The 54723-nt window shown below is 65.4% G+C and carries 61 protein-coding genes, 1 tRNA gene and 1 other RNA gene (2 of these 63 running past the window's edge); 41 read left to right on the forward strand and 22 right to left on the reverse strand.

All coding sequences use genetic code 11. The annotated features are described in order from the left end of the window. The 3 genes from HOY44_RS13100 to HOY44_RS13110 all read right to left on the reverse strand — a co-directional run. Positions 1 to 362 carry the start of a microcin C ABC transporter permease YejB gene (locus tag HOY44_RS13100; RefSeq protein ID WP_008331147.1) on the reverse strand. 736 nt of this gene lie to the left of the window's left edge, so 362 of the gene's 1098 nt are visible here — the first part of the coding sequence; the start codon lies at positions 360 to 362; its stop codon lies beyond the left edge, outside the window. 21 nt (positions 363 to 383) lie between these two features. Beyond that, a complete protein-coding gene (locus HOY44_RS13105; RefSeq protein ID WP_287435136.1) occupies positions 384 to 2297 on the reverse strand; it encodes an extracellular solute-binding protein in 1914 nt (637 codons plus the stop codon). Between the two features lie 174 nt (positions 2298 to 2471). Further along, positions 2472 to 2999, reverse strand: a complete 528-nt coding sequence (locus HOY44_RS13110) for a c-type cytochrome (RefSeq protein WP_040885615.1) — start codon at positions 2997 to 2999, stop codon at positions 2472 to 2474. A 130-nt stretch (positions 3000 to 3129) separates the two neighbouring features. On the opposite strand from HOY44_RS13110, the gene HOY44_RS13115 reads away from it, so the two are divergent. Then, positions 3130 to 3963 carry a prephenate dehydratase gene (locus HOY44_RS13115; protein WP_040884694.1) on the forward strand — a complete coding sequence of 278 codons (834 nt, stop codon included), beginning with the start codon at positions 3130 to 3132 and terminating at the stop codon, positions 3961 to 3963. 6 nt (positions 3964 to 3969) lie between these two features. On the opposite strand, the gene HOY44_RS13120 is transcribed toward HOY44_RS13115, so the two are convergent. The 3 genes from HOY44_RS13120 to nudC form a co-directional block, all read right to left on the reverse strand. Next, positions 3970 to 4704 (reverse strand): FkbM family methyltransferase, encoded by a 735-nt coding sequence (locus HOY44_RS13120; protein ID WP_287435140.1) that lies wholly within the window; start codon positions 4702 to 4704, stop codon positions 3970 to 3972. Positions 4705 to 4868: 164 nt separating this feature from the next. Then, complete coding sequence (locus HOY44_RS13125) at positions 4869 to 5339, reverse strand: SRPBCC family protein (RefSeq protein ID WP_287435142.1); 471 nt, start codon at positions 5337 to 5339, stop codon at positions 4869 to 4871. 74 nt (positions 5340 to 5413) lie between these two features. Then, a complete protein-coding gene (gene nudC / locus HOY44_RS13130) occupies positions 5414 to 6385 on the reverse strand; it encodes an NAD(+) diphosphatase (RefSeq protein WP_287435145.1) in 972 nt (323 codons plus the stop codon). Between the two features lie 110 nt (positions 6386 to 6495). On the opposite strand from nudC, the gene ffs reads away from it, so the two are divergent. Beyond that, an RNA gene (gene ffs / locus HOY44_RS13135) (signal recognition particle sRNA small type) lies at positions 6496 to 6594 on the forward strand. Between the two features lie 14 nt (positions 6595 to 6608). Here the strand turns inward: ffs and HOY44_RS13140 are convergent. Beyond that, positions 6609 to 7373 (reverse strand): class I SAM-dependent methyltransferase, encoded by a 765-nt coding sequence (locus tag HOY44_RS13140; RefSeq protein ID WP_287435147.1) that lies wholly within the window; start codon positions 7371 to 7373, stop codon positions 6609 to 6611. A 44-nt stretch (positions 7374 to 7417) separates the two neighbouring features. Continuing rightward, the gene (gene hemE, locus HOY44_RS13145) at positions 7418 to 8446 is read right to left on the reverse strand and encodes a uroporphyrinogen decarboxylase (protein ID WP_287435149.1); all 1029 of its coding nucleotides are present in this window, start codon (positions 8444 to 8446) and stop codon (positions 7418 to 7420) included. Between the two features lie 102 nt (positions 8447 to 8548). On the opposite strand from hemE, the gene hemC reads away from it, so the two are divergent. Continuing rightward, positions 8549 to 9508, forward strand: a complete 960-nt coding sequence (gene hemC, locus HOY44_RS13150; protein ID WP_287435151.1) for a hydroxymethylbilane synthase — start codon at positions 8549 to 8551, stop codon at positions 9506 to 9508. Between the two features lie 5 nt (positions 9509 to 9513). Here hemC and HOY44_RS13155 read toward each other — a convergent pair whose 3' ends face one another. The 4 genes from HOY44_RS13155 to hemN all read right to left on the reverse strand — a co-directional run bounded on the left by HOY44_RS13155 (position 9514) and on the right by hemN (position 12846). Further along, positions 9514 to 9777 carry a hypothetical protein gene (locus HOY44_RS13155; RefSeq protein WP_287435153.1) on the reverse strand — a complete coding sequence of 88 codons (264 nt, stop codon included), beginning with the start codon at positions 9775 to 9777 and terminating at the stop codon, positions 9514 to 9516. A 78-nt stretch (positions 9778 to 9855) separates the two neighbouring features. Beyond that, positions 9856 to 10011, reverse strand: coding sequence for a hypothetical protein (locus HOY44_RS13160; protein ID WP_287435155.1), 156 nt, complete (start codon positions 10009 to 10011; stop codon positions 9856 to 9858). Between the two features lie 75 nt (positions 10012 to 10086). Further along, positions 10087 to 11460 carry an FAD-binding oxidoreductase gene (locus tag HOY44_RS13165; protein WP_287435157.1) on the reverse strand — a complete coding sequence of 458 codons (1374 nt, stop codon included), beginning with the start codon at positions 11458 to 11460 and terminating at the stop codon, positions 10087 to 10089. Positions 11461 to 11490: 30 nt separating this feature from the next. Then, positions 11491 to 12846, reverse strand: a complete 1356-nt coding sequence (hemN, locus tag HOY44_RS13170) for an oxygen-independent coproporphyrinogen III oxidase (protein WP_287435159.1) — start codon at positions 12844 to 12846, stop codon at positions 11491 to 11493. Positions 12847 to 12907: 61 nt separating this feature from the next. Between hemN and fnrL the strand changes: the two genes are divergently transcribed. After that, the gene (gene fnrL / locus HOY44_RS13175; protein ID WP_008331127.1) at positions 12908 to 13648 is read left to right on the forward strand and encodes a transcriptional regulator FnrL; all 741 of its coding nucleotides are present in this window, start codon (positions 12908 to 12910) and stop codon (positions 13646 to 13648) included. Between the two features lie 40 nt (positions 13649 to 13688). Here fnrL and HOY44_RS13180 read toward each other — a convergent pair whose 3' ends face one another. Together HOY44_RS13180 and HOY44_RS13185 are read right to left on the reverse strand one after the other, a co-directional pair. Then, a complete protein-coding gene (locus HOY44_RS13180; RefSeq protein WP_148912456.1) occupies positions 13689 to 14075 on the reverse strand; it encodes a hypothetical protein in 387 nt (128 codons plus the stop codon). Positions 14076 to 14215: 140 nt separating this feature from the next. Further along, positions 14216 to 15058 carry a universal stress protein gene (locus HOY44_RS13185; protein ID WP_287435162.1) on the reverse strand — a complete coding sequence of 281 codons (843 nt, stop codon included), beginning with the start codon at positions 15056 to 15058 and terminating at the stop codon, positions 14216 to 14218. 248 nt (positions 15059 to 15306) lie between these two features. On the opposite strand from HOY44_RS13185, the gene ccoN reads away from it, so the two are divergent. From ccoN to HOY44_RS13295, 22 genes are all read left to right on the forward strand, one after another. Then, positions 15307 to 16905, forward strand: a complete 1599-nt coding sequence (gene ccoN, locus HOY44_RS13190; RefSeq protein WP_287435164.1) for a cytochrome-c oxidase, cbb3-type subunit I — start codon at positions 15307 to 15309, stop codon at positions 16903 to 16905. Between the two features lie 14 nt (positions 16906 to 16919). Beyond that, on the forward strand, positions 16920 to 17672 hold the full coding sequence (ccoO, locus tag HOY44_RS13195; protein ID WP_008331123.1) for a cytochrome-c oxidase, cbb3-type subunit II: 753 nt from the start codon (positions 16920 to 16922) through the stop codon (positions 17670 to 17672). A gap of 11 nt (positions 17673 to 17683) precedes the next feature. Then, positions 17684 to 17869, forward strand: coding sequence for a cbb3-type cytochrome c oxidase subunit 3 (locus tag HOY44_RS13200; protein ID WP_287435166.1), 186 nt, complete (start codon positions 17684 to 17686; stop codon positions 17867 to 17869). Further along, positions 17866 to 18729 carry a cytochrome-c oxidase, cbb3-type subunit III gene (ccoP, locus tag HOY44_RS13205; RefSeq protein ID WP_287435168.1) on the forward strand — a complete coding sequence of 288 codons (864 nt, stop codon included), beginning with the start codon at positions 17866 to 17868 and terminating at the stop codon, positions 18727 to 18729. The genes HOY44_RS13200 and ccoP overlap by 4 nt, the downstream gene beginning before the upstream one ends. 148 nt (positions 18730 to 18877) lie before the next feature. Then, positions 18878 to 19387, forward strand: a complete 510-nt coding sequence (locus HOY44_RS13210) for a GNAT family N-acetyltransferase (RefSeq protein WP_287435170.1) — start codon at positions 18878 to 18880, stop codon at positions 19385 to 19387. Positions 19388 to 19736: 349 nt separating this feature from the next. After that, a complete protein-coding gene (gene ccoG / locus HOY44_RS13215; protein ID WP_287435172.1) occupies positions 19737 to 21173 on the forward strand; it encodes a cytochrome c oxidase accessory protein CcoG in 1437 nt (478 codons plus the stop codon). Further along, entirely contained in the window at positions 21170 to 21664 is a 495-nt protein-coding gene (locus HOY44_RS13220; RefSeq protein ID WP_353806645.1) for a FixH family protein, read from the forward strand. Before ccoG ends, HOY44_RS13220 begins: the two co-directional genes overlap by 4 nt. 3 nt (positions 21665 to 21667) lie before the next feature. Continuing rightward, entirely contained in the window at positions 21668 to 23866 is a 2199-nt protein-coding gene (locus HOY44_RS13225) for a heavy metal translocating P-type ATPase (protein WP_287435174.1), read from the forward strand. After that, positions 23863 to 24024 carry a cbb3-type cytochrome oxidase assembly protein CcoS gene (ccoS, locus tag HOY44_RS13230; RefSeq protein WP_008331113.1) on the forward strand — a complete coding sequence of 54 codons (162 nt, stop codon included), beginning with the start codon at positions 23863 to 23865 and terminating at the stop codon, positions 24022 to 24024. Before HOY44_RS13225 ends, ccoS begins: the two co-directional genes overlap by 4 nt. A gap of 170 nt (positions 24025 to 24194) precedes the next feature. Beyond that, the gene (locus HOY44_RS13235; RefSeq protein ID WP_287435180.1) at positions 24195 to 25031 is read left to right on the forward strand and encodes an urease accessory protein UreD; all 837 of its coding nucleotides are present in this window, start codon (positions 24195 to 24197) and stop codon (positions 25029 to 25031) included. Position 25032: 1 nt separating this feature from the next. Continuing rightward, positions 25033 to 25335: an urease subunit gamma gene (locus tag HOY44_RS13240; protein WP_008331104.1), complete on the forward strand. Its 303-nt coding sequence runs from the start codon at positions 25033 to 25035 to the stop codon at positions 25333 to 25335. A gap of 11 nt (positions 25336 to 25346) precedes the next feature. Next, on the forward strand, positions 25347 to 25523 hold the full coding sequence (locus HOY44_RS13245; RefSeq protein WP_171043019.1) for a hypothetical protein: 177 nt from the start codon (positions 25347 to 25349) through the stop codon (positions 25521 to 25523). Further along, the gene (locus HOY44_RS13250) at positions 25520 to 25825 is read left to right on the forward strand and encodes an urease subunit beta (RefSeq protein WP_287435184.1); all 306 of its coding nucleotides are present in this window, start codon (positions 25520 to 25522) and stop codon (positions 25823 to 25825) included. Before HOY44_RS13245 ends, HOY44_RS13250 begins: the two co-directional genes overlap by 4 nt. After that, positions 25825 to 26307, forward strand: a complete 483-nt coding sequence (locus tag HOY44_RS13255) for a GFA family protein (protein ID WP_287435186.1) — start codon at positions 25825 to 25827, stop codon at positions 26305 to 26307. Before HOY44_RS13250 ends, HOY44_RS13255 begins: the two co-directional genes overlap by 1 nt. A 71-nt stretch (positions 26308 to 26378) precedes the next feature. After that, the gene (gene ureC, locus HOY44_RS13260; protein ID WP_287435188.1) at positions 26379 to 28097 is read left to right on the forward strand and encodes an urease subunit alpha; all 1719 of its coding nucleotides are present in this window, start codon (positions 26379 to 26381) and stop codon (positions 28095 to 28097) included. Positions 28098 to 28199: 102 nt separating this feature from the next. Next, on the forward strand, positions 28200 to 28814 hold the full coding sequence (locus tag HOY44_RS13265) for a hypothetical protein (RefSeq protein WP_287435190.1): 615 nt from the start codon (positions 28200 to 28202) through the stop codon (positions 28812 to 28814). Then, on the forward strand, positions 28811 to 29473 hold the full coding sequence (locus HOY44_RS13270; RefSeq protein ID WP_287435192.1) for a hypothetical protein: 663 nt from the start codon (positions 28811 to 28813) through the stop codon (positions 29471 to 29473). Before HOY44_RS13265 ends, HOY44_RS13270 begins: the two co-directional genes overlap by 4 nt. Continuing rightward, positions 29470 to 30039: a hypothetical protein gene (locus HOY44_RS13275; RefSeq protein WP_008331089.1), complete on the forward strand. Its 570-nt coding sequence runs from the start codon at positions 29470 to 29472 to the stop codon at positions 30037 to 30039. Before HOY44_RS13270 ends, HOY44_RS13275 begins: the two co-directional genes overlap by 4 nt. Then, entirely contained in the window at positions 30036 to 30536 is a 501-nt protein-coding gene (locus HOY44_RS13280; protein ID WP_287435195.1) for an urease accessory protein UreE, read from the forward strand. The genes HOY44_RS13275 and HOY44_RS13280 overlap by 4 nt, the downstream gene beginning before the upstream one ends. Then, the gene (locus HOY44_RS13285; RefSeq protein WP_008331079.1) at positions 30526 to 31164 is read left to right on the forward strand and encodes an urease accessory protein UreF; all 639 of its coding nucleotides are present in this window, start codon (positions 30526 to 30528) and stop codon (positions 31162 to 31164) included. The genes HOY44_RS13280 and HOY44_RS13285 overlap by 11 nt, the downstream gene beginning before the upstream one ends. Continuing rightward, on the forward strand, positions 31161 to 31796 hold the full coding sequence (gene ureG, locus HOY44_RS13290) for an urease accessory protein UreG (RefSeq protein ID WP_287435197.1): 636 nt from the start codon (positions 31161 to 31163) through the stop codon (positions 31794 to 31796). Before HOY44_RS13285 ends, ureG begins: the two co-directional genes overlap by 4 nt. Positions 31797 to 31898: 102 nt before the next feature. Beyond that, a complete protein-coding gene (locus HOY44_RS13295; protein WP_008331077.1) occupies positions 31899 to 32120 on the forward strand; it encodes a hypothetical protein in 222 nt (73 codons plus the stop codon). A gap of 73 nt (positions 32121 to 32193) precedes the next feature. Here the strand turns inward: HOY44_RS13295 and HOY44_RS13300 are convergent. From HOY44_RS13300 to HOY44_RS13315, 4 genes are all read right to left on the reverse strand, one after another. After that, a tRNA-Gly gene (locus HOY44_RS13300) sits at positions 32194 to 32267 on the reverse strand. A gap of 323 nt (positions 32268 to 32590) precedes the next feature. Beyond that, the gene (locus HOY44_RS13305; RefSeq protein WP_138423783.1) at positions 32591 to 34123 is read right to left on the reverse strand and encodes a tripartite tricarboxylate transporter permease; all 1533 of its coding nucleotides are present in this window, start codon (positions 34121 to 34123) and stop codon (positions 32591 to 32593) included. A 10-nt stretch (positions 34124 to 34133) separates the two neighbouring features. Then, a complete protein-coding gene (locus HOY44_RS13310) occupies positions 34134 to 34565 on the reverse strand; it encodes a tripartite tricarboxylate transporter TctB family protein (RefSeq protein WP_287435199.1) in 432 nt (143 codons plus the stop codon). A gap of 78 nt (positions 34566 to 34643) precedes the next feature. Beyond that, a complete protein-coding gene (locus tag HOY44_RS13315) occupies positions 34644 to 35624 on the reverse strand; it encodes a Bug family tripartite tricarboxylate transporter substrate binding protein (protein WP_287435201.1) in 981 nt (326 codons plus the stop codon). Between the two features lie 168 nt (positions 35625 to 35792). On the opposite strand from HOY44_RS13315, the gene HOY44_RS13320 reads away from it, so the two are divergent. From HOY44_RS13320 to HOY44_RS13335, 4 genes are all read left to right on the forward strand, one after another. Continuing rightward, a complete protein-coding gene (locus HOY44_RS13320; RefSeq protein ID WP_138423781.1) occupies positions 35793 to 36464 on the forward strand; it encodes a response regulator transcription factor in 672 nt (223 codons plus the stop codon). Continuing rightward, positions 36457 to 37842, forward strand: coding sequence for a sensor histidine kinase (locus HOY44_RS13325; RefSeq protein WP_287435204.1), 1386 nt, complete (start codon positions 36457 to 36459; stop codon positions 37840 to 37842). Before HOY44_RS13320 ends, HOY44_RS13325 begins: the two co-directional genes overlap by 8 nt. After that, the gene (locus HOY44_RS13330) at positions 37839 to 38876 is read left to right on the forward strand and encodes an ABC transporter substrate-binding protein (RefSeq protein ID WP_287435206.1); all 1038 of its coding nucleotides are present in this window, start codon (positions 37839 to 37841) and stop codon (positions 38874 to 38876) included. Before HOY44_RS13325 ends, HOY44_RS13330 begins: the two co-directional genes overlap by 4 nt. A gap of 86 nt (positions 38877 to 38962) precedes the next feature. Next, complete coding sequence (locus HOY44_RS13335) at positions 38963 to 39886, forward strand: PHP domain-containing protein (protein WP_287435208.1); 924 nt, start codon at positions 38963 to 38965, stop codon at positions 39884 to 39886. 2 nt (positions 39887 to 39888) lie between these two features. On the opposite strand, the gene HOY44_RS13340 is transcribed toward HOY44_RS13335, so the two are convergent. Next, on the reverse strand, positions 39889 to 41571 hold the full coding sequence (locus tag HOY44_RS13340) for a dihydroxy-acid dehydratase (protein ID WP_287435211.1): 1683 nt from the start codon (positions 41569 to 41571) through the stop codon (positions 39889 to 39891). A gap of 150 nt (positions 41572 to 41721) precedes the next feature. Between HOY44_RS13340 and HOY44_RS13345 the strand changes: the two genes are divergently transcribed. Further along, positions 41722 to 42957: a lytic murein transglycosylase gene (locus tag HOY44_RS13345; RefSeq protein WP_287435213.1), complete on the forward strand. Its 1236-nt coding sequence runs from the start codon at positions 41722 to 41724 to the stop codon at positions 42955 to 42957. A 1-nt stretch (position 42958) separates the two neighbouring features. Here the strand turns inward: HOY44_RS13345 and HOY44_RS13350 are convergent, their stop codons facing one another. Together HOY44_RS13350 and HOY44_RS13355 are read right to left on the reverse strand one after the other, a co-directional pair. Further along, positions 42959 to 43780 (reverse strand): DUF6635 family protein, encoded by an 822-nt coding sequence (locus HOY44_RS13350; protein WP_287435215.1) that lies wholly within the window; start codon positions 43778 to 43780, stop codon positions 42959 to 42961. Positions 43781 to 43822: 42 nt separating this feature from the next. Beyond that, positions 43823 to 44548, reverse strand: a complete 726-nt coding sequence (locus tag HOY44_RS13355) for a helix-turn-helix transcriptional regulator (protein WP_287435216.1) — start codon at positions 44546 to 44548, stop codon at positions 43823 to 43825. A 360-nt stretch (positions 44549 to 44908) separates the two neighbouring features. Between HOY44_RS13355 and HOY44_RS13360 the strand changes: the two genes are divergently transcribed. The 9 genes from HOY44_RS13360 to HOY44_RS13400 all read left to right on the forward strand — a co-directional run bounded on the left by HOY44_RS13360 (position 44909) and on the right by HOY44_RS13400 (position 53257). Further along, a complete protein-coding gene (locus HOY44_RS13360; RefSeq protein ID WP_008331049.1) occupies positions 44909 to 45103 on the forward strand; it encodes a Flp family type IVb pilin in 195 nt (64 codons plus the stop codon). Positions 45104 to 45214: 111 nt separating this feature from the next. After that, positions 45215 to 46042, forward strand: coding sequence for a Flp pilus assembly protein CpaB (gene cpaB, locus HOY44_RS13365; protein WP_287435219.1), 828 nt, complete (start codon positions 45215 to 45217; stop codon positions 46040 to 46042). Next, complete coding sequence (locus HOY44_RS13370; RefSeq protein WP_287435221.1) at positions 46042 to 47529, forward strand: TadE/TadG family type IV pilus assembly protein; 1488 nt, start codon at positions 46042 to 46044, stop codon at positions 47527 to 47529. The genes cpaB and HOY44_RS13370 overlap by 1 nt, the downstream gene beginning before the upstream one ends. Then, positions 47529 to 48023, forward strand: coding sequence for a TadE/TadG family type IV pilus assembly protein (locus HOY44_RS13375; protein WP_138423771.1), 495 nt, complete (start codon positions 47529 to 47531; stop codon positions 48021 to 48023). The genes HOY44_RS13370 and HOY44_RS13375 overlap by 1 nt, the downstream gene beginning before the upstream one ends. Beyond that, positions 48020 to 48646 (forward strand): TadE/TadG family type IV pilus assembly protein, encoded by a 627-nt coding sequence (locus HOY44_RS13380; RefSeq protein ID WP_287435224.1) that lies wholly within the window; start codon positions 48020 to 48022, stop codon positions 48644 to 48646. The genes HOY44_RS13375 and HOY44_RS13380 overlap by 4 nt, the downstream gene beginning before the upstream one ends. After that, positions 48643 to 49893 carry a CpaE/TadZ family protein gene (locus tag HOY44_RS13385; RefSeq protein WP_287435226.1) on the forward strand — a complete coding sequence of 417 codons (1251 nt, stop codon included), beginning with the start codon at positions 48643 to 48645 and terminating at the stop codon, positions 49891 to 49893. Before HOY44_RS13380 ends, HOY44_RS13385 begins: the two co-directional genes overlap by 4 nt. A 2-nt stretch (positions 49894 to 49895) precedes the next feature. Continuing rightward, on the forward strand, positions 49896 to 51308 hold the full coding sequence (locus HOY44_RS13390) for a TadA family conjugal transfer-associated ATPase (RefSeq protein WP_287435227.1): 1413 nt from the start codon (positions 49896 to 49898) through the stop codon (positions 51306 to 51308). After that, positions 51308 to 52258, forward strand: coding sequence for a type II secretion system F family protein (locus HOY44_RS13395; protein ID WP_287435229.1), 951 nt, complete (start codon positions 51308 to 51310; stop codon positions 52256 to 52258). Before HOY44_RS13390 ends, HOY44_RS13395 begins: the two co-directional genes overlap by 1 nt. A gap of 9 nt (positions 52259 to 52267) precedes the next feature. Continuing rightward, positions 52268 to 53257 carry a type II secretion system F family protein gene (locus HOY44_RS13400; RefSeq protein ID WP_287435231.1) on the forward strand — a complete coding sequence of 330 codons (990 nt, stop codon included), beginning with the start codon at positions 52268 to 52270 and terminating at the stop codon, positions 53255 to 53257. Here the strand turns inward: HOY44_RS13400 and HOY44_RS13405 are convergent. After that, positions 53254 to 54141, reverse strand: a complete 888-nt coding sequence (locus tag HOY44_RS13405) for a LysR family transcriptional regulator (protein WP_287435233.1) — start codon at positions 54139 to 54141, stop codon at positions 53254 to 53256. The two genes, HOY44_RS13400 and HOY44_RS13405, sit on opposite strands and share 4 nt — an antisense overlap. A 101-nt stretch (positions 54142 to 54242) precedes the next feature. Here HOY44_RS13405 and HOY44_RS13410 point away from each other — a divergent pair, with 101 nt between their 5' ends. Continuing rightward, a protein-coding gene (locus tag HOY44_RS13410) for an acyl-CoA dehydrogenase (protein ID WP_287435235.1) crosses the window boundary here: on the forward strand, positions 54243 to 54723 show its 5' end (the start). The gene runs 713 nt beyond the window's last position; the window shows 481 of its 1194 coding nt (coding positions 1–481); it begins with the start codon at positions 54243 to 54245; its stop codon lies off the right edge, out of view.

Below are 54723 nucleotides of genomic sequence, written 5' to 3' on the forward strand. Positions count from 1 at the left end.
GATCGGAAGTAGCTCTCGCCGAAGTCGAGCCGCATGTAGTTCCAGATCATCGTGAAGAACCGTTCGACCGGCGGTTTGTCGAAGCCGAATTCGCGTTCGAGTTCCTCGATGAATTCCGGGGGCAGCCCGCGCGCGCCCGCGTATTCCGACGACCCTTGCGCCGAGCTTCGCGCGGTGTCGTTGGCGAATTCCCCCGCACCGCCCGATATGGCGCCGAACACGTCGCCCTCGCCGTCGATGCGCGCGATGATCTGCTCGATCGGCCCGCCGGGGACGAATTGGGTCAGAGTGAAGTTGATGACCATGATCCCGAAGAGCGTCGGGATGATGAGCAGCAACCTGCGGAGGATATAGGCGCCCATAGGGTGGTCTTGGTCCTTGCCTTAGCGCAGGACGCCCGCGTCTTTGAGCGCCTGATGTTTCTCGGCGTCGTACCACCAGAAATCCAAATAGCCCATATCGAGCGGCGGGATCGTCTCGGGTTTCCCATACATATCGAAATAGGCGACGGTATGCACGGGCTTGTACCACTGCGGCACCATGAAGCCGATGGACCGCAGCGTCCGGTCGAGCGCATGGACCGAGGTTTCGAGCGCCTCAAGCGTCTCGGCATCGACCACGGTGGGAATGATGCGGTCCACCGCCTCGTTCCTGAGACGCATCAGGTTGCGCGAACTGTCGTCGGCCGTCTTGGAGGCGAACCATTGTTCCAGCCCGATGCCCGGCTCGAACCCCATCGAAAAGCTGTGGCTGGTCATGTCGAAATCGCCCGCGCGGCGGTTCTCGACATATTGCGCCGTGTCCACGCGTTCCAGCTTGGCCTGAACGCCGAGTTGCTGAAGGTTCTCGATATAGGGGTTCAGGATGCGGTCGAAATTCGGGTCGTAGGACAGGATCTCGAGCGCCAGAACCTCGCCCGCTTCGTTGCGCCGCACGCCGTCGTCGCCGGGAATCCAGCCCGCCTCTTCCAGCAGGGCGCCCGCGGCCCGGTAGGTCCCGCGCGAGGGGCGGTTGCCGTCCGCGCTGTTGACGTGGGGCATCGCCGGTTCGTCGGTCAGGATCGAGGCGTCCAGCAGACCTTCGTCGACGAGCGGCTGAAGGATTTCCACCTCGCCCTCGGACGGAACGCCCTCGGCCGCGAGGTCGGTGCCGGGCCAGAAGGAATAGACGCGGTCGTAAAGGCCATAGAACAGCGCCTCGTTCGACCATTCGAAGTTGAACATCATGCCGATCGCATCGCGCACGCGCTTGTCCTGCCAGACCTCGCGGTCGAGGTTGAAGATGAAGCTTTGGGCGGTGCCCACGGTGCCGTCGGGGATTTCTTCCTTGATGACGTAGCCGTCGTTCAGGTTCGGGAAATCATAGCCGGTCGCCCAGATGAGCGAGGAATTCTCGACGCGGAAGGTGAAGGCCCCGGCCTTGAACGCCTCGAACGCGGCCTGACTGTCGGCGAAATACTCGACCCGGATGCGGTCGAAATTGTTGCGGCCGATCTGAAGCGGGTGATCCGCGCCCCAGTAATCGGGGTTCTTCGCATAGACGATCTGCCGGTTGAAGTCTTTCGATTCAAGCACATAGGCGCCCGTCGACATGAACGGCTCTTCCGAACTGTCGTCAAGCCGGGTGCCGGTTTCCTCGAACCACGCCTTCGAGAAGACCGGGGTTCCGCCCGCAAAGCCGACACGTTCGCGGATCGGCGCCTGATCGGTGAAGGTGAATGTGATCGTGTGATCGTCCACGATCTCGACATCCTCGATGAAGCCCTCGACGATCCGGCGGTATTCGGTGATGCCCTGTTCGAGGAACAGGTTGAAGGAAAACAGCACGTCCTCGGCGGTCATCGGCGTGCCGTCGGCGAAGGTCACGTCGTCGCGCAGGTTGAAGGTGATCCACTTCAGATCCTCGGGGTATTCCATCGTCGTGCAGAGGAAACAGTAGATGCCGTAGGGGTCGTCGGCGGTGGAGGTCAGGATCGATTCCGACCCGATCGTGGCGAGCGCGGCCGACACGCCCTTGCGCGAGTAGTTGTTGAAGCTGTCGAAGGTGCCCATGGACGAGATCGAAATCTCGCCGCCCTTAGGCGCATCCGGGTTCACGTAGTCCAGATGCTCCATGTCCGGGCCATATTTGACCTCGCCGAAGTTCGAAAACGCGTGGGTCTCGATCGTGTCCTGACCGCGGGCGACGGTGGCCCCGCCAAGGATCGCGGCGCCCGACAGAAGGATCGCGGTCAGCGTCGGGAATGTCGGGGCTGCAAGTCGGGCTTGGGTGGCGGCGCGCGCGGGGCGGGGCGTCATGGCGTCTCCTCTGGTCGCTCTGGACTGGTCCGATAGAGAAAAGGCTAAGCCCGCATCGCCCTGACATTCAAGGCGAGAATTCGTGAGATAGATTGCGGGCACATTACACGGAAACAAGAAAAAGGCCGCCCCGGTTCCCCGAGGCGGCCCTTGAATTTCCGTGTCCTGCGCGGATCAGGGGTTCGCGGCGAGATACGCGATCACGTTCGCGCGGTCTTCGATATCCTTGAGACCCGAGAAGGTCATCTTGGTGCCGCTGATGTTGCTGCGCGGGTTTTCGAGGAAGGCGTCGAGCGCCTCCGGGGTCCAGTCGCCACCGTGGCTCGCCATCGCGTCGGAGTAGCCGAAGCCGTCGACGCCGGCGACGGCACGACCCACGACGCCGTCCAGATGCGGGCCGGTGCCGTTGGAACCGTCAAGCTTGTGGCAGGACTGGCACTTGTTGAACACGCGCTCGCCCGCACCGGCATCGGCGGACGCATAGACCTCTTCGAAGCTGACTTCGGCTTCTTCTTCGCCGCCTTCGCTCGATTCCTCGAGGTTCGCGATCACGTAGCCTTGGCTGTGCTCTTCGCCCTCTTCCCCGTGGCCGCCCTCGGAGGTGGCATAGAGCGCATCGGCACCCCAGCTTGCGAAAAGGAAAATCAGCAGCGCGGCGCAAACGGCGGCGCCGGCCTTGGTAAGGGTCATTGTGTCGAACATGTCGCGTTCCATCTGATGCCTGGTCTCGCGGGTGTCTACACGCTTTAACCCCGGCGTTTCAAGCGGTATGAGGCGCGACGAAATGCGACATGGTGTCTGCCGCGTCGCACGTCATGGGAAGGGGATGGGCATGACCGGCATCATAGCGTTTCAAGGCGAACCGGGCGCATATTCGCACGAGGCCTGCCAACAGGCGCGTCCCGACATGGAGGCCTTGCCCTGCGCGACCTTCGAGGATGTGATCGCCGCCGTGCGCGAAGGCCGGGCCGAACAGGCGATGCTGCCGGTCGAAAACTCGACCTATGGCCGGGTTGCCGACATCCACAGGCTGCTGCCTGAAAGCGGGCTTCACATTCTCGACGAGGCCTTCGTCCGGGTGCGGATTTCACTGATGGGCCTGCCCGGCGCCCGTCTGCAAGACATCACGGACGTTCGGGCGCATCTGGTCCTGCTGCCGCAATCGGCGGCGTTTCTGAAGGCGCATGGCATCCGGGGGCACGCGGCGGCCGACAGCGCCGGGGCGGCGGCGGAACTGGCCGAACGCAAGGTGAAAGGCGAAGGCGTGCTCGCCTCGACTCTCGCCGCCGAGATCTATGGCCTCGACGTTCTGGCCCGCGATATCGAGGACCACGGGCACAACACCACGCGCTTCGTCATCATGGGGCGCGAGCCCGATCTTACCCGGCGCGGCGACAAGATGATGACCACCTTCGTCTTTGAAGTGCGCAACATCCCGGCCGCGCTTTACAAGGCGATGGGCGGCTTCGCGACCAACGGCGTCAACATGACCAAGCTGGAAAGCTACATGATCGACGGCTCGTTCACCGCGACCCGGTTCTATTCGGACATCGAAGGCCACCCGGAAGACGAGAACGTGAAACTCGCGCTCGAAGAGCTGGAGTATTTCACCCGCAACCTCGACGTTCTGGGCGTCTATCCCGCGGACCCGCGCCGGGACGGGTAAGCGCGCCTAGCGGCGCCCGAAAGGCCACTTGCGCCGTCCGAGAATGCGGGGGAACGGCTTTTGTTTGCGGAACGTGATGACCGGCCCGGAACTGTTGGGCGCGTCATAGACGAAATCGTTGTCGTCGAGGATGCGAAACACTTCGCGCACGCCTTCGGGGCCGAAGACGCGCGGGTGCACTTCGATGATGATCTTGCGGATGGGGCCGAAGTCGAGATGGCGGAAAAGGTCCAGCTCGCCCCCTTCGATGTCGGACACCAACACGTTGATCTTCTTCTCGCGGATGAACCGTGACGCATCCTGAACGTCGACCCGGACGGTCGTGACGTTGTTGTCCCCGGCCTTGTTGATGCCGGAACCCCAGAACACGCTCGTCACGCCGAACTCCACATGACCGCGATCAAGCGTGTCGCGATCCGCGACGAAGGCCGCGTTGATGACCTCGACCCCCGTGACGCCGTTCTTCTCATGCGTCCGCCGGATATGCGGAATCAGCCGCGCGTCGGCTTCGACCGCCGCGAAATAGGCGGGCTTCTTGGACCCGCAAACCACGGTCGAGACGAAGCCGAGCCCGGCCCCAAGCTCGAGAACGCGATCCCCGTCCTGAATGACGTTGCGCGCGAACTTCATCTCGCGGTCTTCGTAGGTGCCCTGTTCGATCTCGGAAATCACACGGGGCGACGTAATGTCATCCGCAACGCTCAGGTCTATGTTTGCGCCGCCATGTGTCACGAAATCCATGTTTTTCCACCAGTTTTGTTTTCAATGTCGAAGCGAATACCCATCGCGGACCGTAACGAAGCGATCAGGTCAAATCGAATGTCGCGTGCACTCCCTTGCATGCCACGCTGGTGCAATTCGAGGATTGATGCAAATTCATCACGGAGGGTGAAGGCGCGGGCCGCTCAGAACCCGCGCGACTGGCACCGCTCTTCGAGGTCGGCGCAGAATTCGGCGATCCGGCGGCGATAGCGGTTCTGGATGTTGGTCTTGGCAAGCTTGGCGGACTGGATCATCAGGCGGGCCGGGATCGTGCGCGGCGTCGCCTCCATCGTGATGTTCATCCGGGTCCGGGTCCGCGACATGGCCACCAGTTCGATGACCGCTTCCACGTCCAGCCCGGCGGCGCGCATCACCAGCGTCATGCCCTCGGGCGGGTCGTATTGGGTCAGGTCGATATCCGCCTTGCGCTCGCGCCCGCGATACTCGAATTCCGCGTGCCACGACATGCCGACGCCCGGCGCCTGAAGCGTATCGGTGCGCACGATCTCGGCGCCGCGGCGCATCGCGGCCCGTTCGAACCAGCCGAAATCGGCGATATTGGCGAACACCGCCTCGATCGGCGCCGCGATATCCTCGCGCGTGGTGAGTTGCATGCCTGTCCCTTTTCCCGCTCTCGCCCCGTGGGGTTGGCCCCCTTTAGTAGTGGTTCGGGGCGATTCTGAGGCAGTCAGAGCGTTCCGGCAAGCCAGTTTTTCATCAGAACCTGAGCGATGGCGCCCCGGCGCGGTCTGCGGATCGTCGGGTGTGTGCCTGCGAAGATGTCCACAAGCGCCTCGCGGCTGACCCAGTGCGCGTCCTCGATCTCGGCCGGGTCGAGCGTCATTTCGGTGTGCGTGGCTTCGGCCCAGCAGCCGATCATCAGCGAGGCCGGGAACGGCCAAGGTTGCGTCGCGAGGATGCGGGAGGGGCCGACGATGACCCCGGTCTCCTCCTGCACTTCACGTGCGACGGCGGCGGAAACGGTTTCCCCCGGCTCCATGAATCCTGCGAGCAGGGAATACATGCCGCCGGGCCAGCCCGGCGAGCGGCCCAGCAGGACCGAATTGCCGTGGGTGACGAGCATGATGACCACCGGGTCGGTGCGCGGGAAGTGGAAGCGCCCGCAGGACGGACAGGACCGGCGCCATCCGGCCTGATCCATGTTCGATTTTTCGCCGCAGGCCGCGCAATAGCCGTGCGAGCGGTGCCATTCGAGAATGCCGCGCGCGGTCGCGGCGAGTTCGCTTTCGAACGGGGTGAGGCCGGCGAGCGCGGCCCGCAGATCGGGAAAGCGCGCATCTTCGGGCAGGTCGCCCAGCGGCGGGGCGGGCATGTCCATACCGGGATCGCCGGGTCCGCCGTCGGCGGCGTGGGAATAGGCAGGCATCGCGGAAATGTCGGCGGCGAAAAGCGGGGTGCCGTCCTGCTGCCCGAGAAAGATCCACGCCGGGTCGTGCCCGGTGATGAGCGGATGGTCGGTCGCGAGCAGTTCGAGGTGCAGATCGCCGCCGGGACCGGAGACACCGGCCATCAGGGGCCTGCCGCGCCAGATCGGAAGCGCGCGGGCGGTGCCGGAGGACAACAGCGCGTCGGCTTCGGCCCTGCGATGCGCGGCACGGTCAAGCCCGCCGCCCCCGAATGCCAGTTCGCTCAGGTCCATCCTGTCCTCCGTCCGTTGCGTGTGAAACGGGTATGCGGGGGGCCGCCGGGTGTCAAACCCCTGCGGTCCGAGGGCTTGATCCGTGGGGCCGAGTCACCTATATCGCCGGGTGAGAGGTTGGCGCGGGCAAGTGCCTCGCCAACCCGGTCAGGTCCGGAAGGAAGCAGCCGTAACGAGTCCCGCTTGGGTCGTTGTCCAGCCTCTCACCTTATCCCCCATTTCGTCAGTATGCCTTCTGCGCGGTGAAGATCATCTGCCCCGCGTGCAGCACCTTGAGCACGTTGGCGCGGCGCCAGTCCAGATCGCCGCGTTCGGCCAATGCGTCGATGGCGATGTTCAGGTTCGAACTCTTGAATGGTCGGCCCTGCCGGGCATCGCGGTTGAAGTGCCAGAGGCCGAGCGACAGCGCGTCGATCCCACTGGCGAGGAAGGTGACCTTCAGCCCCGCGTCCGCATTGATCGTCTTCCAGCCGTGCGGCGAGAAGCAGAACATGCTCGCCATGTGAAACGGCTCCATGCAGGACACGCTGCCCACGAACACGCCGCCCGGTTTCAGCACGCGCCGGATGTCGCGCAGGAGCGGTTCGGGATGGCGGACGTGTTCGAAGACCTGCTTGCTGAACACCATGTCGAAGGTGTTGCGGCGAAAGGGAATGCGCACGCCGTTGTATTTCCGCGAGGCACGGGCGAGGGGCCGGTCACGCCGGTCCCAGCGCCGCGCGATGTCGACGCCGTTCCACCTGAGGCCCGGGTTCAGGGTTTCGAACTGGGCCTTGGTCTTGCCGAAGCCGGAGCCGAGGTCGAGCACCCGGAATTCGCCCGTGCGCGGCACGAGGGTCGCGGCATGTTCGAATGCCTCCAACTGCGTGGTCGCGTGATCCGGCACGCAGTCCCCGATCGAGGCGACAAGCTCGTCGAGATGCGGGTTCTCGGCGGTCGGGAGGTTGTCCAGAAGCGGGGGGAGGAAGTCGTTGGGTCTGTCGTTCATCCCGCGCCGGTCCGTTTGCTGTTCGTGGTCGCCCCCGGCGCGCCTTAGGCGGAGCGCACCGCCTCGATCATCCGGGCGACGTTGTCGGGGTCGGCGTCGGGCGTGATGCCGTGGCCCAAGTTGAAGATGTGCGGGCCGCCGCGCAGGGCACGGGTGATCGCCTGTGCTTCGTCCACCAGCGCCTGACCGCCCGTGACCATGTGACTGGAGGCGAGGTTGCCCTGCACGCAGCCGTCGGGCTGGACGTGTTTGGCGACCCAATCGGCTGAGACCGAGTTGTCGACCGCCACGCAATCGGCCCCGGTGGCCTTGTGGAAACCGATGTAACGCTCGCCTGCCTCACGCGGGAAGGCGATGATCGGCAGGCCGGGATGGCGCGCCTTGAGTTCCGCGATGATCCGTTTGGTTGGTTCGAGCGCGAAGTCGTCGAAATCCCGCCCCTTGAGCGAGCCGGCCCAGCTATCGAAGATCTTGACGGTTTCCGCGCCCGCCTCGACCTGTTTCGACAGGTATTCGATGGTCGCTTCGGTGATCTTGTCGATGAGCCGGGTGAAGAGGTCGCGGTTCGTGTCCTTGAGCGCGTGGGCCGGGCCCTGATCCGGGGTGCCGCGCCCCGCCACCATGTAGGTCGCGACTGTCCACGGCGCACCCGCGAAACCGATGAGCGCGGTTTCGGCGGGCAGTTCGCGCGACAGGATGCGCACGGTTTCGTAGACGGGGCCGAGCGTGTCGTGAATGTCGTCCTTGCCGCCAAGCTTGGCGAAATCCTCTTCACCCTCGATGGTCGAAAGGCGCGGGCCTTCGCCGGTGACGAACCACAGGTCGGCGCCAAGCGCCTGCGGCACCAGCAGGATGTCGGCAAACAAGATCGCGGCGTCGAAACCGAAGCGGCGGATCGGTTGCAGCGTCACCTCGGCGGCAAGCTCGGGGTTGTAGCACAGCGACAGGAAATCGCCCGCCTTCTCGCGCGTCGCGCGGTATTCCGGCAGGTAACGGCCCGCCTGACGCATCATCCAGATCGGGGGCGTCGGCAGGGGTTCGCCCGCCAGTGCGCGCATGAGAAGCTTGGTCATCGGTGATCCTTATCTACGGCCCCGCGTGGGTCCACCGTCTGCGGCCTCATGTCAAGCGGCGGGGGCATGGACAGGGCCATTTGCCGCGTCTAAACGAGGTCCATGACGCCAAAACTTCCCGACCCGACCAAACCGCTCAAGATCGGCACCCGTGGCTCGCCCCTGGCGCTGGCGCAGGCTTATGAAACCCGTGATCGGCTGGCGGCGGCCTTCGACCTGCCTGAGACCGCGTTCGAGATCGTGGTCATCAAGACGACCGGCGACGACCGGGCGATGATCGCGGCGGATCGGCCCTTGAAGGAGATCGGGAACAAGGGGCTTTTCACGCGCGAGATCGAGGATCAGCTTCTGAACGGTGGGATCGATCTGGCGGTCCATTCGATGAAGGACATGCCGACCGAACAGCCGCCGGGCCTGACGCTCGACTGCTACCTGCCGCGCGAAGACACGCGGGATGCGTTCATCTCGCTGGGCGGCGGCGGCATTCACGGGTTGGCCGAGGGGGCCGTGGTCGGCACCTCGTCCCTGCGGCGCAAGGCCCAGTTTCTGAACCGGCGGCCTGATCTGAAAGTCGTGGAGTTCCGGGGCAACGTGCAGACGCGGCTGACCAAGCTGCGCGACGGGGTGGCCGAGGCCACGTTCCTCGCCATGGCAGGTATCACCCGGCTGGGGATGCTGGACGAGGTGCCGCATGACGCCATCGCGCCCGAGGATATGTTGCCCGCCATCGCGCAGGGTGCCATCGGCATCGAACGCCGCTCGCACGACAGGAATGTCGCCGACATGCTCGAAGCGATTCACCATGGCGGGACCGAGCGGCGGCTGGCGGCGGAACGCTGTTTCCTCGCCACCCTCGACGGGTCTTGCGAAACGCCGATTGCAGGCCTGGCCGAGATCGACGGCGGCACGCTGCGCCTGCGCGGGGAAATCCTGCGCACGGACGGGTCCGAGGCGCTGGCGGACGAGATCAGCGGCGCGGTCGAAGACGGGCCGGACATGGGCCGGGCATTGGCACAGAAACTGCTGTCGCGCGCCGGGCCGGATTTCTTCGACTGGAAATAGCGCGGCTATTCGACCGGGCCGAGCACCACGTCGAAGGTGCCGCTCACGGCGAGCGGATCGTTCAGGTCGATGTCCCGGCCGTAATTCTCGCTGATCCCCATTTCGCCCGCGAAGCTGCCCGAGACGGTCAATTCCTCACCCGACGCGCTTGCGGTGTCGGGGGTGATGGACAGCCCGCCCGCCTCATCGGTGGAATAGAGCTTCACCCGCTCGTCCCCGTCGATCCGCGTCAGGCTCGCCTCCGGCGCATTCGCGCTGCCGCCGACCACTTCGAACCCAAGCGTGAGGATGCCGTAGGCTTCGCGCGTTGCGTCCGTCTCGGGCCGGGCGTAGATGTTGACGCTTGCTTAGGTTTCCGAGCCGGACCAGTCGCTTTGATCGGCCCAGAGTGTGAAGCTGTGGGTTTCACCGGCGATGTCGAGCGTCAGGGTGCCCGCCTCGTCGGCAAGCACGGCACCGGCGGATGCCGCGACCGCAAGCGCGCATATGATTGTCCGAAACATGATCGCTCCCTGCAAAAGGTTCAGAGGTTCGCGATCATCCCTAACATATCTCGCGCGCCCGCGCGAAATCCGGGGTCAGGCCGGGATCACCTTGCCGGGGTTCAAGATGCCCTTGGGATCCAGCGCGGACTTGATCGAGCGCATCACGTCGAGCGCCACCGGGTTCTTGTGCCGTTCCATCGACCCGAGCTTGTAAAGCCCGACGCCGTGTTCGGCGGAGAACGAGCCGCGCATGTCGGCGACAAGCCCCTCCATCGCTTCGGACAGACGGACCTTGAGGTCCGAGTCGTTGGCCTCGCTATAGGCGACGTAATGGATGTTCCCATCGCCCAGATGCGCGACACAGGTTTCCTGTGCCTTCGGTTCGATCTTGGACAGACGGTCGCGCATGGCCGCGAAAAAGTCGCTCAGGCGATCCACGGGCAGGGCGATGTCGCCCATAAGCGCGGGGGTGGTGGCGAGCGTCACCTCGGCGGCGGCTTCGCGCCGCTCCCACATCGCGGCGCGCTGCGTGTCGTTCTGGGCGATCACGGCGTCCGCGATCAGGCCCTCTTCCAACGCCGCCCCCAGCACATCCTCGAAAAGCTCCGACAGACCCGCATCGCCCGCAAGCTCGACCAGCACGTTCACCTCATGCGGCGCGTCGAAGGGTTCGCGCGCGCCAGCGATCTGGGCCAACTGCCGTTCGATATAGCTGCGCGGCATGTATTCGCAGGCTTCGACCGCGCCACCCGACGCGGCTTGCAGGCGGTTCAGGACGGTCAGCGCGGCATCCAGCGACACGGGCGCGAGCATCGCGGTGACGGTATGGGCGGGCTTGGGGGACAGCTTCATCACGGCGGCGGTGATGATCCCCAGCGTGCCCTCGGCCCCGATCATCAGGTCGCGCAGGTCGTAGCCGGAGTTGTCCTTGTGCAGCGCGGTCATCAGGTCCATGACCCGCCCGTCGGCAAGCACCACCTCGATCCCGAGGCATTGCGCCCGCGTGTTGCCGTAGCGCAGGACGTTCGATCCGCCCGCATTGGTCGACAGGATGCCGCCGACCATCGCGGAACCGCGCGCGCCGAATACGACGGGAAACACGAGGCCCGCGTCATCCGCGGCGTCGCGCAGGCGGTCGAGGATCACGCCCGCTTCGACGGTCGCCGTGCGGGCCGAGGCATTGACCTCGCGCACCGCGTTCATCCGCTCGACCGACAGCATGACGGCGCCCTCGTTGAACGTGCCGCCGCTGACGCCCGTGTTGCCGGAGACGGGGACGACGACCTGATCCATCCCATACGCCAGCGCCATGAGGTCCGACACCTCCTGCGTCGAGCCGGGGCGGACGACGCAGAGCGGGGCGGAATGATAGGCGCCGGTCGGATCGTCGACATAGCGCGCCATGTCGGACCCCGTCAGCACCTGTGCGCTGCCGACGATGGCAGCGGCCTGTTCGATGAAACCCATACTTTCCTCCCCGCACCGGGCGAGGAGGTCTCAGACCGCCTGACTGTGCCCGGCTTCGTTCATTTCGTAGGCGTCGAAGTAGCGGGCGATGATCCGGGCGAGGGGCCGCGCCTGCGGCTCGATCGTCAGGACACCGTCCGTGACGGACACCGTGCCGGGCAGAGTTTCGGCCAAGCCGTCGGCCAGCGCAACCGCCGTCGCCGGGTCGACCCCGACCTCGCGCGCGATGGCGGGCAGATCGACCGCGAAATCGCACAGGATCTGCTCGATCACCCGGCCGCGCAGGATGTCGTCACCCGTGAAGGCGTGCCCGCGCGTGACCGGAAGCTGCCCGGCGCGCACACGCTCCTGATAGGCCGAGGTGGCCGCGGCGTTCTGCGCGTAACCCTGCGGATAGCGCGAGATGGACGAGGCACCGATGCCGATAAGCGCCTCGGCGCTGTCCTCGGTGTAGCCCTGAAAGTTGCGGTGCATGGTGCCCGCCTTGTGGGCCTTCGACAGCCCGTCTTCGGGCCGGGCGAAATGGTCGATGCCGATTTCATCGAACCCGTCCGCCACGAAAAGGTCGCGCGAGAGGTTGAACAACTCCAGCCTTTCCTCGGGCGAAGGCAGCGCCTCGGTCGGGATCAGGCCCTGACGCCGGGCCATCCACGGAACGTGGGCGTAACCGAAAAGCGCGATGCGGTCCGGTCCGAGCGACAGCACCTTTTTGACCGAATCCGTCATCCGGGCGTTGGTTTGGTGCGGCAGGCCGTACAGCAGATCGACGTTGAGCGATTGCACGCCTCGGGCGCGCAGCCCGTCGACGGCGGCCTTGGTCACCTCGAACGTCTGCGGGCGGCCGATGACCTCCTGAATCATCGGATCGAAATCCTGCACGCCGAGCGAGGCACGGTTGAGGCCCGCGGCCACCAGCGCGTCCATCCGGGCATCGTCGATTTCGTTCGGGTCGATCTCGACCGAGAACTGCGCGTCCGCGCCCAACGGCGCCGTGTCGAAAATCGCGGCGGACAGCCGTTCGATCATACCCGGATCGAGCAGGGTCGGTGTCCCGCCGCCCCAGTGCAAATGGCTGATCGTGATGCCCGGCAGGAGGTGAGACTTAAGGGTCTCTAATTCCTGAGTGAGCGAATCAACATATGCGGCGACCGGGCTGAGTGTGCTCGTCCCCTGCGTGCGGCAGGCACAGAACCAGCACAACCTCCGGCAGAACGGCACATGAAGGTAGAGTGAGATCTGCGATCCTTGCGGAATCGCGCGAATCCAGTCGCTTACATGCGAACCACCGATGCCGCCTGCGAAGTGCGGGGCGGTCGGATAGCTCGTGTATCGGGGGACACGCGCGTCAAAAAGACCGAGTTTGCGAAGTTGCGTCAGGTTTTCCATTGGCGTAGGCTTAAATTCAACTTTCGCGCGCGACATTGATACGGATCAAATGGCCTCAGCTATGGGCTCACTTCACCTCGATCTAAAGGATTGCGGCAATTGTCCGATCCGCCACCGTGCCGTCTGTTCGCGCTGCGAACCCGACGAGCTCGAGGTGTTGGAAGAAATCAAATACTACCGCAGCTACGAGGCCGGGCAGCCGATCCTGTGGTCCGGCGATCATATGGAATTCGTGGCCTCGATCGTGACCGGAATATCGACCCTCAGCCAGACGATGGAGGATGGCCGCACCCAGATGGTCGGCCTGCTTCTGCCGTCTGATTTCATCGGCCGTCCGGGGCGTGAAACGGCGGCGTTCGACGTGGTCGCGGTGTCCGACGTGACGCTGTGCTGCTTCCGCCGCCGCCCCTTCGAGCAACTCATGACCAACACCCCGCATATCGGGCAGCGCCTGTTGGAAATGACGCTGGACGAACTGGATTCCGCGCGCGAGTGGATGACCGTTCTCGGACGCAAGACCGCGCGTGAAAAGATCGCGAGCCTTCTGCTGATCGTCGCGCGGCGAGATGCGTCGCTGCGCAAGCAACTGCCGGGCGACGGTATGGTCTTCGACCTGCCGCTCACGCGTGAGGCGATGTCGGATTACCTGGGCCTGACGCTTGAAACCGTGAGCCGCCAGATTTCGGCGCTGCGCAAATCGGGGATCATCCAGCTGGAAGGCAAGCGGCGCGTGATCGTGCCGGACCTTCAGGACCTGATCGCCGAAACCGGCGATGACGTGGACGGCGGGATGATTATCTGACGAAAGCGGCGGCGCAGTCGGACCGCGCCGCCACGCCGGATCAGACCTTGTTCGGGTCGACCGTGCGGAACGTCAGCCCGCAATTCTTCTGCTCTGACACGGACTGAATCGTTTCGAGCTGGCCCTTGAGGCTGGCAAGCTCGGTCGCGTTGGTGCCGTTGCCCCCGATGAAAAACGCGGCAGGCCAGAAAATCACCGCCGCCGCCGTGGTCGCGACCGCATCGCGGGTGGCGTTCTTGTCCTGCACCCCGGCGACGGTGTTGGCGCGGCTCGCCACCCGTTGCGCCTCGTCCGACAACTGCTTGCAGGACATGCTCTCATACAGCGCGGGCGAGACATAGGACGCTTCGATATTCGCGCTGGATTTGGCACAGGCCGACAGTGCGGCCGTGCAAAGAAGCACGGTCGTAATGGTTTTTGGATTCAATGGGTTACCCTCACTCACTGGATTTGTGACCACACGATAGCCACAGGCACCGACGCCCGCCACCCGCACGGCAAAAAAAAGACCGGTGGGGGTGCCACCGGTCAGTCCTTCAGGGAGGAAAAAACGTACTCGTCACATGGTCAATGCATGAGAAGCAGCGGGCGTTCCGTCAGCTCCAGCATATTTCGCGTCGCACCGCCGAGGATCGACTCGCGGAAACGGGAATGGCTGTAGGCACCCATGACGATCATGTCGGCGTCGATGTCGTTGCCATGCCGGGCGAGCACGTCCGCGACGCGGGGCATGGTCTTGGACAGGACCGAAAGCTCGGCCTTCACCCCGTGACGGGCAAGGAACTGGCTCAACTGCCCACCGGGGTCGGACCGTTCGGGGCCATGTTTGGGCGGGTCGATGATCGCGATGTTCACCGTCGAGGCGGCCTTGAGGAAGGGCAGGGCGGCCTTGACCGCGCGCAAAGCCTCGCGGCTTTCGTTCCAGCCGATCAGGATGCGGTCGGCCTTGTCCGGGAAGCTGTGCCCGTCGGGCTGTATCAGCACCGGCACGTCGCCTTCGAACATCGCCGCCTCGGAGATCGCCTCCATGTCGTGCCCGCGCCCCTTGGAATAAGGCTGCGGCAGAACCACGAGGTCGGAAAAGCGGGTGCGATGCGCGATTAGCTGGTTCACGGCGACCATCTGCGCCGACAGGCCGGTGGCCGACCAGTTGAACGTCGATCCTGCGAGCGTCTTGCGCGCCATATCCTCGATCGCCAACGCATCCTCGCGCGCCTGATCGAGACTGTCCTGCATCACGACGGCGGTGGCGCCGGCGTAATAGAAACCGGGCTGCGTCCGGTCGAGGCCAAGGCACAGCACGTCGAGGTGCGCCTCGTTCGCGGCGGCGACTTTCTGCGCCGCGTCGAAGGCGGACGCTGAGTCTTTGGGGTCGGTGAGAACCGTGGTCACGGTGCGGAAAGCCTTCATGGCTGCCTCATGCTGTCAGGGGCCGGAATGTAACGGCCGGACGGTGTATGAGGCCATGGTGCATAGGGTCCGAAGACCGCGCTTTGATATGTGTCAAATCGCTAATTTCACAAAGCCCACGGGGTTTTGACATGGATCAAGGTTACTGGCCCCCCAACAGGTCAAACCCCCAATCAGTCGAAAAGCGCGGACTGGGTGGGATTCGTCCTTTGTCCGAGCCGCGTAGTGACAGACAGAAGGGACGTAACATGTGGGATTACCTTAAACTGGTGATCTTCGGCCTCATTGCAATACTGGCCGCGATTGCCACCACCTATGCCCGCGATCTCGCCTACCTGGTCCACGCCATTCTGGTCGTGGCGATCGCGGCGGCGGGCTTCATCATCACCCTGCGCAAGATGGGTCATGAGAAGGCGCCGAAATCCGGGTATCTCGACGCACCGATCCGTATCGGTGTCGCACTCACCGCATTCTGGGGTGTCGTGGGCTTCCTCGTCGGAACCTACATCGCCTTCATGCTGGCATTCCCGCAGCTCAACTTCGCTTGGGCCGAGGGCATCCTGAACTTCGGGCGCCTGCGTCCGCTGCACACCTCGGCGGTCATCTTCGCCTTCGGTGGCACGGCGCTCATCACGTCCTCGTTCTATGTCGTTCAGCGCACCACCGGCGCGCGTCTCTGGTCCGACGGGCTGGCATGGTTCGTGTTCTGGGGCTACCAGATCGTCATCCTTCTGGCCGCGACCGGCTATATCCTCGGCTCCACGCAGGGCAAGGAATACGCCGAACCGGAATGGTACACGGACCTCTGGCTGACGATCGTGTGGGTCGGCTACCTGCTTCTGTTCATGGGCACGCTCATGAAGCGCAAGGAACCGCACATCTACGTCGCCAACTGGTTCTACCTGTCGTTCATCATCACCATCGCGATGCTGCACGTCGTGAACAACCTGTCGATCCCGGTGTCGATCTTCGGCTCCAAGTCGGTGCAGGTCTTCGCGGGCGTTCAGGACGCCATGACCCAGTGGTGGTATGGCCACAACGCCGTGGGCTTCTTCCTCACCGCGGGCTTCCTGGGCATGATGTACTACTTCATCCCGAAACAGGCCGAACGGCCCGTGTTCAGCTACAAGCTGTCGATCATCCACTTCTGGGCGCTGATCTTCCTTTATATCTGGGCCGGTCCGCACCACCTTCACTACACCGCGCTTCCCGACTGGGCCTCGACCCTCGGCATGGTGTTCTCGGTCGTGCTGTGGATGCCCAGCTGGGGTGGCATGATTAACGGCCTGATGACGCTCTCGGGCGCCTGGGACAAGCTGCGCACCGATCCGATCATCCGCATGATGGTCATCTCGGTCGGCTTCTACGGCATGTCCACCTTCGAAGGCCCGATGATGTCGATCAAGGCTGTGAACTCGCTCAGCCATTACACCGACTGGACCATCGGTCACGTGCACTCCGGTGCGCTGGGCTGGAACGGGATGATCACCTTCGGGATGCTCTACTTCCTGTTCCCGAAACTGTGGCACAAGGCCGGGCTCTACTCGCTGAAACTCGTGAGCTGGCACTTCTGGCTCGCCACCATCGGCATCGTGCTCTACGCCGCGTCGATGTGGGTGACGGGGATCATGGAAGGCCTGATGTGGCGTGAAGTCGACGCGCAGGGTTTCCTCGTGAACTCCTTCGCCGACACCGTGGCCGCGAAGTTCCCGATGTATCTGGTCCGTGGCTTCGGGGGTATCCTGTACCTCTCCGGTGCCCTGATCATGGCCTACAACCTCTGGATGACCGTTCGCAAAGCACCGCTGGCCGAAGCCACGACGCCTGCTGCGGCACCGGCTGAATAAGGAGGACCATAGACATGGGAATTCTTGATAAACACGCCGTCCTTGAGAAAAACGCCACGCTTCTGCTGGTCGGATCTCTCCTGGTCGTCACCGTCGGTGGCATCGTCGAAATCGCCCCGCTGTTCTATCTCGAAAACACGATCGAGGATGTAGAGGGCGTGCGCCCCTACTCCCCGCTCGAGATGGAAGGCCGGAACATCTACATCCGCGAGGGCTGCTATGTCTGCCACTCGCAGATGATCCGGCCGATGCGGGACGAGGTCGAACGCTACGGGCATTACAGCCTCGCTGCGGAGTCGAAATACGACCACCCGTTCCAGTGGGGCTCCAAGCGCACCGGGCCGGATCTGGCCCGCGTGGGCGGCCGCTACTCGGACGAGTGGCACGTCGACCACCTCGTGAACCCGCAGTCGGTGGTGCCGGAATCGGTCATGCCGAAATACGCCTACCTTCTCGATCGGCCGCTCGACGGGCGCTACATCGAGGACGTGCTGCGCACCAACGCCTTCGTCGGTGTGCCCTATACGGACGAGCAGCTCGAAGCCGCCGTCGCGGATTTCAAATCGCAGGCCGACCCGGATGGGGTGGTCTTCGAGGACAGTGATCCCGATGCCGTCGTCGAACGCTATCCGGGCGCACAGGTCCGCAACTTCGACGGTCAGCCCGAAGTGACCGAGATGGACGCGCTGATTGCCTACATGCAGATGTTGGGCACGCTCGTGGACTTCTCGACCTTCGAGCAGACCCCCGAAGACTGGATCCGGTAAGGGAGGCGATGATGGATACCTATTCGATCTTCCGAGAAATCGCGGACAGCTGGGTGCTTCTGGCCATGTTCCTGTTCTTCGTTCTCACGGTGCTCTGGGTGTTCCGCCCGGGCTCGCGGGACTTGCACAGGGACGCAGCACAGGCCCCCTTCCGCAACGATGAACCCGGCGCTGATATGAAGGAGGCCCGGCAATGAGCGACAACAAAGACCAAGTGGAAACCACAGGTCACGTCTGGGACGAGGACCTGAAGGAGTTCAACAATCCCCTGCCGCGCTGGTGGATCTGGACCTTCTACGCCACCATCGTCTGGGGCATCGGCTACACCATCGCCTATCCGGCATGGCCGCTGATCAACGGCGCGACACGCGGTGTTCTGGGCTACTCGACCCGCACCGAAGTCGCGGACGAGATCAACCGCTTCGAAGAGATGAACGCGGGCGTGAAGGCCGAGCTTGCCGCGATGGACGTGACCGAGATCGCGTCGAACGAAGCGGTGGCGAACTACGCGATCCAATCGGGCCGCGCGACATTCGCGACCTATTGTTCGCAGTGCCACGGTTCGGGCGCCAATGGCATCGCGGAAGGGAACGGGTATCCGAACCTTCTGGACGATGACTGGATCTGGGGCGGCGACATCGAAGCCATCACCTATACGGTGACCCACGGCATCCGGAACGAGGAAGACCCCGACGCGCGCTATTCGCAGATGCCCGCATTCGGAGACGACTACCTTTCGGATGACGAGATCACCAACGTGGTGGCCTATGTCATGTCCCTGTCCGGTCTCGAAGGCACCGGCGACGCGGCCGAGGGCGAGGTGGTGTTCGCTGACAATTGCACCGCCTGCCACGGAGAAAATGCCGAAGGTGACATAGATCAAGGCGCGCCGAATCTGGCTGATGCAATCTGGCTGCACGGATCGAGCGAAGCGGCAATCGAAACCTCGGTCCGGCAGGGTCCGTTCGGTGTGATGCCGAACTGGAACTCCCGCCTCGACGAGGCCGAGATCAAGGCCGTCGCGGCCTATGTACACCAGCTGGGTGGCGGTCAGTAACCGCCAGCTGGCACCAAGTTCCGGGGCCTCACTCCCCGGTACACGGCACCGACCCCTGATCCTGTTCGCGCGTTTCTCCGGGGTCGGTGCCAACTTAACGAAGGGTCGGAGGGCTGCCTCTGGCCCTTTTTCGTGCCATGTGTGGGCGATGACGGATGATCGGACATACGCGTTTCGGCGCGCCACCCCGGACGACCTGCCCATGCTGCGGCTGTGGCTGGCCGCACCGCGTGTGGCGCGTTGGTGGGACGACGAAGACCCTTTCGACGACGAGGATCTGGCGGACAAGGGGTTCCGCGCGTGGATCGTCAGCCACGAAGGGCGGGCGTTCGGGTATGTACAGGACTATGACGTGCACGGGTGGCCGGATCATCCGTTCACCTTCCTGCCCGCCGGATCGCGCGGAATGGACCTGTTCATCGGGCCTGAGGATATGGCGGGGCAGGGACACGGTTCGGCGTTGATCCGGGCGTTTTCCAACTGGCTGCTTGCGGGCGGCGCGCCCAGCGTCGGGGCCGATCCGCACCCCTCGAACGCCGGATCTATCGCGGCCTTCGCCAAGGCCGGATTCCAACCGGCGGGCCAGCCGCAGGACGGCCCGCATGGGCGCTATCTGCCGATGGTGCGGGTGGCGCGTCCGCCCGAGCGGGACGGGTGACGAGTACGGCGGACCCGAGGGTGAGCCCGCCGTAACCGTCTTAGGGACAAACCGGCCCAGAACCTGTTCGCATCTCCGAGGCCGGTAGCTTCGGTATCACATATTCGGGGCGATGCGGGAAGCGGCGCGACGGGGCGGCACCCGGTGCGACATGCCATCGCACCCTGCGCCAAGCCGTCGCACGGCCTTGAAACCCCAGTTTTTGCGGGGCCTTAAAACATACGCTGCAAAGTAAGGTTACGTTGCGTCAACTGTCCCGGTGCGGCGCGGTATGTTGATCCAAGTCAAGGCTCGGACGGGGCCTGAGACCCTAGAACCGGACAAACGCGAAACCCAGGATCGGATTCCCATGTCGACCAGTGACACCCCCGAGGCACCGCAGAAACTCTATGCCGCGCGCGAACCCGTGTTCCCGCGCCGGGTGCGCGGTCATTTCCGCGCGCTCAAATGGTGGATCATGGCGCTGACCCTTGGTGTGTACTACCTGACGCCGTGGATTCGCTGGGACCGGGGGCCGAACCTGCCGGATCAGGCGGTTCTCGTGGACCTCGCCGGGCGGCGGTTCTTTTTCTTCTGGATCGAGATTTGGCCGCATGAATTCTACTTCATCGCAGGCCTGCTCATCATGGCGGGGCTGGGCCTTTTCCTGTTCACCTCGGCGCTGGGCCGGGTGTGGTGCGGCTATGCCTGCCCGCAGACCGTCTGGACCGACCTGTTCATCCTGACCGAACGCTGGATCGAGGGCGACCGCAACGCGCGGGTGCGTCTGTGGAAATCCAAGTGGGACTTGAAAAAGTGGCGGCTGCGCCTGTCCAAATGGTTCGTCTGGCTGCTCATCGGCCTCGCGACCGGCGGCGCGTGGGTGTTCTACTTCGTCGATGCGCCGACGCTGGCGCGCGACCTCGTCACCCTGAACGCGCATCCGGTGGCCTATTCCACCATGGGCATCCTGACCTTCACCACCTTCTTCTTCGGCGGGATCGCGCGTGAGCAGATCTGCATCTACGCCTGCCCCTGGCCGCGCATCCAGGCCGCGATGATCGACGAGGATACGCTTGTCGTCGCCTATCGCGACTGGCGCGGCGAGCCGCGCGGCAAGCACCGCAAGGGGCCGGAGGCCGAGAAGCTGGGCGATTGCATCGACTGCATGGCCTGCGTGAACGTCTGCCCGATGGGCATCGACATCCGCGACGGTCAGCAGCTCGAATGCATCACCTGCGCGCTCTGCATCGACGCCTGTAACGAGATGATGGACAAGGTCGGCAAGCCGCGCGGTCTGATCGACTACATGGCGCTGAAGGACGAAACCCACGAACGGGCTGGCGGCCACAAGCGCCCGATCATGAAGCACATCCTGCGCCCGCGCACGATCATGTACACGGCGCTCTGGGCCGCCGTCGGCGTCGCGCTGACCGTCGCGCTGTTCATCCGGCCCGACCTTCAGATCACCGTGCATCCGGTGCGCAACCCGACCTTCGTGACCCTGTCCGACGGCTCGGTGCGCAACACCTACGAGGTGGGCATCCGCAACAAGCACGGGGAAAGCCGCCCGTTCTACTTCTCGCTGGGCGTGGACAGCCCGTTCACGGTAAACGTGGAAGGATCGGTCGAGACGATGCTCGTGGTCGACCCGGACACGGAAGGCAAGACCCGGCTTTACGTCACGGCCCCCGCTGGCAGCGAAGTCGCGCGCGACGACCGGACCGAAATTCGCATCTGGGTGATCGACGGCGTGACGGGCGACCGCGCGTCCCACGACACCGTCTTCAACGGGAGAGGGCAATGAGCATGACCTATGACGCCCCCGACACGGGCAAGAAACTCACCGGCTGGCATGTGCTTGCCATCTTCGTCGGCGCCTTCGCCATCATCATCGGGGTGAACGTGTTCATGGCGGTCAAAGCCGTCGGCACCTTCCCGGGGCTCGAGACGCGCAATTCCTACGTCGCGAGTCAGAAGTTCGACACCGACCGCGCCGCGCAAGAGGCGCTGGGGTGGGACGTGGCGCCGACCCTGTCGGGCGAAACCCTGATGCTGATGATCACCGATCAGGCGACGGGCCTGCCGGTCATGGTGCGTGAGGCGGGCGGCATTCTTGGCCGCGCGACCCATGTGGCCGACGACCAGACGCTGACCTTCAAGCGCACGATGAACGGCACCTACGTGGCCGAGGTCGGCGCGCTGGATTTCGGCAAATGGGAGCTGCGGCTCGAAGCCGTGGCCGACGACGGCACGCCGTTCCGCCAACTCATCGAACTCTACATTCCGAAGAACTGACCCATGGCCGCCCTTGTTTCCGCCTGTCCCGCCTGTGATGCCGCCGCGCTTGCCGAAAGCACGGCTGGCAAGGGCTATGCGGGCGATGGGGGTGAGGCCAAGCGCATCATGCTGTCGCTGCCGAAGGTCTATTGCGCGGCCTGCATCGTGGGGGTGGAAAAGGGGTTGGCCACGCAGCCCGGCGTGCGTTCGGCACGGGTGAACCTGACACTCAAGCGCGCGACGGTGGAGGTCGATCAGGATGTCGAGCCGGAGACGCTCGCGGATTACCTGACCGGTATGGGGTTCGAGGCCTATGAACTCGACGCGGGCGCGTTGATGGCGACCGAGACCGACAAACGCTCGCGCGAGCTTCTGATGCGGCTGGGCGTGGCGTTCTTCGGCATGATGAACGTGATGCTCCTGTCGGTCGCGGTCTGGTCCGGCGCGTCCGACGCGACGCGCGATCTGTTCCACTGGGTCAGCGCGGGGATCGCACTTCCCATCGTCGCGTTCTCGGCCCAGCCGTTCTTCACCAGCGCGTGGAGCGCGCTTCGGGTGAAGCGGCTCAACATGGATGTGCCGATCTCGCTCGCCATTCTGCTGGCCGCGGGTATGTCGGTTTACGAGACGATGCATTCGGGCGAGCACGCCTATTTCGACGCGGCCCTGTCGCTGACCTTCTTCCTGCTCGCGGGCCGTTACCTCGACCATCGCACCCGCGCGGTGGCGCGTTCGGCAGCGGAAGAACTCGCCGCGCTCGAAGTCCCGCGCGCGCACCGGATCGTGGGTGACGGCGAAGAGGTGGTGAGCGTTGCCGATCTTGCTATCGGAGACGTCGTGCGGGTCACGCCGGGCAACCGCGTGCCGGTGGACGGCATGGTCGAGACGGGCGAGAGCGAGGTGGATCGGTCGTTCCTGACTGGCGAGTCGCTCCCGGTCTTCGCCGGCCCCGGCGACATGCTGAACGCGGGCGAGGTGAACCTGACCGGGCCGCTCACGCTGCGGGTCGCGGCGGCGGGCAGGGATACCGCGCTGCATCGCATGGCCGATCTGGTCGCCATCGCGGAAACCGCGCGCAACAAATACACCGGGCTGGCCGACAAGGCCGCCGCGATCTATGCACCAGTTGTGCATCTGTTGGCGCTCGCCGCCTTTGTGGGCTGGCTGGTCATCACGGGCGGCGATGTGCGCCTTGCGCTGAACATCGCGGTCGCCGTGCTCATCATCACCTGTCCCTGCGCGCTGGGCCTTGCCGTGCCTGCGGTGACGACGGCGGCGAGTGGGCGGCTCTTCAAGAAGGGTATGCTCCTCAAATCCGCAACGGCGATGGAGCGGCTGGCGGATGTGGATCACGTCGTCTTCGACAAGACCGGGACACTGACCGAGGGTGCGCCGAAGCTTGAAAACCTTGGCGATCATGCCGAGGCCGATCTGATCGTGGCGCTGGGGCTGGCGCAGGGGTCGGCGCATCCGCTGGCCCAAGCCATCGCGTTCGCGGCGCGGGGCGAGGGGCTGGTGCCTGCGGCGCTGACCGACGTGCGCGAAGTTCCGGGCCACGGGATCGAGGCGCTTTGGAACGGCCAGCAGGTTCAGCTGGGCCGCGCCGAATGGGTGGGGGCGCACGTGCTTGGGCGCACCGCGACCTACCTCAAGATCGGCAAGCGGCCCGCGGTGGCGTTCACCTTCACCGACGCGCTGCGCGACGGCGCGAAAGAGGCCGTGACGGCGCTGAAGGCGGCGGGCTGTGGCGTGACGCTGATCTCCGGCGATGCCGAGGAAGCCGTGCGCGACGTGGCGTTCCGGCTGGGCATCGACGATTTCCGAGCGGGCATGTTGCCGGACGGCAAGGTGGCCGAGGTTGAGGCGCTGGCTGCGTCAGGCAAGCGGGTGCTGATGGTCGGTGACGGGCTCAACGACACCGCCGCACTGGCCGCCGCGCATGTGTCGATCAGCCCGGCCTCGGCATTGGAGGCCGCGCGAGTCGTGTCGGATATCGTGCTTCTGGGCAAGAGCCTCTCCCCCCTTGGCGACGCGCTGCTGACCTCGCGCAAGGCGACGCGGCGGATCAAGGAAAACTTCGGGATTGCAGCGACTTACAACGCCATCGCCATTCCCGTCGCGCTGCTGGGCTTCGCCACGCCTCTGGCGGCGGCCTTGGCGATGTCGGCCTCATCCATTATGGTCACGCTCAACGCGCTTCGGCTGAAAGTGGGCAAATGAACGTACTCGTGTTCCTCATCCCGACTTCGATCTTTCTGGGTCTTCTGGGCCTCGTCTTTTTCCTCTGGACGATGCGCTCGCGCCAATACGACGACCCGGCAGGCGATGCGCAGCGCATACTGTCGGGCATCTACGACGACGCCCCGCCCGAGGATTGAGGCTGCCGCGCGCAATCCACGAGATTCAATATCGCACAATTATTAGGCGGACAGCGCATTTCTTGCGCACGGCCTACAGCGCGCCTGCCGAATCTCACGACTGATCCGGCCCCCGACCTGACAACGCCCGCCGCCCGCGCTCAGATGATCCCCGGACAGCCGGAGGAATCATGACCCACCAGCCGGGGGCGACGTTGGAGCACGAGGCGAGCCAGCCCCGCGCGCGCGGGCGGGTGCAGGTGAGTTCCAAGCTGCGCGACGGGCGGTCGGTGATCGACGGACTGGCGATGGCCGGGTCGATGAAGGCGCTGTTTCCGCGCACCGACACCACCGCGCTCGACACCATGCTCATCAACACCGCAGGCGGCGTGACCGGGGGCGACCGTTTCTTCATCGAAGCGGCCGCCGGGCCGGGCACCACCCTGACCGTGACGACGCAGGCCGCCGAACGGGCCTATGCGGCACGCGGCGAGACGGCCGGGCGGATCGAGACCCATCTGAGCGTGGCGCGTGATGCGCGGCTCAATTGGCTGCCGCAGGAAACCATACTCTTCGAGCACCTGAACTTTGAGCGCAGTCTGACGGTCGATCTGGACCCCGGCGCGCGGTTCCTGATGGTCGAGCCGATCATCCTTGGCCGCGTCGCGATGGGCGAGCGCATCCACGATGGCCGGTTCCGCGACCGGGTGGCCATTCGCGTGGGCGGGCAGGCGGTCTATCTCGACGGTGTCGCCCTGACCGGGGATGTCGATGCGCACATGTCGACGGCCTCGACCCTGAACGGCGCGCGGGCGATGGCCGCGCTGGTTTACGTGGGCGCCGATGCCGAGGCGTGGCTCGAACCGATGCGCCGCCTGATGCCCGAAACCGGGGGCGTGAGCCTGCAATCCCCCGACCTTCTGACCTGCCGGATCGTGGCACAGGACGGCTTTGCGCTGCGCCGCGCGCTGGTTCCCGCGATCCGCCTCATGAACGAAGACGAACTCCCAAGACCCTGGATGCTGTGACATGAACCTGACCCCGAGAGAAAAAGACAAACTGCTGGTCGCCATGGCCGCCATCGTCGCCCGCAAGCGGCTGGAGCGCGGGGTGAAGCTGAACCATCCCGAGGCCATCGCGCTCATCACCGATACGGTGGTCGAAGGTGCGCGTGACGGGCGTTCGGTGGCCGAGATGATGCAGGCGGGCGCGGCGGTCATCACCCGCGATCAATGCATGGAGGGTGTGCCGGAGATGATCCACGAGGTTCAGGTCGAAGCCACGTTTCCCGACGGCACCAAGCTCGTCACCGTTCACAACCCCATTCGCTAAGGAGAACCCATATGCGTTATCTCGTTGCCCTGCTCGCTACCACCGCCCCCGCTTTGGCCCATCCCGGTCACGGTGCGGTGCTGCATCTGCATGAAAAGGACGGGGTCCTGATCGCGGGCATCGCCTTCGTCATCGGGGTCAGCCTGTCGGCGGTCGCGGTCATCAAAGCGGCGAAGGCCCGGAAATGATCCCGGGCGAGGTCATGGCGGCCCCCGGTGAGCTCGTCCTGAACGAGGGTGCGCCGGTCACGACCCTGATGGTCGCCAACACCGGCGACCGTCCGGTTCAGGTCGGCAGTCATTATCATTTCTACGAGACGAACCCGGCGCTCGATTTCGACCGCGAGGCGGCGCGGGGCCTGCGCCTCGACATCGCACCCGGAACGGCGGTGCGGTTCGAGCCGGGGCAATCGCGTGAGGTGAACCTCATCCCCATCGGGGGCGCATGCAAGATCTATGGCTTTAACCAGAAGGTCATGGGGGCACTCTGATGCCGATGTCGCTGGAAGGGTCGTGCCAATGCGGGGCGGTGAACTTCACCGTTCAGAGCCGCACGCCCGTTCCCTACCAGCGGTGCTATTGCTCGATCTGCCGGCAATCGGCTGGGGGCGGTGGCTTTGCCGTCAACATCGGGGCAATCGCAGACAGTCTGAGTTGCGACAACTGGGAAGGGCTGGGAAGCTATCACGCCGTCCATGACAGCGGGCGTGCGTCGCATGGCGAACGGTTTTTCTGCAAGACCTGCGGCAGTCAGCTTTGGCTTTTCGACGAACGCTGGCCGGACCTCGTGCATCCGCTGGCGAGCGTCATCGACACCAAGCTGCCGGTGCCTTCGGCGATCACGCATATCTGGCTGGCGGACAAACCCGACTGGGTCGAGGCCGAGATCGGAAAGGGCGACCGCAGCTTCGACGGCTACCCGGACCTGTCGCTGGAAGAATGGCACCGGGCGAACGGGGTGTGGGTGGAATGATACGGACGATGCGGAGCGGGGCCTTGGCGGCCTGCTCATCTGACAGACCAAGGCGCGGCGAGGGGTAAGACATGCCAGCAACCATCAAACGATCCGACTATGCCGCGATGTTCGGCCCGACCACTGGCGACAGGGTGCGGCTGGCGGACACGGACCTCATCATCGAGGTCGAGCGCGACCTGACCGCGACTGGCGGGTATGGCGATCAGGTGAAATTCGGCGGCGGCAAGGTGATCCGCGACGGGATGGGGCAGAGCCAGTCTCCGCGCGCCGACGGGGCCGTCGATTGCGTCATCACGAACGCTCTGATCGTGGACTACACCGGCATCTACAAGGCCGACGTGGGGCTGAAGGACGGGCGCATCGCGGCCATCGGCAAGGCGGGCAACCCCGACACGCAGGACGGCGTGAACATCATCGTCGGGCCGGGGACCGAGGCGATTGCGGGCGAGGGCAAGATCCTGACCGCGGGCGGGTTCGACAGCCATATCCACTTCATCTGTCCGCAGCAGATCGAGGATGCACTGCATTCCGGGCTGACCACGATGCTGGGCGGCGGCACCGGCCCCGCGCACGGCACACTCGCCACCACCTGCACACCGGGGCCGTGGAACATCGCGCGGATGCTTCAGGCGGTCGACGGCGTGCCGATGAACATCGGGTTCGCGGGCAAGGGCAACGCCTCGCTCCCCGCCGCCTTGGAAGAGCAGGTGATGGCGGGCGCGTGCTCGATGAAGCTGCACGAGGATTGGGGGACGACGCCGGGGGCGATTGATTGCTGCCTGAGCGTGGCCGATGACCTTGACGTGCAGGTGATGATCCACACCGACACGCTGAACGAGTCCGGGTTCGTCGAGAACACCGTGGCGGCGATGAAGGGCCGGACGATCCACGCCTTCCACACCGAGGGCGCGGGCGGTGGCCACGCGCCCGACATCATCAAGATCTGCGGCGAAGATTTCGTGCTGCCCTCGTCCACCAATCCGACGCGGCCCTTCACGGTGAACACGCTGGAAGAGCATCTCGACATGCTCATGGTCTGCCACCACCTCGACAAGTCGATCCCCGAGGATGTGGCGTTCGCGGAAAGCCGCATCCGGCGCGAAACCATCGCGGCAGAGGACATTCTGCACGACATGGGCGCATTCAGCATCATCGCGTCCGACAGTCAGGCGATGGGCCGGGTGGGCGAGGTACTGATCCGCACCTGGCAGACCGCCGACAAGATGAAGAAACAGCGCGGGCGTCTGGCCGAGGAAACCGGCGACAACGACAACTTCCGCGTCCGCCGTTACATCGCGAAATACACGATGAACCCGGCCATCGCGCATGGGATGAGCCATGAGATCGGGTCGATCGAAGTGGGCAAACGGGCCGATCTGGTGCTGTGGAACACGGCCATGTTCGGGGTGAAGCCGGAGATGGTGCTGATCGGCGGCATGATCGCCATGGCCCAGATGGGCGACCCGAACGCGTCAATCCCGACACCGCAGCCGGTCTATTCCCGGCCCATGTTCGGCGCGATGGGGCGGGCGGTCGAGAACTCGGCCGTGACGTTCGTGAGCGCCTGCGCCCACGACAATTCCATCGCCAAGACGCTGGGGCTGATGAAGAACACGGTCGGCGTGAAGAACACGCGGGGGATCGGGAAGAAGGATCTGGTTCTGAACGACGCGACGCCGGAGATCGAAGTGCATCCCGAGACTTACGAGGTGCGCGCGAACGGCGAATTGCTGACCTGCGAGCCGGCAAGCGAGTTGCCGATGGCGCAGCGGTATTTCTTGTTCTGAATGGGGGTGGTTGCGGCCATATACTCCAAACGGGGGCTTGCCGGAATCGGACAAATGCCGGTCAGAATGGGAATTACCCATTTTGAACCGAGGATTTCCGCCATGCCTTTCCGCCTTTGCGCCCTGACGACGGCCCTCGCCGCCGCCCTCCCGCTTTCCGCCAATGCCGCCTGTGTCGCGCCCGGTGACCTTTCGCGAGGCATCGCGTTCACCCGCGAGATCAAGGGGCAGGGGTCCGCGCAACCGAACGGGCAATACTTGCAGGTGAACTATGGCCGGGGCGATGCGGTGGTCGCTCGCTATGGCATCTTTCCGGTGCAGGGCCATTTCTCGGATGCGCCCGAGAACGTGATCGGGGCGTGGTTCGAGCAGACCTCGAAATACAGCTTCGGGGGCAATCCGCCCAAGCCGCAGTCGGGGCGGGTCTGGACCTCGACTCTCACCGTCAAGGCCACGGGGAGCGATCAGTCGGGCGCGTTCAAGGAGAACTACCGCTACACCGTGCGTTACGTGTTCGAAGAAATGCGGCAGGCCACGCTGTCGGGCTGCACCTACGCGGTCATGGGCGTGACGGCGCGGTTTCAGGGCGAAGGGCGCGACTGGACCGACCGATACGCCTATTTCCCGGAACTGGGGTATGGCCTGCTGACGCAATACACGGACAACCAGACCGGACGCACCGCCCGCTACGGCATCACCAAGATGGTGACGAAATGAGGGGCGTGGCGATCCTTGCCGCCGGTGTCGCGGTGCTCACGGGGCCGGGTGCGGCGGCGTGCCTGACGGCCGCGAACCTCGACCGGGGGGTCGTCGTGACCCGTCAGGCCACCGGGCCGACCACCGTGACGCGCACGGGGCAGGGGACGCGCTATCAATTCACGCGCCGTTTCGACCCGGACACGACAGACGGGTTCGCGGTGGATCGCTACACCGACATCCTGCGCGACGGCCCGTTTCCGATCCGGGAAAGCGGGTCGACCACGGCGGTCGCGATCACCGGGCAAGCGCCGCTCGACTTCAACACGACGTGGTCGTCGGACTGGCGGATGAGCGGTGCGCGGCCCCGGCTCGACCCGCTCACCCGTGCGACGCGGACCGTGACGGAGGTGTCGTCCTCGTCCAACGGTCTGGACGATCAGCGGGGGCGCACCCGCTGGCAGGTCACGTACACCTTCCTCGAAGAAAAGAGCGCGCGGGTGAGCGGTTGCGACTACCGCGTGATGGGCATCACCGCCGAGCACCGGGACGGGCCCACGGCCTTCCTCGACCGCTTTGTCTATTTCATCGATCTCGACATGGCGGTTCAGACCCAGTGGACGGAGCTGGCCTCGGGCGTGCAGCGAACCTATGGGATCACGGGGGTGCGGGCGCGATGAGACTGTTCCTTGCATTGACCCTGCTCGCCGGCCCCGCGCTGGCCGATTGCCCGCGCCCTTCGGACATGGCCGGGAACGGCGTTCGGTTTTCGGCCTCGACCGGGGATGTCGAGACCTTCGTGCGCTATGCCGACGGCTCGGTCGAATCCACGGTCGAAAGCGAGACCAAGCCGACGGTGCGCGCCGTGCTGGCAAAGGGGATGTACCTGACCCGGATCTTCGATCTGGTCGACGGCAAGGCGGAGAACGAGACGCGGTATTCTTATCCGACCGCGCTCGACAACCTGCCGGAACCGTTTCCCGATGGCGCCCTCACGCTGACGGTCGAAGGGTTCGACGGCACCGACCGGTTCAAGTCGACCGAAACTTATACCTTCGGGCCTGCATCCGTCCTGACCATCGGCACCTGCGCCTTCGCGATGATCCCGGTCGCGTTGTCTTACGGGCAGGAGCGCGAAATCTATCACTACCTGCCGGAATACGGCCTGTCCTACCTTGCCGAGAGCATCGCACCGGACGGGGCCAAGACCGATTACCGTTACGACACCGTTATGGGGTTGAGATGAACTTGCCTGCCGCCCGAGCCGTGAAACACCTCGACCACCCCGACACGCGGGTGGTCCTGACCTATGACGAGCGGTTCCTGCGGCGCAGGGTTCTGACCACCGAAACGGGCGAGCGGTTCCTCGTCGATCTGGCCCAGACGACGAGCGTCGGGGTGCATGACGCCTTCGTGCTGGAGGACGGGCGCAGCGTGGGCGTCGTTCCGGCGGAGGAAGACCTTTACGAGGTGACGGGCGACGACATGGTGCGGCTCGCCTGGCACATCGGCAATCGCCATACGCCTGCACAATTGGCATCTGCCGCAATTTTCATCCAACGCGACCACGTCATGCGGGACATGCTGACGCGGCTGGGCGCTTCGGTGCGCGAAGTGGTTGCACCCTTCACCCCCGAAGGCGGAGCCTATGGTCACGGTCGCACCCACGGGCACGACCATTCGCATACCCACGGCCCCGAAAGCCACGACCACGACCACGGAGATCACGGCCATGCGCACTGACGCGGTTCTCACGCTGACCCAATGGCTTTCGCCCGCCTTTCCGGTGGGGGCCTTTACCTATTCGCATGGGCTGGAGGCCGCGTTCGAGGCGGGGTGGATCAAGACCTCCGCCGATCTGGAAACGTGGCTCACCGACCTGCTGACGCTCGGCTCGGCCCATGCTGACGCGCATTTCGTGGCCGCCGCCTATCACGCCCGGGTGCCGCTGGCCGAGGTGGATCGGGCCGCGCGTGCCTTTGCCCCCTGCCGCGAACGGCTGCTCGAGGCCGAGGCGCAGGGGCGGGCGTTCTGCGACGTGGTGGGCCACGTATGGGACGCCGACCTCGCCGGCCTGACCTATCCGGTGGCGCTGGGTCGCGCGGTGGCGATTGAGGGGCTCCCGCTGGAGCTGTCGCTCACGCTTTACCTTCAGGCTTTCGTCTCGAACCTCGTCTCGGCGGCGCAGCGGCTTGGCCCGATCGGCCAGACCGAGGCGCAGCGCGTGATCCGCACGCTGTCACCGATCTGCGAAGAGACCGCGCGCGAGGCGGCGGACGGAGAGTTGACGCATATCGCCTCGTCCTCGTTCCTGTCCGACATCGCGGCGATGAAACACGAAACCCAACGCTCGAGGATTTTCCGCACATGAATGGACCCCTGAGAGTAGGCATCGGTGGCCCCGTGGGGGCTGGAAAAACCACCCTGACCGCCGAACTCGCCAAGGCGCTGAAAGACCGCTGTTCGATGGCGGTCATCACCAACGACATCTACACGCAGGAGGACGCCGAGGCGCTGATGCGGATGCAGATCCTGCCCGCCGACCGCGTCGTCGGCGTCGAAACCGGCGGCTGCCCGCATACGGCGATCCGCGAGGATGCGTCGATCAACCTCGCCGCCGTCGCGGACCTGACAGCCCGCCACCCCGATCTGGACCTAATCCTGATCGAAAGCGGCGGCGACAACCTGTCGGCCACCTTCAGCCCGGAACTGGCCGACATAACGCTCTACGTCATCGACGTCGCAGCGGGGGAGGAGATCCCGCGCAAAGGCGGCCCCGCGATCACGCGCAGCGACCTTCTGGTCATCAACAAACGCGATCTGGCGCCCTATGTCGGGGCCGATCTGGGGGTCATGGAGCGTGACGCGACCCGGATGCGGGCCGGGAAACCCTTCGTTTTTTCTGCATTGCGGCACGGTGAGGGCGTGTCCGACATCGTGGAACACATTGTAAATATTGGGGGATTGAGCCTCGACCCGACCGGGTCTGCAAATGCTGCATAGCGGCATTGCCGCATTGTCGGTGTTCGTGGCAGCCTGTGTGACCTAATTAGATCGGCAAGGGGGGAAACCCTGAGCAACACAATCTGATCTGAGGTTCCCAAGATGGCCTATACCGCAACCAACTCCGACTTCGCCGCTTCGCACCCGGTTTTCGCCCGTGTCCTGAACGGTCTGAAATCCTTCGGTGCCGCCTATGTCGAAGCCCGCTCGCGCCAAGCCGAAATCGCCGCGTTCGAGTCGCTGTCGGACGCCGAGCTCGCCGAACGCGGCCTCACCCGCGATGGCATCGTCCGCCACGTTTTCGCGGACACCTACTACCTCTGATCGAGCATCAGAGCGTGACGAAATCGCCGGGCCGGGTGCCCGGCTTTTTTGTGTCTGGAGACCTGCCGATCGGTGGAGCGGGCGACGGGAATCGAACCCGTATCATCAGCTTGGAAGGCTGAGGTCTTACCATTACACAACGCCCGCTCGGTGACTGCGTACCTATGGCATCGTATTTCCGGGGTCAAGATCGAGACGGTGCTGGCCTGAGGGCTTTCCACTGATGATTCCGGGAAACATGCCGACGTAGCGCCGCGGCCTATCTCTACGTCAAGAATATTGGCCGGCATTCCGCTCAGTTCGTCTGAAGCGGTGGGCGATGAGGGCGCCCCACGCATGCCACGAAAGACTGCTCGACGCACTCGGGAAGAAGCAGTCAGGCATCATTGTCCCAACCCAACCGAAAAGCCCCGCGCCGCGCCCGGCATGGATGGGAAAAGGGCGGCACCTGAATGCCGCCCTTGATCTCGTCAGTCCTGAAGCGCGCCTTCTTCGTCGCGGCGCATCTTGGCTTTCACGCGTCGCCCGACGATGACGGGCAGGATGAAGCCGACGATGGCGATGGACCACAGGATGATCGTCAGCGGGCTGTCGATCAGGGTCCACCAGTTGCCGTTGTCGATGGTGATCGCGCGGCGCAGGTTGTTCTCCATCGCGTTGCCCAGAAGCGTGCCCAGAATGATCGGCACCAGCGGCACGTCGAACTTGCGAAGCACCCAGCCCATCACGCCGAAGCCGATCATCACCAAGAGGTCGAAGGACGAGCCCGAGATGCCGTAGATCCCGACGAAGCTGACCATCGCGACGATCGGCATCAGGATACGGGGCGGGATCAGCAGGACGCGGGTGAACAGACCCACCATCGGGATGTTCAGCGCCAGCAGCATAAAGTTCGCGATGAACAGCGCCGCGATCAGGCCCCAGACCACATCCGGGTTCTGCGTGAACAGCAGCGGGCCGGGCGTGATGTTCAGCGACAGAAGCACGGCCAGCAGAACCGCCGTGGTGCCGGACCCCGGCACACCCAAAGCCAGCATCGGCACCAGCGCGCCCCCGGCGGCGGCGTTGTTGCCCGCCTCGGGCGCGGCCACGCCACGCGGGTCGCCCGTGCCGAAGGTGCCTTCCTTGTCCACCAACCGCTTTTCGAACGAATAGCTGATGAACGAGCCGAGCGACGCCCCCGCACCTGGTAGAACGCCCGCGATGAAGCCCAGCACCGACGTGCGCAGCATGGTCGGCGTCGTCTGTTTGATCATCGAAACCGGCGGATAGAGCCGACCGATGGTCAGCTTTTTGGCGTCCGCTTCGGAGTTGCCGTGGCGCTCTTCGAGGAAAATGAAAACCTCGGACAGGGCGAACAGGCCGACGATGGCGACGAGGAAGTCGAGACCGTCGTAAAGGTGCACTTCGCCGAAGGTGAACCGAGGCACGCCGGTCTGCGTGTCGACGCCGATCGTGGCGAGACCCAGACCCAGCGCGGCGGCGAAGGCCGATTTCGCCTGATTGGTCGAGGACACGCCGCCCAGCGTCATGAACGCGAGCGCGAAAAGCGCGAAATATTCGGCGGGGCCGAACAGAAGCGCGATCTTGACGAGTTGCGGGGCCAGCAGGATGAGACCCCAGGTGGCGAGAAACGCACCGACGAAGGATGCGATGCCGGAGAGCGACAACGCCTCGCCCGCGAGCCCCTTCTTCGCCATCGGATGCCCGTCGAGACAGGTCATCATGGCGGGTTCATCGCCGGGAATGTTGAGCAGGATCGACGATATTCGCCCGCCATACATCGCGCCGTAGTACACTGATGTCAGCAGGATCAGCGACGGCGTCGCGCCAAGACCCATGGTAAAGGCGAGCGGGATCAGGATGGCGACGCCGTTCGACGGACCAAGGCCGGGCAGCGCGCCCATGATGGTGCCCAGAAAACAGCCCAGCAGCGCGAGCCACAGGTTGTTCCACGTCAGCGCGATGGCGAAACCATCGGCGAGGTTTGCGAAAGTTTCCACGTGAGCCTCCTCAGAAGCCGAGCGGGCCGCGCGCGAGCGACAGGCCGAAGATGAGGTGGAAGATCACGTAAATCCCCACGGAAGAACCGACCCCGGTCAGGACGGCACCGACGATGCCGGACCCCAACCGCCAGCTCAGGTAGGCGGCTGCGACGGCGGTGGCGATGACGAAGCCCACGACCGGCAGAAGCTCGGCATACAGCACCATCATCCCGACTGCGGCGAGCAGTTCGGCGAGGCGGCCGAGGCCGGGCCAATGCGGGGCGGCGTCGGGTTTGATCGCGATGACGATGCTGGACAGGCCCAGCACGACGGCGACGATGAGGGGGAAGCCACTCGGCCCGACGGCGTCCGAGAGGAAGCTTTCCTCGATGTTCAAGGCGGCGACGGCGAAGCCGATGGCCAACAGCAGGCCGACGGCACCGAATATGCGATCGCTCATGGCGCTCTCCTTGCGGCAGAGATTGCGGAAAGGGCGGCGACATGGCCGCCGCCCCGGTGTGCGTGAGTGGTGGTCGGGTTACTTGATGATCCCGATTTCCTTCGAGATGTCCTGAATCTGCTGGACCGAATTCGCGACGAATTCCTGGAACTCGGCACCTTGCAGGCTGAGCGGGGCGAGGCCGTTGGCCGCCATGATCTCTTTCCACTCGTCCGAGGCATAGAGATCGGCGATTTTCGACACCCAGGCGTCATAGGCTTCGTCGGACATGCCGCCCGGCGCGTAGAACCCGCGCCAGTTCGCGCCGATGGCGTCGATGCCCTGCTCTTTCGCGGTCGGGAAGTCGGCGAATTCGCCCTCCAGACGCTCGGGCGAGAGAACCGCGATGACCTTGATGTCACCGGAATCGACGAACCCCTTGGCTTCCGAAATGTCGCCGGTAAAGGCCTGAACGGACCCGGCCAGAAGCTGCGTGACAGCCTCGCCGCCACCGTCGAAGGCGATGTATTTCACCGAACGCACGTCCTCGATGCCATAGGCATTGGCCGCGATCAGCACCTTGAGGTGGTCCCAGCCACCCACGGCCGAACCGCCCGCGACCGACACCGAGGTCGGGTCGTTCTTCACCATGTCGAGAAGCTCGGGCAGCGTGTTCACGTCGCTGTCGGCGGCCACGGCGATCACGCCGTAATCCGCGCCGATCGAGGCGAGCCAGCGGACCTGATCCATCGTGTTGCCGGGGAATGCCCCCTGCGCCAGACGGGTCGCGGTCGCGCTCGATGCCGCGACGATCAGGTCGTTGTCATCGCTGCGCTTGTTCACCACTTCGGCAAAGGCGACGCCGCCGCCGCCACCGGCGAGGTTGACGACCTGCATGGTCTTTTCGATCAGGCCCTGATCCTGAAGCGACTTGCCCACCTGACGGCAGGTGAAGTCCCAGCCACCGCCGGGGTTGGCGGGCGCGATGCACTCCGGGTTCTCGGGGGTGAAGTCCTGCGCAACGGCGCCGAAGGTGGATGCGCCCAGCATGAGGGCGGCGAGGGTGAGTTTGATGGTCATGAGTGTCCTCCAATTTCGGCGCCCGCACTCCCAAGCGGCACGCCGGTCTCCTCCCCGGCCGGGACACGGCTTTGCAGCACCGCTCCCGTCGGGTTAACTGGGCAGTAACGGTTGAACCTGTCACAAACCTGTCATGCGCCGGACGCATGGCACGAAAGGACCCCCGAGATGCGCGTTCTGATGGTCGAAGACGCGACCGATCTGGCCGAAACCGTGTCGGCCCGGTTCGCGCGCGTGGGAATCGCCTGCGATCTGGCGGCCACCGTGACCGAGGCCGAGGATCATCTGGCGGTCCAGCGGTATGACGCGCTGGTGCTGGACATCAACCTGCCGGACGGCAGCGGGACCGACCTTTTGCGCCGTCTGCGCACCGGCGGTGACCGGACGCCGGTCCTGATGCTGACCGCGCTGGTGTCGGTGGACAACCGGGTCGATGCGCTCGACCTCGGGGCCGACGACTATCTCGTGAAACCCTTCGATCAGCGCGAGCTGGAGGCGCGGCTACGGGCGCTGGTGCGGCGCGAAGCGGCGCAGAAAAGCGACACCATCCAGCTTGGGGCCCTCAGCTATTCGCCGTCACAGATGAGCGCGACTCTCGACGGCGAGAAAGTGACCCTGACCCGGCGCGAGGCGGCGTTGCTGGAACTGCTCGTCCGTTTCCCCGAGCAATACCTGTCGAAGGAACGGCTTTACGACGGGCTTTTCGCCTTCGACGATGCGGATGTCGGGTTGAATGCCATCGAGCTTTATATCGCGAGGCTGCGCAAGCGACTTGCGGGCAGCAGCGTGGGGATCGAGACGCAACGCGGTGTCGGCTACAGGATCGTCGACCGTGGCTGACGGTTCGGCCCCCAGCCTTCTGGCCCGGCTTCTGACCGGCGTGGTCCTGATCCTTGGCATCGGCGCCGTGATCGTGGCCCTGTCGGCATGGTTCAACGGACGATCCGCATCGTGGGAGGCCTATGACCGGCTGCTTCTGGGTGCCGCGAACGACATCGCGGAGTCCATTCGGATCGCGGACGGGGCGCCGACGCTGAACCTGCCCACCTCGGCCTTCGAACTTCTGGCGCAGGCCCCGGACGATCGCGTGACCTATGCCGTGCGCGGCCCGGACGACGGGCTGATTACTGGGCTGAGTGACACGCCGTCCCCGACGCGCGAACGGCTGCGGGAGGCGATCTTCTTCGACGGGTCGATGCAGGGCGAGGATGCGCGCTTCGTCGATGTCGTCCGTCGCTTTGCCGAGCGCGACTTTTCGGGCAACGTCCGGGTCACCGTGGGACAGACCATGATCGCGCGGCGGGCGCTTGCCATCGACCTGATGCTGAATGCTCTCGTTCCCATTGCCATCGCGGGGGCCGCGCTGATCCTGATCTCGGTCATCGTGGTGCGCGGCGCGGTCCGGCCGCTCGACCGGATCGCCGAGGATATGGCGGGGCGCGACCCTTACGACCTGACGCCGGTCTCGGTCGAGGACGTTCCGCGCGAGATCGCCGTTATCGTCACCGCCATGAACCGCTTCATGGGGCGTCTGGATCGGCAGTTCACGGCGATGCAGTCGCTGATTTCGGACACTGCCCACCAGCTTCGCACGCCCGTCGCCGCGATCCGCGCACAGGCCGAGACGGCAATCGAAGAAAGCGATCCGGGGGAACGCGACAAACGCCTCGAACGCCTCGCGCGGCGCACGCGGTCCTTGGGCACGCTTCTCGATCAGATGCTGTCGCGTGCTCTGGTCGTCCATCGCACCGACTCGGTCGCGCGCGAAAAGATCGACCTGCGCCAGATCGCGCTTGAGATCGTCGAGACCCGCGACCACGAGGTGTTGGCGCCTGACGTCGAGGTGGAACTGGTGATCGGGGAAGACCCGGTCATGGTTCTGGGCGACGAATTCTCGCTGGTTCAGGCCGGAAAGAACCTGCTGACCAACGCGCTCAAACATGGCGCGCCGCCTGTGCGGATCGGCGTGAGCGAGGATAGGGGGCGCGCGGTTCTGTGGATCGAGGATGCGGGGCCGGGCATGTCACCCGGTCTGCTCGCCCGCACTGGCGAACGGTTTCAACGCTCCGCCGCCTCGCGCGAGGACAGCGGCGGGCTTGGCCTGTCCATCGTGACCGCCGTGACCGACGCTTTCGATGGCGAGATCGTCGTGTCGCAGGCGAACGGACGTTTCCGGATCGGCTTCGCCCTTCCCATGGTCAAAGGGGGTGCTTCGTGACGCGCCTGATACAAGCTCTGCTGGCGGTCGCGGTTTCGGCCACGGCGGCATTCGCACAGGAAGACGTGGCGACATTCGGCACCGGGGCGACGCCGTTCGTCATCCGGTCGACGACCGACATCGCCATTCTGGAACCCGCCCTGACCGCCTTCGCCGCCGACCACCCGGACCTTGCGATCACCTACGAACAATGGGGCTCGAACCCCCTGCACGCCAATGCGTCGTCCGCCTGCGACGGCGAGACGACCCCGGCGGATGCGGTGTTCTCGTCCGCCGTTCATCTGATGGTCTCGCTGGTCAACCGCGCCTGCGCCCGGCCCTTCGTGTCCGACCGCACGCGGGCCCTTCCCGATACGCGACGGTGGCGCGACGAGGTTTGGGGCGTGACGCAGGAACCTGCGGTCATGATCTACAACACCGACCGGATTGCGCCTGAGGATGTTCCGCAATCGCGTTTCGACCTGCTCGATCTCATGCGCGACGACCCCGTGACGTTCCGGGCGCGCATCGCGACCTACGACATCGAGGCATCCGGGCTGGGATACCTGTTCGCCTATATCGACAGCCTCGAAGCAACCACTTTCGGGTCGCTGCTGGAAGGTCTGGCACGGTCCGATGCGATCGCGACCTGCTGTTCGGCCGAGATCATCGAGGGCGTTTCGACCGGCGAATACCTGTTCGCCTACAACGTGCTCGGTTCATACGTGCGCAACGCGGCCCCCGCGAACGTGGGTGTGATCCTGCCGGAGGACTACACCCTCTTTCTGTCGCGCGCCTACATGATCCCGGCCAAGGCGCGAAACCCCGTGGCGGCCGAGCAATTCCTCGACTTCCTTCTGTCCGAGCGGGGGCAAGCCATGCTCGCCTCGGTTGGCCTGCTGTATGCGACCGACCCCGACGAGTTGCGCACGGTGCAAAGCGCGCGCCGGTCCATCCCGCTCGCGCCGCCGCTTCTCGTGGCCTTGGACGGCAGCACCGAGCGACAATTCCTCGAACGCTGGACCGACGCGTTTTCCGCCGCGCCCGTGCCCTGACGCATGACGCCGGGCGGACGACGGCGACAAACGGGTTCAAAACCGTGCCGTGATTGCGATAGCGTTCCCGCAACAAGGAGAGCACGATGTCGCTGACCGCATTCACGGCGCCCGGACGGTTCTGGCGCGGAAACCTGCACACCCATTCCAACTTGTCCGACGGGGCGCTCGACCCGGGCGAGGTGTGCCGACGCTATCAGGCCGAGGGCTATGATTTCATCGCGCTCACCGATCATTTCGTCGGCATGTTCGATTACCCCATCGCGGATACGCTGCCATATCGCAACAACGCCTTCACCACGCTTCTGGGGGCCGAGCTGCATTCCGGCGCGATGGAGAATGGGGATCTGTGGCACATCCTCGCCGTCGGGTTGCCCGCCGATTTCGCGCCCTCGAACTCGCCCGGGTTCCTTGCCGTCGACGCGCAGGAGACCGGGCCCGAGATCGCACGGCGTGCGCGCGATGCCGGGGCTTTCATCGCCATCGCGCATCCGCACTGGTCGGGGCTGACGCTGGCGGACGCCCGGTCGATCGACGCGGCCCATGCGGTCGAGATCTATAACCACGGGTGCGAAGCCGGGGCGGCGCGCGGCGGCGGTGGGCATGTGCTCGACCTGCTTCTGTCGGAGGGGCGCGACCTTACGATCATCGCGACGGACGATGCCCATTTCACCGAACCGGACCACTTCGGAGGCTGGGTCATGGTGAAGGCCGAAGCGAACGATCCCGATCTGTTGTTGGCGGCGCTGAAGCGGGGGGAGTTCTACGCCTCCCAAGGGCCGGAAATCCGGGGCATCGACGTGACGAAAAGCGCGGTGACCGTGGAAACCACCGCCGCGGTGTCGATCATCGTGCAGGGTCGGGGGCAGGGCACGGCAGCGGTCCACGGCACGTCGATGACGCGGACCGAAGTGCCGCTCATGCGGTTCTACGACAGCGACTGGTTGCGCGTGACCGTGGTGGATGCGGCGGGAAAGCAGGCGTGGAGCAATCCTTTCCCGCGCCCCTGAGCCTAGGTGTTCCGGTGCGTGGTCGCGCCCAGATGCGCGGGGCCGACGAGGGCCGCGTATTTGCGCAGGGTCGGCGTTTCGGGTTCCAGCCCCTCGGGCACCGGGGGGCGGGTGCGCCGGGCAAGCTCGTCGATCGAAAGTTTCACGTTCAACTCCCGCTTGCCTGCGTCGATCTGGATGATATCGCCCGTGCGGATCAGGCCGATGGGGCCACCCGCCGCCGCTTCGGGCCCCACGTGACCGATACACAGACCCCGCGTCGCGCCTGAAAAGCGGCCGTCGGTGATGAGCGCGACCTCCTCGCCCATGCCCTGACCGTAGAGGAGCGCGGTGACGCCCAGCATCTCGCGCATCCCCGGCCCGCCCTTGGGGCCTTCGTTGCGGATCACGATGACGTCGCCTGCCTCGTATTCACGTTTGCGCACGGCGGCCACGGCATCCTCCTCGCACTCGAACACCCGTGCGGGGCCTTCGTGGACTGTGTGCTTGAGGCCCGCGACCTTGAGCACCGCCCCTTCGGGGGCGAGCGACCCCTTGAGCACCACCACGCCCGAGGTCGGCGTGACCGGATTGCCCACGGCCCGGATCACCTTGCCGTCGGCTTCGGGGCCGGTGTCGGCCAGTTCACCCAGCGTCCGGCCCTCGACACTCGGCGTGTCCGTGTGCAGCACGCCCGCCCCCTTCAACACGCGCAGGAGCGCCGGGGTGCTGCCCACGTGGTGCATGTCGCGCGCCCAGTAGGCGCCGCCGGGTTTCAGGTCGGCAACCAGCGGCACGTCCTCCAGCACCTTCGCGATGTCGTCCAGCGTGAAGCTGATCCCGACCTCGTTCGCGATGGCGGGCAGGTGGAGGAGGGCATTGGTCGATCCGCCCGTCGCGCCGACCGCGACCACGGCGTTTTCCAGCGACTCGCGCGTGATGAGGTCCGAGGGCAGCGGGCCGTTCTCGTCCACCGCTCGGCGCAACAGACCCGCCGCTCGTTTCACCAGCACCTGCCGTTCAGAATAGACGGCGGGAAGGTAGGCGACACCGAGGGGGGCCAAGCCCAGAACCTCGGCCACGAGCGCCATGGTGTTGGCCGTGAACTGCCCGGCGCAGGAGCCGACGGTGGGCACACCCACCCGTTCCATCGCGTCAAGCTCTTCCTCGCTCGATGTGCCCTCGTAGACGCGCCCCACGCCTTCGTAGACGTCGACCACCCCGATGTCCTGCCCGTTCCACGGTGTCGGCAGCGCGGCCCCGCCATACAGAAAGACCGAAGGGCGGTTGATGCGCGCTATGGCCATCAACATGCCCGGCAGCGTCTTGTCGCAGGAGGCGAAGGTCATCAGCCCGTCATAGGCATGGCCGCGCACCACCGCGTCGATGCTGTCCGCGATGATCTCACGCGAGACGAGCGAAAAGCGCATCCCGCGATGGTTCATCGACATGCTGTCGGCCACGGTGATCGTGCCGAATTCGAACGGGGTCATTCCTTCGCGGGTGATGCCCAGCTTGGCCGACTGGATCTGCGGCGGGAGCGACATGGTGCAGGGCGTCACCTCGCTCGCGGTATGCGCGATGCCGACGAACGGGCTGGCCAGTGCCGTGTCGTCGTGCCCCATCGCGCGCAGAAAGGCGCGGTGGGGCGCACGGTCGAGCCCCTCCACGATGGTGCGTGAGATGAGCGTGTCGCGTTTGGTCATGTCGGTCCTCCCTGTCCTCGGCGGCACTGTGACCGAAGACCGGGGCGGCGGAAAGGGACGTGGCGGGGTTTTCAGCCGATGGCGGAACCCCCGCCTTGGTGCGGCGCGGGATTGGCCCTAGGGTCGGGGCGACCTTTGGACGTTCGTTTCATGCGCTGGCTACAAGCCCTGATCCTCGCTGCCCTCATCGCCACACCCGCCGTAGGGCAGGATCGTGATGCTGTGGAAGGCCAGTTTCAGGACTGGCTGGACACGACCGTCTGGCCGCGCGCACAGGCCAAGGGTGTGTCGCGGGACACGTTCGATGCGGCTTTCGACGGAGTAACGCTGAACTGGGATCTTCCCGACCTCGTGCCCCCGGGAACGGTGCGCGAGACGCCGCAGAACCAGCGGCAGGCGGAGTTCGGGGCGCCCGCGAAATACTTCAACCGGAACGGGTTGGACGGTGCGACCTCGGTCGGGAAAGTCATGGCCCGCCGTCACGCGGCCACCCTAGACGCGGTCGAACGAAAGACAGGCGTGCCGGGGCGGATCGTTCTTGGCGTCTGGGGGCGTGAAAGCAGCTATGGCCGGGTCGCGATCCGGTATGACGCCTTCGAAGTGCTGGGCACCAAGGGGTTCATGTCCACGCGCGCGGATTACTTCACCGACGAGTTGATCGCCGCTCTCGAAATCGCCGAGGCGGGGCATCTCGATCCGCGTGAGATGCGCAGCAGCTGGGCGGGCGCATTGGGGCAGCCGCAGTTCATGCCGTCGAACTTCGCGCGCTACGGCACCGATGGGAACGGCGACGGCAAGGCGGATATCTGGGGCTCCGAGGCCGACACCATCGCCTCGATCGCCGCCTATCTGGCCGACCACGGCTGGGTCGCGGGCCGCGACTGGGGGTTCGAGGTCAGGGTGCCCGCCTCCGTCAGTTGCACGTTGGAGGGGCCGGATCAGGGGCGCAGCATCGCGGATTGGGCCGATATGGGGATCACCCGTGTTTCGGGCCGTCCGTTTCCCGAACATGAGGCGAAGGGCGAGGGCTATCTGATGATGCCCGCCGGCCGGTTCGGCCCGGCCTTCGTCGTCACGCCGAATTTCTACGTGCTCAAGGATTACAACACGAGCGACCTGTACGCCCTGTTCGTGGGGCATGTGGGCGACCGTATCCGGTATGGAATCGGGGATTTTCGCGGCGATTGGGGCGATGTCGGCGGAATGTATCGCTCGGACATCGCCGACATTCAGCGCGTGCTGGAAGGGCAGCGGCACGATGTCGGCGGGGTCGACGGGTTGCCGGGCTACAAAACGCGCCGCTCCATCGGGCGCTGGCAGGAGGCCAACGGGCGCGAGGCCACATGCTTTCCCAGCAAGGCGCTCAAATCCGCGATGGTTCCGTAACTCAGCCGCGCAGGAAGCGGATCAGGTTGAAGGCAAGGTCGCCTATGTCGCCCAGCCGGGCCGCGACATGCTCACGCGCAAGTCCTTCCGGCCCGGCGCGGTCCGCAAGGCGGCGGAAAAGGCGCTCCAGCCTGCGGCGGTGCGTGCCGGTCGCGACCTGAACCGGGTCGGCGACGAGGCCCGCGAAAGTCGTGACGAAGGCGCTGGCGACGGAGAGCGCCAGAAAAACCGCGACCACCATCCAGATCGGCAGCGCCGCCGGGAACAGGCCGTACCACAGCCGCCCGATGCCGGGGCCCAGCGGGAATCGGTCGATGGCGATGGTCCGGGCCCCCAGATCGGCGAAGGGGCCAGCGAGCGATACGAGGCCGGGGGTCGCGGTGTGAAACAGCAGGAAGCCCGAGAGAATGACGACGATCAGCGTGACGATCTCGGCCACCGCGCTGCGGGTCGAGACATAGGCGTCGATCGCCGCGCGCGTCTCGTCCACCGGCGCACTGGGACCGATGCCGTGGCCGTCCAGCTCGTGAATGAACGCCGACACCCGCGCGGCCACTTCGGCCGCCACACGGGTGCGAAGCAGGATGCGGCGCGTGGCGAGCCAGTCTGCGGCACGATGCCGTCTCATTACCCTCGCGAGCAGAGCGGCAAGGCGCGTCAGCAGGAACACGGGCGCGAGGATCACGTTCAGCGGCGCGCGGATCAGATCGCCACCAAGGGCCGCGCGATGCAGCCGCAGGGTGCCGCGAAGCCCGAAGGTTTCCCGCACGAAGGCCCGGATCTCGCCACGCGGCAGGGGTTGAGGTGTCTCTGTCGTGTCCACACCGATCAAGTGGGGTGGGGCGCCGCGAAAAACAATCGTGCCTCAGGTGGCGGGCGCGCCGTTCATGTCGGCGTGCAGCTTGTGCACCACGGCGAGCATCCCGTTCAGCCCGGTCTTGGCATAGATGTTGCGCAGATGCGTGCGCACGGTGGGCATGGAGCAATGCAGGCGTTCGGTGATCTCGGCGGGTTTCAGGCCGTCGGCGAGAGATTTGCAGATCCGCGCTTCGGCCCGTGTCAGGTCATAGGGATTTTCCGGCGACAGGAGCGGAAAGACCGATGTGGGTTCGAGGTGGTCTTCCTGCCCGATGAGCCGCGAGACGAGGCCCTTTTTGCGCGTGGACCAGAGAAAGGCGAGTTCCGAGCCGAGGAGTTCGGTCACCGCAGGGTCCGGGCAGGCGATGAACAGGATGTCGGCAAATGCGTCGTTCTTGCCGAGCAGGACCGTGAATTTCTCGAAATAGTCGCCCGAGTAGGTCTTGAGGCTTCCCACCTCCCCCTCGGCCGCGATCCAGACGAGGTCGTTCAGCTTCCGGGTGTCGACGCCCCCGACATCCACGATCATATCCGCCTGGTCGCTGCCCTTGCGCAGCCGGACGAGCGCCAGACGGTCGGCCCGCGTCGCGACGGCGATCGCTTCGGCCATCGAGCGGAAGTCGGCCTGACCGGACAGTGTGAGCGTGGCCACATGGCCGACTCGCACGAAACAGCCGAGGTCCGAGGTGGGTGACGCTGCTGCGATGCGGCGGTGGTTCAGCGGTATGACCATGATGAGCCCCTTCGTTTCTGGTCGCGACACCGCCATCCAACGAAAAACCGCGTCCAAAAGTGGGGAATTATTAAGGTATTCAACATCCCGGATTCAGGTTTCGCAATTTGCAAAAGACCACGATCCGGGCCGCCTTTCTGAACAAAAGGTTAGTTTCCGAGGCGAAATGTGGCGGCGCGGCGGCAGCACTGTGTCAATCCTGTGAAAAGGTAAGGTTGCCCTGACCCTTTCGACGCTAGGCGTTCAACCCTTGGTTGCAGTTCTCATCCCTTTGAATGATGCCCGGATTTCCGTTTTCCGACACGTTTATAGGCATTGAGGCGGGCCGCGTCGGTTTCGTCCAACCCCCAAGGAGCTAGTATGTTCAATGTTATCAAGGCTGCGCTGGGCCGTTTCCAGCGCGACGAATGCGGCGCCACCCTCGTCGAATACGGGATCGCCCTCTCCCTCGCCATCACCATCGGCGCTGGCGCGTTCCTCACCCTCTCGGGCGACGTGTCGGAATCGATGGGCGCCGCGTCCAGCGCCCTCCCGGATGCACCGGCCCCGAGCTGAGCCGATTACCTCGCCACGCGTCGCGCAGTTTCAGGTCTGCGCGGCGCGTGACCCGCACTTCGCCCGGGACAGAAGGCGAAGGCCAGTCATACGAGTGAAAACGAGCAGATCATGCGAAAAGCCCCCCTCATCCTCGCCGCGAGCGGCATCGCACTTGCCGTCGGTTGTGCCGCCGTCGCACAGCGCGTGCTGGGCGGGTCCGAACAGGCCGCCCCGACGGTGGCCGTTCCGGAAACGGTCGTGCTGATCGCCGCCGCGCGTGACATCCGGTTCGGTGAGCCGATCCGCCGCGACGACCTCGTCCCCCAGACATGGCCCGCCGATCTGGTGCCAACGGGCGCCTTCGACAGCGCCACGGTCCTGCTGGGCGCCGAAGGCACGGCCCCGCGCCGCGCCACCCAGACAATCCGCGAGGGCGATGTCGTTCTCGCCGCCAATGTTTCCGAATTCGGCGCTTCGGTGACCATCGGATCGACCCTTTCGCCCGGAACCCGCGCCGTCGCGATCCGGGTGAACGCGGACACGGCCGTCGGCGGCTTCGTCTCCCCCGGCGACCATGTCGATATCGTCCTGACGCAGGGGCGGGGCGACACGCTTCGCACGGGCGTCATCCTTCAGGATACCCGCGTTCTGGCCGTCGATCAGGACACCGAAGCGCGGGGGGCGCGCAAGGCCCGCACGATCACCGTCGAGGTCGCGCCGCGCGACAGCCAGCGCCTCGTCCTGGCGCAGGAGGCCGGGCAGTTGAGCCTGATCCTGCGCAACGACGATGCCATCGGTGACACCGGCGAGATGGATCAGATCACCCTGCGCGACGTCTGGGGCGATCCCGAACCCGCGCCGGAACCCGAGGTGGTCGTTCAGGCCCCCGCGCTCGACCCGACGACGGTGCGTGTGCGCCGTGGCATGGCGTCGGAAGAGATCGTTCTGGAGCAATGATGCGGTCCCGTCTGGCTTCCCACTGGCGCGACGAGGGCGGCGCCGTGCTTGTCGTGTTCGCGCTGATGCTCGCCATCTTTTCGGGCATCGTCGCCCTGAGCTACGATTTCGGTCGCGTCGCAGCCACGCAATCCGAGATGCAGAGCTTCGCCGACAACGTGGCGCTGGCGGCGGCGGGCGAGCTTGACGGGGGTGCCGACGCGCTGGCCCGCGCGCAGGCCGCCGCCGAACAACTGATCGCGGACAGCCAGACCTATGGCGAAGGGCCGGGCGCCTTGGGCGCGGAGGATTTCGTCCTGACTTTCTACGCGGTGCGGCCGGATGCGTCGGGCGAGATCGATGCCACGACCACCCCGGAGGCGGCGAAATACGTGTCGGTCCGGGTCGCGGATCGCGCCGTGACGCCGATCTTCGGCGCGGTCTATGCGGCCCTGTCGGGCAACGATGCCGGGCGCGACCGCACGGGCGCCCATGCCGTCGCGGGCTTCACTCGCTATGCCTGCAACGTCACGCCCCTGATGATCTGCGCGCCGGGTGCCGACTTCGACATCGGGGCCAGTGTGGGCCGATCGCTCGACCTGCACCTTGCCGCCGATGTGGGTCAACTCGCCCCCGGCGCGCTCGCCCCGCTCGATCCGGTCGCGGACCTTATCGGGATGGACAGCCTGTGCGCGGGTCTTGACGGTGTCGGCCTCGACATCTGCATGATCGCGGCGGAAGGCGACAAGCCGGTCTGCATTGCGGATGACGGGGTGACGGTGCGCGACAGCCTGTTGTCGGTCAGTCTCGACGCCTCGCTCAACATCCCCTTCGACATATTCGACGGTCCGGCCACGGACCTTGTGAACGACGCGCTTTATCCAGCCGCCTCGAACGTGCTCTCGGCGTTCGAGCCGCTCTTGGGTCAATGCCTGACGGGCACGAACGTCTCGCTCTCGGGGGCTGCGGGCCTGCCGCTCGACGATTGTCAGGCGGGCGGAACCTGCGGACTTCTGGGCGATGGCGACTGGAGCGCGGGGCGCGACGTCTATGTCGATGTGAACTATGGCGGCACCGACCCTTACCCGACCGCGACGACGCGCTTCGGATACTTTCAGGCCGAGCTTGCCGCCGAACTGGCGGGCGAAACCCCGGACGGGTCGAGTGGTGGGTCGTCCGGGGGTTTGGGCGGTGTGCTCGGCGGGGTCGGCGGCATCGTGGACGACGTTCTCGATCTGGTCGTCGGGCCGCAATGCACCTCGGCGGTGTCCGAAGACCCGGCCCGCCGCGTAATGGTGGCGGCGGTGGTGGATTGCGGCGCGAACGGTGTGTCGGCCGGGTCTGCTGGCGTTCCGGTCCTTGGCTTCGCCGAGGTCTTTCTGATGACTCCGGTCGGCCTTGACGGCACCGACGGTGTCGCGGTCGAGATCGTGGGGCAGGTCGGGCCGGACCCCTCGCAGAACGTGACCGATGCGGTGCTGCGCGACGTGGTAAGGCTCTACGACTGATGCGCGCGTTTCGGCATATCCGCAGGTTCGCACGCCGCGACGAGGGCGCGGTGCTGGCCGAGTTCGGCCTCGTCCTGCCGCTCATGCTGATCCTCTTCGGCGTGACGATCGAGGCCGCGCGCACCTTCTGGGCCTATCAGGCGACCATCGCGGGCGTGCGTGATGCGACACGCTATGTCGCGCGGGTCGAGACGCCCACGATCTGTGACGAGGTCGGCGCCGATCTGGACGACTGGCAGGCGACCGTCACCGACATCGTGCGCAACGCCTCGGACGGAACGCTGATCTTTCCGGCGTCGATCACCGTGTCCTCGGTGACCGCCGCGCTGACCTGTGCGACCGGCGACTACCGCACCGGCACAGTGCCGGTGGCGACCGTGACCGCCGTGCTGAACATCACCTTCCCCTTCGCGCGCGTGTTCGAACTGGCGGGCATGACCCTGCCCACCGCATCGACGCAGGTGAGCGATCAGGGCCGGATTTTCGGAACATGACCCTGCGCGGCTATATCATCCGCTTCCGGCGGGACGAGGGCGGTGCGGCGCTTGTCGAAATGGGGATCATCATGCCCCTTTTCCTGCTGCTCGCCTTCGGCCTGATCGACTTCGGTCGTCTGGGCTTCGCCTATGTCATGGCGCAGAAGGCGACCGAGCAGGCGGTGCGCGCCGCCGTGGTTCGGACGCCCGCCTGCGATGGCGTGCCGGCGGCGACCACGCGCAGCATCGGCTGGAGCCTGACCCCCTACGGAACCGCCTGTTCGGCGGGCGATGGGCTGTGCGCCGACCCCGGTTCGGTGTCCTGCACGGCTGCGCAGTCGGGCGCGACGGGGGCCGAAATCTACGCCCGCATCACGGCGCTTCTGCCGACCAACGCGACGCCCGCGAACCTGCGTTTCGGCTACGACTACGACGGGAACCTCGGCTTCGTCGGCGGACCTTACACGCCCCGCGTCACGGTCGAGATCATCGACCTCGACTTTGAATTCGTCACGCCCATCGGGGCGCTTGCCACGCTTCTGGGCGTGAATGCCGACGGAAAGGTCGGGGCCGCCATCGCCTTTCCGGGGATGAGCGCCTCGTTGCCCGCCGAAATCCTCATGGATGGAGAGAACACATGACCGAGGTGGCCATCTCGCCCCGCTTCACCGACGCCGATCTGCCGGTCGCGGCGCCAAAGGCCGTGCGCACCCGGACCCTGATGCTGTCCGGCACGCCCGGCATGGCCGAAATGGTCGCGCGGGGGCTGGCGCAGGATGCCAACCTTGACGTCCTCCACAAACCCTTCGGCCTTGCGGACTACATCTCGCGTGAGGATGCCGATCTTACGGGTCTCGAATTGCTGGTCTTCGAGATCCGCCCCGGAAACGACACCGACATCGCGATCATTCGCGAACTCAAACGCCACTTCGGGGACGATCTGCAAATCCTCGGGGTGACCGGCGAGGCATTGACGCTGGCGACGGCGCGCACGCTGATGGAGGCCGGGGTGGCCGAGGTCATTCCGCTGTCCAACACCCAGCCGCAAGCGGATCACGCGGCGAGCCTCGGCGCGCTGACCACGCAGGCCGAAACCACCGGGGGCGAGACGCGCGACGCAATGGTGCTTGCGGTCTGCGGGGCGGCGGGCGGTGTCGGCACGACGACCTTCGCTCTGAACCTCGCGACGCTGTTGGCACGCCCCGACAAGACATCGAAAGGCGAGCCCGCGCGGGTCGCGGTGGTGGACCTCGACTTCCAGAACGGCGTTCTGGGCGCCTCCATCGACCTGACCGATGGCGGGGCCTATCTGGAGATGCTTCAGGGGCAGGCAAGCCCGAACCAGTCCTTTCTGAAACGGGCGCTTGAGAGCTATGCACCCGGCGGCTTCGACGTGATGGCCGCGCCCGTGACGCTTGCCCCGCTCGATGCGATGACGCCGGACATGGTCGCCCGGCTGATCGACGAACTTCGTCTGGCCTACGACTACGTCGTGCTCGACCTGCCCCGTGTCGTCGTCGACTGGATCGACGCCGTGCTGGCCCGGGCCGACCGCTTTTTCATCCTCGGCGATACCTCGGTCCACACAGTGCGTCAGATCCGACGGATGATCGACCTCTACACCGACGATCACGCCGCCTTGCCGGTGCAGGTCGTCGTGTCGAAGGAGAAGAAACCGGGTGCCGCCCATGTGAAGGAGGCGGAGCATTTCCTCGGCCAGACCCTCGCCACATGGCTCCCCCGCGACGACAAGGCGGCCGCACGGGCGCGCGCGCATGGGCAGCCGATGGCACTGTCCGGCCCGAAAGCACCCGTAAGCCGCGCCATGGGGCCGGTCGTCGACCAGATCAGAACCGACTTCAAGAATTCGAACCGGCGGAGGGCCTGAGCATGCCGATTTTCAATGATTTCCGCGGTGGACGCGACGCGCGCAAACCGGTGCCCGTTGCCGCCGGGGTGCTTCCAACCGACACCCAGAACGTCGTGCCGATGCCTGCGCCCGCCCCGGTCACGCACAGCTCGCAAGGCGAGACGAGCGCGTGGTTCGACCTCAAGCACCGTCTGCACGAGATCATCCTCGAAGAGGTGAACCTCGCCCTGATCGAAGAGGCCGACCTCAAGGAACTGCGCCGCGCGATTTCGGCGCTGGTCGTCACGCATCTGAACGACAACCGCATCCAGATGGGATCGGACAGCTTCAAGCGTCTGGTGGGCGAACTGATCGACGAGGTGATGGGGCTCGGCCCGCTCGAACCGCTGCTTGCGGATGACAGCGTTTCGGACATCCTCGTCAACGGCCATCGCAACGTCTTCGTCGAACGCGGCGGCCTGCTGGAACGCGCGCCGACGACGTTTCGCGATGAAAAGCACCTGCTCAGGATCATCGACAAGATCGTCAGCCGCGTGGGTCGCCGGATCGACGAAAGCCAGCCCTGGGTCGATGCGCGCCTGCCGGACGGAAGCCGCGTGAACGCGATCATCCGGCCCTGCGCCATCGACGGCCCGTCGCTTTCGATCCGCAAGTTCTCGGCCGACAAACTGACGATGGAAAAGCTGGTGAGCCAAGGCGCGTTGAGCCGGAACGCCGCCGCGTTCCTCCATGCAGCCGTCGGTGCGCGTATGAACGTGCTGATTTCCGGCGGCAACGGGTCGGGCAAGACGACGATGCTGAATGCGCTGTCGTCCTTCATCGACCGCCGCCAGCGGATCGTGACGATCGAGGACGCCGCCGAGCTTCAGCTTCAGCAGGAACACGTGGTGCGGCTTGAAACCCGCCCCGCGAACGTCGAGGGCGCGGGCGAGGTGAGCCAACGGCTTCTCGTCAAGAACGCGCTCAGGATGCGGCCCGACCGGATCGTGATCGGCGAGGTGCGGGGACCGGAGGCTTTCGACATGCTTCAGGCGATGAACACCGGCCATGACGGGTCGATGACCACGATCCACGCCAACACCGCCCGCGATGCGATTTCGCGGCTCGAACAGATGGTGGTGATGATCGGAAACGACTTTCCGCTGTCCGCCGTGCGCGCGCAGGTGGCCGCAGGCATCAACATCGTGGTGCAGCTCAACCGCCTGTCGGACGGCACGCGCCGCGTCATGGCGATCTCCGAGGTTTACGGGATCGAGGGCGATACGATCCTGATGCAGGATATCTTCGCCTACCGCCGTGCGGGGCGCGATGCGGAGGGCAACGTGATCGGACGCTTCGGTCCGACCGGCGTGCGCCCCCGCGCGGTCGAGGCGATCGAGGCGGCTGGTTATCCGCTGCCCACGGGGATCTTTACCGCTGCGGAGCCGGTGTGATGGCGGGCCTGTCCAGCACCGCTTTGTTGATCGGCCTTGCCGTTCTGGCGCTCTGCCTGATCGGGGCCGCCGTCTGGTCGATGCGCCGCCCGGCGGACGACAGCGTTCGGCTCGATCGGATGCGCCGGATGCAGGCGGGTGGGGACGCGGGAACGGGCGACCGGCTGCGCAAACTGGTGGAGCGCACCGCGCTAGACGGTCTGCCGATCCTCGGAACCATTCCGGTGCGTATGCGGCGTGCCGGCATGACCCTGTCGCCCAACGTGCTGGTGCTGGGGTCGGCGCTTGTCACCTCGGTCCTGTTCCTCGTGCTTCAGGGGGTGATCGGAGCGGGCCTTGCCCTTGTGGTGGCGGTGGGGGTCGGTGTTCTCGTCCCGACGCTCGTCATCTCGACCGCAGCCCGCAAACGGGCCGACGCGCTGACCCGGCAACTGCCCGACGCGCTCGACCTCATGAAACGGGGGCTCTCCGTCGGCCACCCGCTGAACGTCACGATCCGCAACGTCGCCACCACTTTGCCCGACCCCATCGCGGCGGAGTTCCGCATTCTCGCCGATCAGGTGGCCTATGGCGACAGCCTGACCGACGCGGTCGACGATCTGGCGCGTCGTATCGACATCGAGGATTTTCACTACCTGTCCGCCGCCGTTCAGATCCAGCACGCGACCGGGGGCAATCTCGGCGCGATGCTCGAAACCCTTGCGCGGGTGATACGGGGTCGCTTCGCCATGCGTCGCCGGGTCTCGGCCGTCAGTTCGGAAGGGCGCATCACCGCCATTATCCTCTCCGCGATGCCGGTGCTCATGTATGTGGGCACCTCGCTGACCGCGCCGGAATACTACGCTTCGGTCAAGGACGATCCGGCGTTCTGGCCGATGTGCGGCGCGATCCTCGCGCTGGTTCTGGGCAATGCGCTGATGCTCAGAAAACTCGTTTCGTTTCGTGTGTGAGGCTTCGCGATGCTTGGTGATACGTTTTCCGATCTGACTTCGCTTCTGAATTCGCCCGGTCTGCTCATGGCGATGGTCGCGGTGTCGGTCGTTTTCATCGGCCTCGCGCTCTGGACCGCGATCGCGATGCGCGACCCGGCGGCCGAACGGATGCGTGCGGCGTCCGCCGCCTATGGGCGCGCGGCGAAGCGTGACCTGCTCAAGACACCCGACGCGCTGCCCGAGGGGATGCTCAAGGCGCTGATCCCCGAGGAGCGGGCCGAACGGACCCAGATTCGCGATCAATTGCGGCGGGCCGGGTTCGGCGGGCCGAATGCGCTGCGCAACTTCTTCGTGCTGCGCCTGATCCTCGCGACCGCCGCGCCGGTCATCGCACTGGCGTTGGCGGCCCTGAACATGAGCGTCGGGTTGCCCTGGTTCCTAGACAAACTCGTCGGCGGCTTCACCTTCATTTCCGCCTCGCGCCTCGTCGCGATCTGCACCGCCATCGGGTTCTGGTCGCCGACGATCTGGCTCAAGCGCAAGATCAGGGCGCGACAGGCCGAGATCGAGGCGGGGTTTCCCAACGCGCTCGACCTGCTGCAAATCTCGACCGAGGCGGGCATGGGGTTCGATGCGGCGATGACGCGCGTTGGTCAGAGCCTTGCTACCGTCAGCCCGGCCATTTCCGAAGAGTTCCTGCTGTGTCAGGCCGAAATCCTCGCCAGCCGCGACCGGCGGCAGGCGCTGGCCGATATGGCCGAGCGGATGGGCGTGGCCGAGGTTTCGGCCTTCGCGCAGGTGGTCAGTCAGTCGATGGAATACGGCACGTCCATCGCCAAGGCGCTGAACGCCTATGCCGCCGAAATGCGCGAGATGCGCGAGATGAAGGCGATCGAAAAGGCCAACCGCCTGCCGGTGCAGATGTCCGGGGTCATGTCGGTGATGATGCTGCCCGCGCTGTTCCTCATCACACTGGGGCCGACCGTGATCCGCTACCTTTCGGTCTTCGGAGACTAGGGCGCGGGCTGCCCGACCAACCAGTCGCGAAACGCGACCAGCGGTGGATAGGCATCGCGCGGTTCCGGCCAGGCGAGCCAGTACGACCCGCGCCCCGGCACCGCCGGAGTGAACAGCGGCTCCAGCCGCCCCTCGGACCGTTCGGTGGCCGCGAGGTAGGCGGGCAGGATCGCGACGCCAAGCCCCGCGATGGCCGCCTGCGTCATCATCGAGAAATGGTCGAACAGCATCCCGTCGGCGCGCGGCGGCGGCGCGTCATGCGCGGCGAACCAGTCGGCCCAAGCGAGGGGCCGGGTTTCCAGTTGCAGGAGCGGCAGGCGGGCGAGGTCGGCGGGCGCGGTGACGTCGGCCCCGGCGATGAGGTCGGGCGCGGCGCAGGCGGTGTAATGCTCGCCGAAAAGGCGCAGGTGATGCGCGCCGGGCCAGTCGTCGTCGCCGAAGTAGATCACCGCATCCACCGGCTCGGTCTCGAACGAAAAGCGGCGCAGGCGGGTGGTCAGGCTCAGGTTGATCCCCGGATTGGTGTCGAGGAACGACTTGAGCCGCGGGCCGAGCCATTGCGCGTTGAGCGTCGGCAGCGTGGCGACGGACAGGGAGCCGCCTTCGGGGTTCGCCACCACCTTCATGCTCGCCCGCTGAATGAGGTCGAGCGCCCGCCCCACGTCCCCGGCCAGATCGAGCGCGGCGGGGGTCGGCACCAGCCGCTTCTTGTGCCGCACGAACAGATCGCGCCCCAACTGCTCTTCCAATGTTCTGATCAGGCGGCTTACGGTGCTCTGGGTGAGGTCCAGTTCGCGCGCCGCAGCCGTCACCGACCCGGTGGCGATCACGGCGTCGAAGGCGGCCAGCACTGAGATCGACGGGAGGAAACGACGGTTGCGCATGGCGCCTCATGTATAAAGTGCATCAACTCTTGGGAAAATGCCGATGTTCAGGCGGGTTTTCAACGATTATGCACATGGAAACGACGGATTAGGAGGATCAGATGGCCGACGCGAAAGGACAGAGTTTCAAGTGGGAAGACCCGTTCCTGCTGGACGATCAGCTCGAAGAAGACGAGCGCATGATCCGCGACACGGCGGCCGCCTTCGCGGCCGACAAGCTCGCCCCCCGCGTGAAGGACGCCTATCTCAATGAAACGACGGACCCGGCGATCTTCGCCGAGATGGGGGCCGCCGGGCTGCTTGGCGTCACCGTGTCCGACGCCTACGGCGGGGTCGGCGCGGGCTACGTGTCTTACGGCCTCGTCGCGCGTGAAGTGGAGCGGATCGACAGCGGTTACCGCTCGATGATGTCGGTGCAGTCGTCGCTGGTGATGTATCCGATCGAAGCCTATGGGTCCGAGGCGCAGAAGCAGAAATACCTGCCCAAACTGGCGTCCGGTGAATGGATCGGCTGTTTCGGCCTGACCGAACCCGATGCAGGCTCGGACCCGGCGGGCATGAAGACGCGCGCGAAAAAGACAG

It is taken from the genome of Maritimibacter sp., from assembly GCF_016774595.1.
GTDB lineage: Bacteria > Pseudomonadota > Alphaproteobacteria > Rhodobacterales > Rhodobacteraceae > Maritimibacter > Maritimibacter alkaliphilus.

Coding starts and splice junctions, on each gene's coding strand:
- HOY44_RS13105 (WP_287435136.1), bottom strand. CDS start 2,297: ATGACGCCCCGCCCCGCGCGCGCCGCCACCCAAGCCCGACTTGCAGCC.
- HOY44_RS13110 (WP_040885615.1), bottom strand. CDS start 2,999: ATGTTCGACACAATGACCCTTACCAAGGCCGGCGCCGCCGTTTGCGCC.
- HOY44_RS13115 (WP_040884694.1), top strand. CDS start 3,130: ATGACCGGCATCATAGCGTTTCAAGGCGAACCGGGCGCATATTCGCAC.
- HOY44_RS13120 (WP_287435140.1), bottom strand. CDS start 4,704: ATGGATTTCGTGACACATGGCGGCGCAAACATAGACCTGAGCGTTGCG.
- HOY44_RS13125 (WP_287435142.1), bottom strand. CDS start 5,339: ATGCAACTCACCACGCGCGAGGATATCGCGGCGCCGATCGAGGCGGTG.
- nudC (WP_287435145.1), bottom strand. CDS start 6,385: ATGGACCTGAGCGAACTGGCATTCGGGGGCGGCGGGCTTGACCGTGCC.
- HOY44_RS13140 (WP_287435147.1), bottom strand. CDS start 7,373: ATGAACGACAGACCCAACGACTTCCTCCCCCCGCTTCTGGACAACCTC.
- hemE (WP_287435149.1), bottom strand. CDS start 8,446: ATGACCAAGCTTCTCATGCGCGCACTGGCGGGCGAACCCCTGCCGACG.
- hemC (WP_287435151.1), top strand. CDS start 8,549: ATGACGCCAAAACTTCCCGACCCGACCAAACCGCTCAAGATCGGCACC.
- HOY44_RS13160 (WP_287435155.1), bottom strand. CDS start 10,011: ATGTTTCGGACAATCATATGCGCGCTTGCGGTCGCGGCATCCGCCGGT.
- HOY44_RS13165 (WP_287435157.1), bottom strand. CDS start 11,460: ATGGGTTTCATCGAACAGGCCGCTGCCATCGTCGGCAGCGCACAGGTG.
- hemN (WP_287435159.1), bottom strand. CDS start 12,846: ATGGAAAACCTGACGCAACTTCGCAAACTCGGTCTTTTTGACGCGCGT.
- fnrL (WP_008331127.1), top strand. CDS start 12,908: ATGGGCTCACTTCACCTCGATCTAAAGGATTGCGGCAATTGTCCGATC.
- HOY44_RS13185 (WP_287435162.1), bottom strand. CDS start 15,058: ATGAAGGCTTTCCGCACCGTGACCACGGTTCTCACCGACCCCAAAGAC.
- ccoN (WP_287435164.1), top strand. CDS start 15,307: ATGTGGGATTACCTTAAACTGGTGATCTTCGGCCTCATTGCAATACTG.
- ccoO (WP_008331123.1), top strand. CDS start 16,920: ATGGGAATTCTTGATAAACACGCCGTCCTTGAGAAAAACGCCACGCTT.
- HOY44_RS13200 (WP_287435166.1), top strand. CDS start 17,684: ATGGATACCTATTCGATCTTCCGAGAAATCGCGGACAGCTGGGTGCTT.
- ccoP (WP_287435168.1), top strand. CDS start 17,866: ATGAGCGACAACAAAGACCAAGTGGAAACCACAGGTCACGTCTGGGAC.
- HOY44_RS13210 (WP_287435170.1), top strand. CDS start 18,878: ATGACGGATGATCGGACATACGCGTTTCGGCGCGCCACCCCGGACGAC.
- ccoG (WP_287435172.1), top strand. CDS start 19,737: ATGTCGACCAGTGACACCCCCGAGGCACCGCAGAAACTCTATGCCGCG.
- HOY44_RS13220 (WP_353806645.1), top strand. CDS start 21,170: ATGAGCATGACCTATGACGCCCCCGACACGGGCAAGAAACTCACCGGC.
- HOY44_RS13225 (WP_287435174.1), top strand. CDS start 21,668: ATGGCCGCCCTTGTTTCCGCCTGTCCCGCCTGTGATGCCGCCGCGCTT.
- ccoS (WP_008331113.1), top strand. CDS start 23,863: ATGAACGTACTCGTGTTCCTCATCCCGACTTCGATCTTTCTGGGTCTT.
- HOY44_RS13235 (WP_287435180.1), top strand. CDS start 24,195: ATGACCCACCAGCCGGGGGCGACGTTGGAGCACGAGGCGAGCCAGCCC.
- HOY44_RS13240 (WP_008331104.1), top strand. CDS start 25,033: ATGAACCTGACCCCGAGAGAAAAAGACAAACTGCTGGTCGCCATGGCC.
- HOY44_RS13245 (WP_171043019.1), top strand. CDS start 25,347: ATGCGTTATCTCGTTGCCCTGCTCGCTACCACCGCCCCCGCTTTGGCC.
- HOY44_RS13250 (WP_287435184.1), top strand. CDS start 25,520: ATGATCCCGGGCGAGGTCATGGCGGCCCCCGGTGAGCTCGTCCTGAAC.
- HOY44_RS13255 (WP_287435186.1), top strand. CDS start 25,825: ATGCCGATGTCGCTGGAAGGGTCGTGCCAATGCGGGGCGGTGAACTTC.
- ureC (WP_287435188.1), top strand. CDS start 26,379: ATGCCAGCAACCATCAAACGATCCGACTATGCCGCGATGTTCGGCCCG.
- HOY44_RS13265 (WP_287435190.1), top strand. CDS start 28,200: ATGCCTTTCCGCCTTTGCGCCCTGACGACGGCCCTCGCCGCCGCCCTC.
- HOY44_RS13270 (WP_287435192.1), top strand. CDS start 28,811: ATGAGGGGCGTGGCGATCCTTGCCGCCGGTGTCGCGGTGCTCACGGGG.
- HOY44_RS13275 (WP_008331089.1), top strand. CDS start 29,470: ATGAGACTGTTCCTTGCATTGACCCTGCTCGCCGGCCCCGCGCTGGCC.
- HOY44_RS13280 (WP_287435195.1), top strand. CDS start 30,036: ATGAACTTGCCTGCCGCCCGAGCCGTGAAACACCTCGACCACCCCGAC.
- HOY44_RS13285 (WP_008331079.1), top strand. CDS start 30,526: ATGCGCACTGACGCGGTTCTCACGCTGACCCAATGGCTTTCGCCCGCC.
- ureG (WP_287435197.1), top strand. CDS start 31,161: ATGAATGGACCCCTGAGAGTAGGCATCGGTGGCCCCGTGGGGGCTGGA.
- HOY44_RS13295 (WP_008331077.1), top strand. CDS start 31,899: ATGGCCTATACCGCAACCAACTCCGACTTCGCCGCTTCGCACCCGGTT.
- HOY44_RS13310 (WP_287435199.1), bottom strand. CDS start 34,565: ATGAGCGATCGCATATTCGGTGCCGTCGGCCTGCTGTTGGCCATCGGC.
- HOY44_RS13315 (WP_287435201.1), bottom strand. CDS start 35,624: ATGACCATCAAACTCACCCTCGCCGCCCTCATGCTGGGCGCATCCACC.
- HOY44_RS13320 (WP_138423781.1), top strand. CDS start 35,793: ATGCGCGTTCTGATGGTCGAAGACGCGACCGATCTGGCCGAAACCGTG.
- HOY44_RS13335 (WP_287435208.1), top strand. CDS start 38,963: ATGTCGCTGACCGCATTCACGGCGCCCGGACGGTTCTGGCGCGGAAAC.
- HOY44_RS13340 (WP_287435211.1), bottom strand. CDS start 41,571: ATGACCAAACGCGACACGCTCATCTCACGCACCATCGTGGAGGGGCTC.
- HOY44_RS13345 (WP_287435213.1), top strand. CDS start 41,722: ATGCGCTGGCTACAAGCCCTGATCCTCGCTGCCCTCATCGCCACACCC.
- HOY44_RS13355 (WP_287435216.1), bottom strand. CDS start 44,548: ATGGTCATACCGCTGAACCACCGCCGCATCGCAGCAGCGTCACCCACC.
- HOY44_RS13360 (WP_008331049.1), top strand. CDS start 44,909: ATGTTCAATGTTATCAAGGCTGCGCTGGGCCGTTTCCAGCGCGACGAA.
- cpaB (WP_287435219.1), top strand. CDS start 45,215: ATGCGAAAAGCCCCCCTCATCCTCGCCGCGAGCGGCATCGCACTTGCC.
- HOY44_RS13370 (WP_287435221.1), top strand. CDS start 46,042: ATGCGGTCCCGTCTGGCTTCCCACTGGCGCGACGAGGGCGGCGCCGTG.
- HOY44_RS13375 (WP_138423771.1), top strand. CDS start 47,529: ATGCGCGCGTTTCGGCATATCCGCAGGTTCGCACGCCGCGACGAGGGC.
- HOY44_RS13380 (WP_287435224.1), top strand. CDS start 48,020: ATGACCCTGCGCGGCTATATCATCCGCTTCCGGCGGGACGAGGGCGGT.
- HOY44_RS13385 (WP_287435226.1), top strand. CDS start 48,643: ATGACCGAGGTGGCCATCTCGCCCCGCTTCACCGACGCCGATCTGCCG.
- HOY44_RS13390 (WP_287435227.1), top strand. CDS start 49,896: ATGCCGATTTTCAATGATTTCCGCGGTGGACGCGACGCGCGCAAACCG.
- HOY44_RS13395 (WP_287435229.1), top strand. CDS start 51,308: ATGGCGGGCCTGTCCAGCACCGCTTTGTTGATCGGCCTTGCCGTTCTG.
- HOY44_RS13400 (WP_287435231.1), top strand. CDS start 52,268: ATGCTTGGTGATACGTTTTCCGATCTGACTTCGCTTCTGAATTCGCCC.
- HOY44_RS13405 (WP_287435233.1), bottom strand. CDS start 54,141: ATGCGCAACCGTCGTTTCCTCCCGTCGATCTCAGTGCTGGCCGCCTTC.